The sequence below is a fragment of the Chelatococcus sp. CO-6 genome, assembly GCF_001271345.1.
Lineage (GTDB): Bacteria > Pseudomonadota > Alphaproteobacteria > Rhizobiales > Beijerinckiaceae > Chelatococcus_A > Chelatococcus_A caeni.
The window spans coordinates 277,307-333,672 of sequence record NZ_CP012399.1 but is presented as its reverse complement, the minus strand read 5'-3'; the positions used below and the strand labels follow the sequence as shown (position 1 = coordinate 333,672).

Genomic DNA, 56,366 nt, shown 5'->3' with positions numbered 1-56,366 from the left:
GATAATCCATCTGAAGTAGTCCGACGAGGTGGGCCCGTCGCCCTTTTGCTGGATATGGACACCAGCTGCCGTATATTATCGCTGCTCGCCCCGTTGTGGGTACGCTGCATGATTTCAGGCGGGAGCCCGGCGCTCTAGCCAACATATCGGCCAGTCATATCAAGGAGATTCCCGAGCCAGAGATATCTCATCGGCCCCTTAAGCTTGCGAATAGCACTACGGACTAGTTCAAAGGATCCGACAATGATGTCGAGTATCGAGACGGTCGTTTTGGAGCCCAACGTTCTTCTGCGCGCAGGCCTCTGTAAGCTTCTGAACGGAACGCAGTTCAAGGTGATCGCGGCGGTAGCCTCCCTCGGTGAGTTGCGCCTCAGGGCGAAGCACCACCCCACGCTGATCATTGTGAGCGCGGACGCGGCACCGGAAGATGTTTCGAATGTATTCGGCGAGCTGCAGCAGCAGCACCCGGACGCACGCATCGTTATATTGGCGAGGGGCCACGATTCAACCAGGATGCGCGAATTGGCTCAGTATGGTGCAAGTGCCTATCTTTGCGAAACCATGTCTCCGGAGGCCATCATCAAGTCTCTCGAGCTGATCATGCTGAACATGAGCGTGGTTCCGGCGGCCATGTTGTTCAATCTGTGGGAGAGCGAGCCCGACGGCAGTGACGTGTCGTTGCCGGAGGCCGATCCCGCCATGCCGAGCGGCGCCGATCCGACCCGGCCGCATCTGTCCGGTCGGGAAGTGAGCATCCTTCGCTCTCTGGTGCACGGAGATTCGAACAAGCACATCGCGCGCCAGCTCGATATCGCTGAGGCGACCGTCAAGGTTCATGTCAAGGCGATCCTTCGCAAGATTCGCGTGCGCAACCGGACACAGGCCGCCATCTGGGCGATGGCGAACAGCATTCCGGATCGGGGCGCCGAAGTGCTGCGCGAGGAAGCCCCGCCCGTTCCGCATCGGCAGCTGGCCTGAGCGAAAGGCGCATCCGGGAGGGGCCTGTCACGGGCCGGCGGAGGCATCAAAAGCTTCGCAACCGCTGCCGGGGCCGGATCGGATCAGGCGGATTCAACCTGATGGGAGCGGGTTCAGTGCTGTTCTAACCGCGCGGCGAGCCCCTGCTTACGCGAAACAGGGCTACCACCTAAGACCGACGGAATATACATAGAAGAAGTTGCCCCGGTCCAAAGCTTTGAAATACCTTATGCAAGGCGACAGAAGTGGCGAAACATGCCCTTGCAGAGGCTCAATCATCATGCAAGAGCTTAAGAAGAAAGAGAGCTCCTCGCGTGAAGCATATGCTTGGATCGTATCGAGTTTGGTAGAGTAGAGGCACCACCCATGGAGTCCTCGAGAAATATCCGCGTCGTCCTTCTGTCGCCCCCAGGCGATCTCGGGTACATCGTGCTTCGCAGTCTCGCCACGTTGGGTTCCAGCACACTTCTCGTTTGTCAGCCGCGATCGGCAATCCGTCTTTCCCGCTACAGGACCAGGACGCTCCTGACGCATTCACAGGCGTTCCAGGATCCGCACATGGTTGCAGACGCCATCAATGCGGAGGTCGGGCGCCAAGGTGTCGATGTTGTTCTCGCGAGCTCCGTTCCAGGTTTGAAGTTGCTGGCCGAGATACGCGATCGCATCCGCGCTCCCGTATTCCCGATGCCGGACCTGCCGACGCTCGAGATTCTCAATCATAAGCTGAAGTTTGCCGACATCTGCGCGGCGTGCGGCGTGCCGACGCCGCCGACGCTGTTCTATCGCAGCCAGACGGAGCTGCGACCGGCCGAAATCCGCACCAAGATCGCGTTTCCCTGCGTCCTGAAGCCCGTCAGCGCCTCCGGCGGTGACGGCGTGAACGTGGTCCACGGCGAAGCCGAGCTGAACGCCGCCTTGTCGTCGGCGGCCGAATACCTGCACGACGGGCTGCTCGTCCAAGAGTATATAGCCGGGCGTGACGTCGGGCTCAGCGTTTTCGCGCAGGATGGCGAGATCAAGAACTGGGCGACGTTCTATTGTGATGGCCACTGGTCTACCGAGTTCGCGCATATTCCGGGTTTGCTCGAAGCCGGGAGAGCCATCATCGCCCACACCAGGTTCACGGGGATTGCCAATTTCGACGCGCGTTTCGACCCGCAGTCGGGCCGGCTTCTGTTCCTCGAGTGCAACCCGCGCTTCTTCCGGCGTGTCGAGGCCGGGCGGAACTGTGGCCTCGATTTCGTTGCGGCTGGCCTTGCCGCGATGGGGCTCGCGGCAGACCAGCCGGCGAGCCTCACCGAAGGCCGCCACCTCTCGGCCCGGGATCTCTTCAGCCGTCCCGGTCTGAAGCTGGTCTCCTCCCACGCCTATTCCCTCAAGAGCGCGAGCCGGGATATCATGAGCATTCTCAGGGACCCCGCGCCGGTGCTCGGATCCTTCCTGCATGAACACGCGGTGCGGTCGGTGAAGTTGTCATGGCTGGGCTTGGCCGCAATACTGTCGAACGTGGCGGACTGAACAGAGCGGACCGCTTTTTCTCGAACCCGTCCTGCCCGCGCATCAATCCGGTTCCTGATGGCTATCGTAGGCCCGCATGACACGAGGCAGCATCTGGGAAGACGTGAGGCCTGCCTTGAGGACGGGCGTTGCACGTTGCCATGGCCGGGCAGGCCGTGCTTGCTCCTGCCTTGCGGCGCCGGAAGCTTTGAGCGCGCGATCCGCCAAGACGATCCGCGAACGCCGGCCGCTGATGAAGCTGGTGATCTTGCTGCTTTCCGCGGCGCTCACCGGCATTCCCTCTCCCGCTCCGGCGGAAGATAAGGCGACCGCCGCGGTGGCCGCCGCGAGCTCATGCAACAATGAGGATCAGACCGGCGTCCCGGTCGCGCGGCTGCGGGCCCTCGCCCGCGGCTTCTCGCTGCCAGGCTGGACGGACCGATGGCCGCCCCGCGCTCCCGACGAGCGAATGCTGGCGCAGTTGCGCACGATGGGACTGACTCATGTCCGGCTGCCCCTGCTCCTCGAGAGGCTCTCTCCCGCGTTCAGCGGCCCGGCGGTGATTGCGCAGTCGCTCCAGCAGACCGACCATGCCGTCGAGATCCTGCTGCAGCTCGGATACGCCGTGACGCTCGACATGCACCCGGCGGAACGGTTCCAAGAGCTTCATCAGGCGGAGCCCGACCAAGGGCTCGCCATTCTCGCAGAGGTCTGGCAACGGCTCGCAACACGCTATGCCAATACCGCCCCGGATCGCATCTTCTTCGAGATCCTGAACGAGCCGTCCGTTCCCTCCCCCATCTGGCTGGAGCAGGGCCCCCAGATCGTCGCGATCGTGCGGCGCGCCGCTCCGGACCATACCATCATCTACGGGCCGGCCTTCTACCAGCGCTACGAGGCCCTGCAGGCCCTCACCCCGTTGGCGGACCCGAACATCGTCTACGCATTTCACTTCTACGATCCGATGGCGTTCACGCATCAAGGACAGACCTGGGGGCGCGATCCGCCGCCGAGCGTCGGCCGCATACCGTTCCCGGCCGGCCTCGCCGATATCGAGCCGTTGATCCGCAGGTTGCAGCAACAGGGCCAGTCCGAAGCGGCGGAGAGCTTGTCGGAGCAGTTCCGTGAACCCTGGACGCCGCAGACGATCGACCGGATCTTCGCCGGGGTGGCCGATTGGGCCGCGTCGCACGCGCGGCCGGTCATCGTCAATGAGTTCGGCGTGCTCTCGTTCAGGGCCGACCCGCAATCGCGGGCGGCGTGGATCCGAGCGGTCCGCACTGCCGCCGAACGGTACTGCATCGGCTGGACCCATTGGGAATATGCCGATGGCTTCGGCTTCGTGCGTCGCACCGGCAGCCGCGAGACCATCGACCCGGTGGTTGGTCCCGCCCTGACCGCGCCGCTCGGGAGCACACCCGTTCCGTGATGGGTCGGGGGCGGACCGGGCGGGAAGCGCCGCCGCGGTGCCCGGCTCGGGGTGCGTATGGTCGTCACCGATAGACTGGCATGCCCGCCGTCTTGGTGAAGAGGTGGTAGAGCGCCGGAATGTTGGTCTTGAGATAGCGTGCGCCCAGGCGATGCGGCTCCTGACCTGCACGAAACAGCCACTCCAGGCCGATCCTCTGCATCCAGAAGGGAGCCCGCGGCGCCCGCCCGGAATAGAAATCGAGCATTCCGCCACAGGTGCGGATCCAGCCTACACCCTGCAGCCGTGTCCGGTTGCGAACGGCAAAACTCTCCTGCAGGGGGCTGCCGAGACCCACCCACAGCACGTCGACAGCCTGGGAGCGGATCGTCTCGCAGATGTCTTCTTCCTCTTCCTTCGCAAAATATCCGTCCCGGCCGCCGATCAGCTGCAGGCCCGGAAAGGCCTGCCTGAAATAGGCGATGGCCCGCTCGTTGTCGCCGGCGCGGCTGCCGAGAAAGAAGAAGCGCAGTCCAGCCGATACCGCCGCCCGCGAAGCATCGAGGATCAGGTCCGTCGTCGCAATGCGCTCAGGGAGCGGGACGGTGCTCATCATGCGCGAGACCAAAACCAGCGGCATGCCATCGGCATCAATGATGTCGGCCTGATCCATCAGGGTACGGAAATCGGGATCGCGGTGATAGCGGGCGATCACCGAGCCGTTCGACGCGAAAACGAGCTTTGGCAGCACGGCGCCGTGTCGCGCAGCATAGCAATCCTCGATCATCCGTCCGATCAGTTCGGCTCTGGTGAGGCAGGCAGTGGGAATGCCGCCGACATTCAGAACGGGGACGCGTGGTCCGGAGCCATCCGGCTCGAGCCTTGCCGTAGACATCACAACGCTCCTCGCCCCAGGCTGCCCCGAGGACCGTTTTGGTTATGATGATGACGTCGAGAGACAGCGATCGGTTCTCGACATACCAGGAATCCAGCCGGACGCGCTGGGCCATGTCGCTGAGTTCCGGTGTCGGCCCGCGGGAACCGTTGATTTGCGCCCAACCGGTCAACCCCGGCTTGACCCTCTGGCGAATGTCATAGCCTTCGATCAGGCGCCCATAGTATTCGTCATGCGCGATCGCGTGGGGGCGCGGCCCGACGAGCGACATCTCGCCCCGCAGGACATTGATGAGTTGCGGGAGCTCGTCCAGGCTCGTCTTGCGCAACAGCCGGCCGACACGGGTGATGCGGGGGTCCTGCGGCTTTGCCTGTTCGATCGTTGCACCGTTCTCGAGAACCGTCATGGTCCGGAACTTCAGGATCTCGAACGGCCGTCCGCCCCGGCCCCTGCGCGTCTGCCTGAAGATGATGGGGCCCCTGGAATCCCATCGGATGACGCATGCCAGGACGAGGAAAAGGGGGATCAGCAGCAGCAGGCCGATGGTCGACAGAATGATGTCGATGATGCGCTTGGCGGCATCCGACCACATCGGTGCAAACTGAATGCGATGAGGGATCTTGGAATCAGGCGAGTAAGACCTGCTATCCAGATCACGCGACACGCTCCACGACATCGACGTCCCCTAGATGGATTCAACTGATCAGTTGAACAGAGCGCACCTCTCTCCCGGGCTCCTTCTCTTCTCCTCTGCACGCAGGCCACACTTCATAATCTTACTACTGATGGTGATTTCCTCGTAATAACCTTTTGAGGTACTTCCTGAAATCTCGTGCCCCATCGGCCCACTGCACTCGCAGCGAGACAGGTGCCGCACCTGTTCGAGACCAATGGAAACCAGGCTGGATGGCGTTCCGACGCGACCGGCCGAGGCGGACCACACGGCCGGGGACAGCCGTGGTTCAAGCGTCCGAGCCGGTCAAAGAAACCCCGACCGGATCCGAGCCGCATGAGATCGTGATTTCAGAAAGCCCGTGTAGGCGAGCGGCGCTCCTGGCAGCGGCCGAGGCGTCGGCCGCCATGCTCCCCTTGTCCCCCGCGGCGAGAGACTGCCACTCCGCAGCGCCGACGTGCCACAGGCATCCCGCAGGCCCTGCAGCGCCGTAAACCGGTTCTGGAGCGGCGAATATTCAATGCGCCGAATGTGGAGGAGACAGGAGCGCTCGACGGCAAAGATAATAAATCCATCTGTCTCGGCAATGTTCGTAATCAGCCTCGGGCACGACCTTCCCGTCGATCCCGAACGGAAGCACACGGTCAAACCCGACGGAGTGCAGCTGAGTGATCTGATCTTCGATGGCAATGTAATATGTCATCAACCGAAACAGATGAGCCTGATCGTTGATGATTGCATATGTCTGATGAAATTCCTCGTGGCGGGCACGCGCCATGTGAAATGTCATGCCAGCGACATAGGCGGCGAGGGTCTTCGCCGCCGCAAGAGGATTCCTGAAGCGCTCGCGGCGAAACCGGGTGATGTCCCATGCCTTCTGGATATCGGCCCGGCGATTATGGGTTGAAAACGCAAATGAACCATCGATTGACAGGAGACGATGACAATTTCTGAGTATCATTAACCTGGATTCGTGGTCCACATAATCGATTCCATTGAAGCTAAACAGTATAAAGTCAAACGACCCCTCCTCGAAATCATCCATGTAGCGAGCATCCCGCAGCTGAAATGAAACGCCGGGAAAGGCCTCCCGGCACATGCGCACCATTTCCGGCGAATAGTCGATGCCGATATAGTCCCTGCTGATATCCAGCAGATATGGCGTCGTTCGTCCTCCACCCACGCCGATGTCCAGTATCCGCTTGTTGCTGATCGTGTCGCGCAGCATTTCCAGGACCTCGGCCTCCGCCGGTTGCAGTTCCTCCGCCCTGCGATAGCGGGATACGACGCTCCGGGCGCGATAGGCCGCCTGGTTAGGGTCGGTTGTCCGGCCGGCAGACCTGCTCAATAGAGTGCACATGCGACATCCCCACATGTTCAGCTGAAGCAGCCATGCCCCGAATGCCGTTCCCGTGCGAGCTAGCGCCGATTAGACAGGAGTAAATTTGCAAAATAAATAATTGTTTTACCAAATATGGAACCTGCGAATGAGAAATCGTCGACTCCATATTGCATATTGGCCATCTGCGCCTTGTATCCTTCATCTCCACGCAGGAGATCCATTTCTTTCAAACCGTTGGACGAAGCCCAATCGATGAGCCTGATCATCAGGTGCCGACCAGGAGAATATTTCGACCACGCCGCGTCATAGCTCGGCATGTAATAGTATAGCTTCCCCCCGAATACACAGCCCAGGTGAACCGAGATGATCTGATCACCACATCGGAGCCAGGAAAGGTGCAGGATACCCATTTGTCGTAAGGCCGCGGCCAGCGCATGCACGACGCCCGCCGCCTCTTCCGGATCGTTGAACAGTCCCTTCTCGCCGCGTTGCGTCGTCCAGTTTGTCTTCTGCTGCAACAAGGCCGCAAGCACATCAGCCGGCGCGAGATCCGTATCCACTTCGAATTCGATATTCTGCTTCTTCTCCACCTTCTCGAGGCGCCGTATGTGCTTTGCAATATCGGGAAGCGGCCCCCGATCTTCGGGCGCCCCACCGGATAATGCGCCGCACGTCTGAACGGCGTAGATGGTATTGCTCCTGATGTTTCTGCCGATGGCGCACAACGAGCGATGGGTCGGTGTGGCGCGATGAACCGTCTTGATCAGCGCAATGTCGTAGCCGCCACCGCGGCGGACGCTATCCCACAGGAAGGCATTCAAGCTATCGTCCGCCGTCAGGACGTCGCAGTAGTCGAACAGCTCACCTCCCGCCCAGCGCAGGACGCGCACGCCGTTGCGCCTGCATACGGCGAGCGGCGCGACGGCGACGAGATTGCCATCTCTTGTCACGGTCGTGACATGCAGTCTGTAGCCGTTCTTTCTGCCCCGCAGGCGCCACCAGGCCTCGATCAGCGCCGGGTCGGTAAACGGCACTTTCCCATGGGCGAGCTGCAGGCGTTTCCACGCGTCGCCCACCGCGGCGACCGCTTCTTCCGACTGCATCGTTTGCACGTGCAATCCTTGCAGGCGCTGGGCGGCTCGGGCCGCCACGGCGGTATCGGCAACGGCTGATGTGATGGTCATCGGCAGCCAACGGTTCGCTGTGAGGCGGCCATGCTAGCGACAAGCCATTCACGGCCGCATGGAGGATCGGGATACCCCTGCGTGGAATATCGGGGTAACGCATCCGGAGCGGCGCTTCGGCGCCGGACATCGGCTCCCGGCCATGGGCCCCGCCACCCTGCCGCGCTTCCCAAGGACCGTGACGACGCAGCGACACGTCACCTCCGGGGCGGGAAGCCGACGTCGTCATCCGTCCGCGGGGTAGCCCGTTAGGAGGCGGCCATACAACTCCTGCCCCGTTTTATGCGGGATTGGGCGGCCGCAGAGTAGATAGTGCAGCAATGCCTGCGCGAGCACGATCGACCAAGGCGGTCTCATGAACCTATCGCGGGCGTTTGAAATCGACGATTTGAGACGCATGGCCAGGCGGCACTTGCCGCGCATCATCTTCGACTGGATCGAAGAAGGTGCCGGGGACGAGGCCGCTCTGCGCGCGAACCTGGAGAGCTTCGGCCGCTACCGGTTCCTGCCCCGTTACATGCGTGACGTGTCGGATCGTGATCAGGCGACGCACCTGTTCGACAGGACCTATGCGAGCCCGTTCGGGCTCACACCGACAGGCATGCAGGGCCTCATCCGCCGCAACGGCGCGCTGATGATGGCCAAGGCCGCCAATGCGGCGAACATTCCCTATGTCCTGTCGGGATTGACGACGACGTGCCTGGAGACCGTCGCCGCAGCTGCGCCGGAGCATTTCTGGTATCAGCCATACCCCTCTAACGACCGCACGATCGTCGAGCGCCTCATCGAGAGGGCCAGCGATGCCGGAGCCACGGCCCTGGTGATCACGGCGGATCTGCCGGTCGAGGGCCTGAGATTGCGCAGCATGCGCAACCGATCGTCCGGGCATCCCAACCCGTGGCTCATCCTTGAGGCCCTTCGCCACCCGGCCTGGCTTGCCGATTATCTTCGGAAGAAGCCAAAGTTGGAGGACCTAATCCCTTATGCGCCGCGCGGAGCCACCCGGCGCGATCTCGATGCGATGTTCGGCCGCGAATACGCGCCGATACGATCGAAGCAGACATGGAGCGAATTCGAGCGGTACCGCAAGATGTGGCCGCGCGCGCTCATTCTCAAGGGGATCATCAGCCCGGATGACGCCATCCGCGCCGTGGAGCTCGGCGCTGACGGCATCATCGTATCGAACCACGGCGGGCGCCAGCTCGACCGTGCCCCGCCGCCGCTTGAAGTGCTGCCCTTTGTCAAGGCGGCCGTCGGCAATCGCGCCGCAGTCATGCTCGACGGCGGCATCCGACGGGGCTCCGACATCGTCACCGCGCTTTGTCTCGGAGCATCCTTCGTCTTCATCGGGCGGGCGGCGCTCTACGGCCTGGCAACAGCAGGTACTGCGGGCGTGGCGCGGGCAATCGCCATCTTGCAGAATGAGATCGACGTCGTCCTGGGCCAGATCGGGTGCACGCGCATTGACCAGCTTGATCCCCACTGCCTGTGGCAGCCGGATACCTACCGGCCGGCCGACAAGATCCCGCCCCTGTCCAGCCTGTCGCTGGTGAGATGACCCCGTCCTTTCCGTCGCGTTTCACGTCATGCACCGCCGCGACGCCGTTCGAAGGCCGTCATCGAGCGCCAGTCCGAGCTTCGCCCGATCCTGGCGATGAGGCGCGGCCGGACTGCGGCAAGGCCTGAGCTATCCCGCGGTCCTTCAGTACCGATCGAAATCCCGCCATACAGGCGGTTGCCGAACCCGGCCCCGTGGCATAACAAGAGCCGCCGGATGACATTGGTGGCCCGCCGCCAGGAGCACACAGCATACCGACAATCCGGACGAGATGGCTCCGGGTCTCGAGCCCTGCTCTCCTGAGGCGGCCGGTTCAATCAGAGCGCACGCCCATGGTCGTCGTCCTCACGCTCGTAGCCATCCTGGGAGGCGTGCTCACGATGGTGGCCGTCTGGCCTTGGGGGCTCCCTGCCGCGCTGGTATGCGCTCCGATCGGAGGCAGCCTTGCGGTGGCGATCGCGGCGGCATTGCTCGCCCTCCGTAACCGTCTCCACGATGGAACGGACAGCCAGCCGCAGGACGACGGTGCCCGCCCGGCGGGAGACAGCGCCCGCGGCCCTGCCGATCCCCAGGATCCGCCGCAGCAGCGTTGCCGCTACGCCGGCGAGGGCGAGTCAGCCGGCCCAGCCCCCGGCAGGGCATCGCGGCGTCAGGGCCGAAGCGGAGCCTCCCCCGCCGATGCCGACCTCAATTTTCGCGCATGCCGCGACGCACCGCATCCATCAGCGGCTGGGTGAGATAGGCGAAGACCGTCCGTTCCCCCGTGGCCACGAGCACGTCGGCCGGCATGCCGGGCTTCAGCTTTTCGCGAACGTCCTCCGGAAATTGCGCAACCTGCACCGAGACCTTGAGTTCATAATAGGTCTGACCGGTCAGTTCGTCGCGCAGCGCGTCCGCCGCCACGGACCGCACCTCGCCGATGGCGATCGGCGTGGTGCGCGCCTTGAAGGACGGCAACCGCACCTCCGCCGGCAGCCCCACATGCACGTGATTGACGTCGAGGGGCGACATCTTCGCCGATACGATCAACCTGTCGTCGTCCGGCACGATTTCCATCAGAGTGTCGCTCGGCCGCACGACCGCACCGATCGTGTGGACTTTGAGCCCGACAACCCGCCCGGCCCTCGGCGCGCGCACATTGACACGGTTCGATCGGTCGACCGCCACGCCCAGCTTCTCGCGGGCATCGGCGAGCCGGGCACGCGTCTCCGCCAGCTTGACGGAAGCGTCCTCGGCGGTCTTCTGCTCGACCTGGGCAATCTGCAGGCGCGCCTCCTCGATCGTTCGTTCCAGCCTGGCCATATCGGCTTCGAGGCTGCCGACCCGCCCCTCCAGTTCGGCCTTCGAGCGCTCGAGCGTGGCAACGCGGGAGACCGGGACCAGCCCCTTCTCGGCCAGCGGCTTCAGCTTCGCATATTCCCGGTCGACGCTGGCGAGCTGCGACTGCGCAGCGTCGCGCTGGGCGACGGCCCCGCGGATCTGACCCTTCGCCTGGGCGATCCGCTCCCCCAGGATCGAGACCTGGATCTTGCGGGCGGAGCGGTGTTCCCTGAACTGCCTCAGTTCATCGTCGGCCGCCCGCCGGGCCGCGGGATCCGCCATCTGCTGCACGAGTTCGGGCGGGAAGCTGACCGCGTCCAAAGCCTCGGCCTCGGCTTCGAGCCTCGCCTCCTCGGCCTGCGCCGAATAGAAGGCCGAGCGGGCCATGTCCTCCTGGGCGCGGACCTGGGTCGCGTCGAGACGGATCAGCACCTGCCCCTCCTCGACGTGGGCATCATTGGTCACGAGGAGGTCCTTGACGATCCCCCCTTCGAGGTGCTGAACGGCCTTGCGATCACTCTCGACGACGACGGAGCCCGATGCGACCACGCCGCTGTCGATCTGTGCGATGGACGCCCATCCCCCGAGCACGCCGAAGGTGAGGACCACCACGCCGAGCCCGCGTCGGGCCGGCGTGCGCCAGTCGCCGATCAGGGTCTTTCCCTTGCCGGCCTGATCGTCCCGCTCGAAAGCCTCCTGCAGCCGCGCAAGCACGCCGGCGGCCCGAGCCGTCACCACAGCGAGAACAGCTCCCATGGCGGCAAGCCGGGCGTCGGCAGGGAATGCCCCCCTCGGACGGCCGGCGAAAGCCTGCGCAAGGCGGTGGCGAAACATCTTCGACAGCAGCTTCATCTTGCTGATCATGCCGATCCGCCCGTCACAGTCCGGCAGCCTGGGCCGGCCGATGCGAGGCGAGCGGCGGCCGCTCGTCCTGCACGGCCGGGCTGTCGCCCGCGGCCGTGCGCCGTGGTCCCGCCGCAGCGACATTCTGGCCGAGGAGCAACGGCAGGAGCTCGTCACGCGTGCCGACGCGCGCGACACGGCCTTCGTGCATGAGGATGATCCAGTCCACGATCGAGAGGAGATTCGGCCGGTGGGTGACGATCGCGATCGTCACCCCCTCCGAGCGGAGATTGCGGATCGCCTGGGCGAGCGCCATGTCGCCGTCGCTGTCGAGATTGGCGTTGGGCTCGTCCAGCACGACGAAGGCGGGCTTGCCGAAGAGGGCGCGCGCCAGGCCGATCCGCTGGCGCTGGCCGCCCGAGAGCCCGGCCCCATCCTCGCCGATCTCGGTTTGGTAGCCTTTGGGCAGCCGCTGGATCATGGCATGGGTGGAGGCAAGCATGGCCGCCTCGACCACGGCCTCGTCGGGCGCGTCGTCCCGGAACCGGGCGATATTGTCGCGGATGGAGCCGGCGAAAAGTTCGACGTCCTGCGGCAGATAGCCGAGCGCCCGCCCGAGTTGATCCGGATCGAAATGGCGCAGGTCGTTACCGTCCAGTCGCACGCAGCCGTGGACAGGCGACCAGGCGCCGACCAGAGCCCGGGCGAGCGACGACTTGCCTGATCCCGTCGGTCCGATGATGGCGACGACTTCGCCGGGCTCGAGCTTGAGCGTCACGTCCGCGACGACCGGCGTCGCGCCGCCGGGCGCCACGACGGTGAGCCCCTCGACCGAGATGGCGCCGGTCGGGCGCGGCAACTGCATCGGCTTTTTCCTGGCCGGTTGGGACTTGAGCGTGTTCTCGAGGCGCGCGTGAGCCGTGCGGGCAGCGACGAAACTGCGCCACTGCCCGACGATCCCCTCGATCGGGGCGAGCGCGCGCCCCATGATCAGCGAGGCGGCGAAGAGCACGCCCCCGAGATCTCCTGGCGAATGGCGAGATAGGCACCGACACCCATGACCCCCGTCTGAATGGCCATGCGCAGGAACTTGGAAATCGCGAGAAGCGTCACGCCGCGCTCTCCGGCTCTGACACCGAAGTGCAGGGCCTCGTCGCGCGTTTCGGCCCAGGCAGCCCGCACCTGGGGTGCCATGCCGAGGCCGCGGATCGCGTCGGCATTGCGCAACGTGGCGGTCAGGTGGTCGAGCGCCTGGTGGTTCTTGAGGGATGCCGCCACAAGGGAGGCCTTGGTGACGCGCTCGTTCACGAAGGCCAGGGCCAGTATGGCGAGGCCGCCGACCAGCGCCACCAGGCCGATGAGCGGATGCAGAAGGAAGCACACGCCGAGAAAGATCGGCGTCCACGGCGCGTCCATGAGTGCCGTGACCATGCCCCCGAGAACACGTCGCGCAACGTGTCGAGGTCGCGCAGGATGTGAACGTGATGGACGCCTCGCGTCTGCGAGGCCGACGCCAGGGCTGCCTCGAAGCTTTCTCCGGCGAGGAGGCGGTCGAACTGGACGCCGGCGTGCAGCAGGATGCGGCTGCGGAAATGCTCCAGCGCCGCGAAACTCACGAGCAGGACGAGCGCGATGCAGGAGATCATCACCAGGGTCATGCCGCTGCGGCTCGTCAGCACCCGATCATAGATCTGCAAGGTGTAGATCGGCGACACGAACATGAGCAGGTTCATGAACAGCGACAGTGTTCCCGCTGCGACGAAGGCGGGGCGGATTTGCCGGAAGGCGCTCGCAAGCGCGGAGGGATCTCGGGTTTGCATGACCTGTCAGACGTTCCGCAACATGTCCGGCTCCTCGTGCGGCGCGGCCAAGGCTCCGCTCCCGAGCGGCGGTGCGGGCCGGTTCAGCGCAAGGATGTCGGAGCTGCCGTTGTTGGGGCGAGCGGCCCCTTCCGGCGAATGGGATGATGGCTCTCTCGCCTCGGACGCGGCTGTTCCGCGGCGGGAGCGTTTATTGGCCGGCGGGCGTGCCGGCAGTGGCAAGGCTGGGGGTCGTGGCCCGAAGCGACCACATGCTACTGATCGACGTCATCGTGAATTGCCGGGAGTGTCACGGGATCTCCTCCGCTGATGGAGACGGAATAAGCCGGCCTGTATTCCGTTCAATCGAAACCGCACCGGCATGTATTGCCATTGCCGCCTTCACCATTCGTCTTACGCATGGGGAGAGGACAACATTCTCATGCCGAGAACAGCCTTGAATTGCCCGAAAGCAACCTAGACCATTGTTGCGTTTGGTAATTGCAACCAGCAGTTCATGCTGATTAATTACAATTTGACGGGTTTTATGGCGACAATATGACTCCTGAAATAGCCTGTTTTTCTGCTTGTTTTTCCATGACCGCATGGGCGGTGAGCCCAGCAGCCGGGCGGCATTTCGAGCGTTGCCGCGCACATTCCGCCGCGCTGCACCGGAGGTCGAGATCCTCAGGCCCAACGCAGCAAGCGAGATGGTCGTCGCCAGGCTCCGGCTCGCCGGCGCGGTCAACCCGTACGCAATCGCTGCGGCAGCTGAAAGCTAGGCGCGCGAATAGGCGTCCGCGCGGAGGATCACACGGGTCCAGTTCTGTGCTGCGCGGAAGGCTTCGGCACGCTCGCGCTTGTTCCGTTTCTCGTCCTTGACAGCACATATGAAGTGGAGCAGCGCACCGGCAAGGGCGTTTCGGGCGCCCGCAACCCAGTAGGCTGCACGAAGGCTTGAGGTGATCTTCCGCTCCTGGCCGATTTCCGAAAGATAATCACAAAGCAGCTTGTCGTGGCGCCGCTTCGCTTCCCATTCATAGCAGCCGAGGGATTGCAGCCACGAGCTGATGTCTTCGATCGGCGAACCGACCCGGGCTCGTCCCCAGTCCAGCAGGATGGGGCTCAAGCGCGATTGCCGATGGCGGATGAGCACGTTGCCCGAATGAACATCGCCGTGGATGGGGCCCTCCCCGAACGGCGCCTCGCCGCAGAGCTGCTCGCGCAGCCGTTTCTGCTGCAGTATCAACCGTCGGATCGCGGGCAGGCTCCGGGCGAGCGGCTGCAGGTCCGGATCCTTCCGGCAGCCCGCGACCGCCGCCTGTGTCAGATACGCCATTTCCTCGAGACGCGCCTCGAAGTCCCAACACGGCACCGCGATGTGTGCCTGCTTTGCCTCGAGATGGAACCGCGCAAGCCACCGAAGAAGGTCCCCGGCAAGTTCCACATCCTGCCAGGGCCAGGCCTTCGCGCGTCGTATCGCTTCGATGCACAGAAACACCTTGCCCGGTTCAGGATGCATGACGCCCAGCAGCTGCGGCGACAGCTCGCGCGCGTATTTGGTTGCCAGGTTCCGGTAAATCGAGGCTTCGCGCACCATCCAGCCGTCGAGCTCCTTCAAGACCGTGCGGAGCAGTCTCGGTCGGCCATGCCGATCGCAGAACCTGACGGTTACTTCGCCAACCCGGGAGGATTCCAATCCACCCGGGAATCGACGGCACTCGACGGCTGCTTCCGCCGGCAATTCGCCCGCCACGGTGCGAATTGTATCGAGCGCGAACTCCATTGCCTGAGATGAAATCATCTCGCCAAGATAAGCGGTCCCAGCGAACACTCAACGTTACTGCTGCTGGACTCGCAAACGCCACGAGAGGCCGGACGCCTGCAACCCTCCGGCGCACTGCCACGGCCTCCGGAGACGGCAGGCGGCCGGAAAGCGATCCCGAAACGCAACAGATGCCGCAAATCGGTCGCACAATGCCCGTTCCTCACGCCTTGCCCATTGCACAACCCCCTTTTGCGGGCGTATTCGACGGTGCCGTCCGCCGGATTTCGACGCCCCGGCGCTCGGGCAATCCATCGTCGCCCGATGGCGGGGCGCTGGCGACCACCGGACCGTCATGCTGAAAGCCTTCATCGCCTACTACCGCCCCCACCGGGCGCTGTTCTTCCTCGACTTCGGCTGCGCCGTCCTGTCCGGGCTGCTCGAGCTCGGCTTCCCGATGGCGGTGAAGGCCTTCGTCGACGTGCTGCTGCCGGGCGGCGACTGGCCGCTGATCCTGCTCGCGGCGGCAGGCCTTACGGCAGTCTATCTCGCCAATACCGGCCTCATGGCGGTCGTCACCTACTGGGGTCACGTGCTCGGCATAAACATCGAGACGGAGATGCGGCGCCGGGCCTTCGACCATCTGCAGAAGCTCTCCTTCCGCTTCTACGACAACGAGCAGAGCGGCCATCTCGTGGCGCGGGTGACGAAGGACCTCGAGGAGATCGGCGAGGTGGCCCACCACGGGCCCGAGGACCTCTTCATCGCGCTCATGACCTTCATCGGCGCCTTCGCGCTGATGCTCTACGTGCACGTGCCGCTCGCGCTGATCACGGCGCTCATCGTGCCGATGACCGGCTGGGTCATCGCGCGCTACGGCAGCCGCATGACGACCAACTGGCGCGCGCAATACGGGCGCGTCGGCGCCTTCAACGCCCGCATCGTCGAGAACATCGGCGGCATCCGCGTGGTGCAGGCCTTCGCCAACGAGGAGCACGAGCGGCGCCTGTTCGCGCGCGACAACCGCCTCTACCGGCAGACGAAGCTCGAGGCCTACCGCATCATGGCGGCGAGCCAGGCGCTCAACTATGTCGGCATGCGCCTGGTGCAGATCCTCGTCATGCTGGCGGGCACGTGGTTCGTCGTCGGCGGCAGCCTCTCCATCGGCGGCTTCGTGGGCTTCCTCCTCCTCGTCGGCGTCTTCTACCGCCCGCTCGACAAGATCGCCGCCGTCATCGAGACCTATCCCAAGGGCATCGCCGGTTTCCAGCGCTACCAGGCGCTGCTCGCGACCGAGCCGGACGTCGTCGACCGGCCCGGCGCCATCGAGGCGCCGGCGCTCCGGGGTGACATCCGCTTCGAGGGCGTCGGCTTCGGCTACGACCCGGCCCGCCCCATCCTCAGCGACACGAGCCTCGCCATCGCCGCGGGCGAGACGGTCGCCTTCGTCGGCCCCTCGGGCGCCGGCAAGACGACGCTGATCTCGCTTTTGCCGCGGTTCTACGAGGTGACGGCCGGGCGCATCACCATCGACGGCATCGACGTCCGCAACATGACGCTCGCCTCGCTGCGCCGGCAGATCGGCATCGTGCAGCAGGACGTTTTCCTGTTCGGCGGCACCATCCGGGACAACATCGCCTACGGGCGGCTCGAGGCGAGCGAGGACGAGATCCGCGCCGCGGCCGAGCGCGCCCGCCTCGGCCCGCTCATCGACAGCCTGCCGGACGGGCTCGACACCGTCGTCGGCGAACGCGGCGTCAAGCTGTCGGGCGGCCAGAAGCAGCGGCTCGCCATCGCCCGCATCTTCCTGAAGAACCCGCCCATCCTCATCCTCGACGAGGCGACCTCGGCGCTCGACACCGCGACCGAACGCTCCATCCAGCAGTCGCTGAACGAATTGGCGGAGGGGCGCACGACGCTCGTCATCGCCCACCGCCTCGCCACCATCCGCCATGCCGACCGCATCGTCGTCATCACCGAGGACGGCATCGCCGAGCAGGGGCGGCATGACGAGCTTCTCGCCGCGCGCGGCGTCTATCGCCGGCTGCACGAGGCCCAGGCCGTGCAGCCGGCGGCCGCCGCCGACCTCCTCCCGCTCACCGTCGGCACCTGACGAGGCTCCCGATGCTCGACCTCCTGACCCGCCCGACCGAAGCCGCAACCGACACGACCGGCCCGCTCTTCGCGCTCGACGACGTCGCCTTCGCGCTGCCGGAGCGCACCCTGCTCGGGCCGCTCTCGCTGACTTTGCCGGCCAAACGCGTTGTCGGCCTCATCGGCCACAACGGCTCCGGCAAGTCGACGCTGGTCAAGCTGCTGGCGCGCCAGCAGCAGCCGTCGGCCGGCACCGTGCGCTTCGCCGGCCGGCCGCTGCCGAAATGGGGCGACCGGGACTTCGCCCGCAAGGTCGGCTATCTGCCGCAGCAGACGCCGCCCGCCACGGGCATGCTGGTGAAGGAGCTCGTGGCGCTCGGCCGCTATCCCTGGCACGGCGCGCTCGGGCGCTTCTCCGCCACGGACCGGGAGAAGGTCGCCGAGGCGATGGCGCTCACCGATGTCGAGATCTTCGCCGACCGGCTGGTCGACACCCTGTCCGGCGGCGAGCGCCAGCGCGCCTGGCTCGCCATGCTGGTGGCGCAGGATACCGAATGCCTGCTGCTCGACGAGCCGATCTCCGCCCTCGACGTCGCCCACCAGGTCGAGGTGCTGGCGCTGGTGCGCCGCCTCGCCCACGAGCGCGGCCTCGCCGTCATCGTGGTGCTGCACGACGTCAACATGGCGGCGCGCTTCTGCGACGAGATCGTCGCCCTGCGCGGCGGCCGCCTGCTCGCCCGCGGCACGCCGGACGCGATCATGACGCCGCCGCAGCTCGAGACCATCTACGGCATCGCCATGGGCGTGATGCGCCACCCCGACACCGGCGAGCCCATGGGTTTCGTGCGGTAGCTAGACCGGCGCGTGGTCGAGGCCGCGGATCTTCAGGTCGTCGGGCGATGAAACGTAGTTGAAGGTCAGGAGGCGCGCTGCGGCCGGCGAGACGGCGCGGTTCACGGCGAAGACGGTGATGGCGCCCGGCACGAGTGGGGCGAGGCTTTCGGGCGCGAGCCCGACCAGGACATCGCAGGCGGCGCGCACGACGCCCTCGTGCGTTACGACGACCGCATCGCCCGACGCGCGGGCGAGGATGTCCGCGATCGCCGCGCCGACGCGCGTGCGGAATGCCTGCCACGTCTCGCCGCCGGGCGGCGTATGGGTGCCGAGCCGCCAATCCCGATAGGCGTGCCTGTCCTCGGCCTCGATCTCCACAATGAAGCGGCCTGTCCAGCCGCCGAGGTCCATCTCGCGCAGGCGGGGATCCGTCTCAGCCTCGGGAAAGCCGAGGATCTCGGCCGTGCGGCGCGCGCGGCCGAGGTCGGAGGAGACGGCGAGGCCGGGCGCCGGCTCCGCCGCGAAGAAGGCGGCCGCCCGCCGCGCCTGGGCCATCCCCCGCTCCGACAAGGGGGCATCGGCATGGCCCTGCAGGCGGCGCTCGGCGTTCCACACCGTCTCGCCGTGGCGCACGAGGATCAGTCGCATGGGATGGGTCCTGATGCTCAGGCGGCGACCGCCTCATCGATGAGGGACGGCAGCTCGGACATCGCGTCGAGGAGGCGGTCGGCCCCGAGCTCGGCGTGGGGCCGGTGGCTGTAGCCATAGGTGACGGCGAAGGCGCGCACGCCGGCGGCTCGCGCCGCCTCCACGTCGTGATAGTTGTCGCCGACCATGATCGCCGCCTCGGGCGAGACCTCGAGGCGCGCCAGCGCGGCCACGAGCGGCGCCGGGTGCGGCTTGCGCTCGGGCAGGCTGTCGCCGCCGATCACCGCGCCGAAGAAGCCGGTGAGACCGAGCGCCTCCAGGATGTCCATGGTCGCCGCATGGGGCTTGTTGGTGACGACGGCGAGCCTCAGCCCGCGCTGCCTGAGCTCACGGAGGACCTCCGGCACGCCGGGATAGGCCGCTGTGTGGCGGGCGGCGCCCGTTTCGTAGATCTCAAGGAAACGCGCGACATGCACCGGCAGGCGGGACAGGTCGCCCCCCGTCGCGGCGAGCGCCCGCTCCACGAGCTTCGCCGCCCCGTCGCCGATCATCGACTTGACCGCCGCGAGGCTCACCTGCGGCAGCCCCTCCTCGGCGAGAAGGGCATTGACCGCGTCGGTCAGGTCGCGGGCACTGTCGACGAGCGTTCCGTCGAGGTCGAAGAGAATGGCCTTGGGGGGCGTCATGGGAAGCTCTCGGATTGGGAAGCTCGAATGCGGAGCGGCGTCGCGCGGCGGCGGGAAGAGACACCGCCGCGCAAAGACCGCCGCAAGGCATATGCCACGCGGCGGACCGCTGCACATCCCATCAGGATACAAGCCAGACCGCCGAATTCAGCGACAGGCCCACCTCGACGGCGGCGCCCGGCTTGTGGATGGCCTCGCCCGACTGGAAGGGCACGTCGATCGAGACCTCGGCCGAGCCGACCTTGACCCCGTAGCGCACCGTCGAGCCGAGGAACTCGCTGTGCAGGACGGTGCCCGGCAGGGACACGTCGCGCACGCCGTCGGCCCCGAGCGAGGCGTGCTGCGGACGGAAGACGAGCTTCGCTCCCTCCGGCACCGTGACATGGGCCGGGATCGGCAGGCGCACGCCGGCGTCGATCTCGAAGAGGCGCGCCCCGCCCTCCTCGATCACGCGGCCAGGCACGATGTTGGCCGTGCCGAGGAAGCTGGCGACGAACAGGTTGGCCGGTTTCTCGTAGAGCTCCATGGGCGAGCCGACCTGCTGCACGGCGCCGTCATTCATGACGGCGATACGGTCGCAGATCGTGTTCGCCTCCTCCTGGTCGTGCGTGACGAAGATCGTCGTCAGGCCGAGGCGCTGCTGCAGATCGCGCAGTTCGCGCCTCACCTGCACGCGCATCTTCGCGTCGAGGTTGGAGAGGGGCTCGTCGAGCAGCAGCACCTTGGGCTCGATGGCGATGGTGCGCGCCACGGCGACGCGCTGCTGCTGGCCGCCGGAGAGCTGCGAGGGGCGGCGGTCGGCGAGATGGGCGAGGCCGACGAGCTCGAGCGCGGCCGCGACGCGCCGCTCGATCTCGGCCCTGGGCACCTTCCTTTCCTCGAGGCCGAAGGCGACGTTGCGCTTCACGCTCATGTGCGGCCACAGGGCATAGGACTGGAAGACCATGCCGACGTCGCGCTTCCACGGCGGCAGGTGCGACACCTCGCGCCCGCCGACCAGCACCTCGCCGCCGTCGGCGCGGTTGAAGCCGGCGATCAGGCGCAGCAGCGTCGTCTTCCCGCAGCCCGACGGGCCGAGGAAGGCGAAGAACTCGCCGGGCCGGATGTGGAGGTCGATGCCCTTGAGGACATGGTTGGTGCCGTAGGAGAGATCGACGCTGCGGATATCCACGTCGACGGCCTGGGCGCCGAGCGTGGAGACGGAAAGGGGCTGGTTCATTGGCTTTTTCCCTTGGGGCCGGCGCGCTTGGCGGCGGGGCGCATCAGTGCCCCGCCCCCTTGGCCTTCTGGCTCTTCTCGATGATGAGGTGCGAGGCGAAGGTGCACAGGGCGACGAGCAGCACGGCGATGACGCCGAGCGCCGCCCCCGGCCCGCGCCCGGCGGCCGATTGCATGAAGACGTAGAGCCCGTAGGCGAGCGGCGCATCCGCGTTCGACTGCACGAGCATCAGCGTCGCCGACAGTTCGACCGCCGCCGTGGCGAAGCTCGTCACGAAGCCCGCGAGGATGCCGCCGGCCATCAGCGGCAGCACGATGCGGCGCACCGTGCGCACCTTGGTGGCGCCGAGGTTCTCGGCCGCCTCCTCCAGCGAGACCGAGATCTGCTGGAGCGCGGCATAGCAGGCGCGCAGCGCATAGGGCAGGCGCCGGATGGCGAGCGCCAGGACGATCACGATCCACAGCGTGGCGAGCGGCGTCCCGTCCGGCAGCTGCACGCCGTAGAAGGTGCGCAGATAGCCGATGCCGAGCACGACGCCGGGAATGGCGAGCGCCGCCGTCGCCGCCCAGTCGAGCCATTGCCGGCCGATGAGCTTCGTGCGCAGCACGAGATAGGCGATGGCCGTGCCGAGCACCACGTCGATGAGCCCGGCGAGCGAGGCATAGATCAGCGTGTTCTTGACGTAGACGAAGCTCTCCCCGAACACGCGGCCGTAATGCGCGAGCGTGAAGCCGTCGGGCAGCGGGCTGAAGGACCAGATCGTGGCGAAGGACAGGAGCAGGAGCCCGATGTGGGGCGCGAGCACGAGCAGGAGGATGAGGAAGACGGCCGCATAGGCCGCAACGCTCTCCCACGGCCGCATCTGCCGCCTGGCGAGGCCTCCGCCGCCGCGCTGGACCGTGGCGTAGTCCTTGCCGCGCATCGCCCGCGCCGACACCCACATGGCGAGGATCGACATCACGATGAGCACCACCGAGATGACGTAGCCCATCGGATCGGCGATGCCGATGGAGGTGACGCGCAGATAGGCCTGCGGCGCCAGCATGTCCTTGACGTTGAGGAGGAGCGGCGTCGCGAGGTCGTCGAAGACCTTGACGAAGACGAGCGAGGCGCCGGCGATGTAGCCGGGCATGGCGAGCGGGAAGACGATGCGGCGGAACAGGCGGAAGCCCGAGCAGCCGAGGTTCTGCGCCGCCTCCTCCATCGCCCGGTCGATGTTGCGCAACGCCGCCGACAGGTTGATGAGGATGAACGGGAAATAGTGCACCGCCTGCACGAAGATGACGCCGTTCAGCCCCTCCATGAAGGGGATGCGGAAGCCGAACCAGTCGTTGAGCAGGAGGTTGACCGTGCCGTTGCGTCCGAAGAGCAGCAGCATGGCGACCGCGCCGACGAAGGGCGGCATGATCAGCGGCAGGAAGCCCAGCGTCTGGATCAGCATCGCGCCGCGGAAGTCGAAGCGCGTGGTGATATAGGCGAGCGGCAGGGCGAAGATCGAGGCGAGAACCACCGACATCGCCGAGACATAGACGGAGTTCCAGAAGGAGCGGATGAAGAGGTCCGTCCGCGCGAAGTCGACGAAATTGACGAGCGTGAAGGTGCCCGTGCCCTTCTCCGTGAAGGCGACGTAGATCACCGTCCCCACCGGGATGATGAGGAAGAGGGCGAGGAAGACGGTGATCGCGAGGGCGAGGGCGAGCTGCCCCGGCGTCGCGGACGTCATGAAATGCCGGAAAGGTCCGGACGGCGCATGCGCACGCCCGGCGGTCGTGGCGTCAGCCATGGACGCTCCCCCGAATGGACATGAAACCGTGGGGGCGGCCCCGCCGGGGAGCCGCCCGGTCGTGGCGCGGGATCAGCGCGCGCGCTTGAGCGCCTCTTCGGCCTTGGCCTGCGCCTGCGCATAGCGCTCCTTGGCGAAAGCGGACCACTGCTGCTCGAGCTCGGCCTGGCGGGCGCCCTTCTCCTTGCCGCCGGTGAAGGCGCCGGTGATCTCGGGTGAAGCGGCCTGTTCCGCGGTAATGGGCATGGCGGCGACGAGGTCGCGCGCCTCGCTGACGAGGGCCCGGGCCTCGGCGTTGTCCTTCTTCGCGAGGGCCGCCTCGGCGTCATGGATGGCCTTGGTCGCCGCCTTCAGGGCGTCGAGCTGGAAAGTGACGGTCTGGTCGTAGAGCACGTCGACGACGTTGGAGCGCTTCTCCGACACCTCGACGTCGAACTTCACCCGCGCCCCGAGGGAGGGATCCTTGAAGGGGTTGGGATAGTCGGCCGGGGCCTTGTCATAGACGGCCGGGTTGACCGGCAGGCGGCGGATGCTCGGCTCGAGCAGCACCTCCTGCCCGGCGGGCGAGATGAGATAGTCGACGAAGGCCTGGGCGCCGGCCTTGTTCGGCGCATTGGCGACGACCGCGACATTGGCCGGCACGATGGTCGTCACCGTCGGATAGACGAATTTCACCGGGAAGCCGGAAGCCTGCGAGGAGAAGGCGAAGAAGTCGATGACGATGCCGAAGCCGACCTGGCCGGAATTGACGGCCTCGGGCACGCCGAAGGAGCGCTCGGTGATCTGGCGGAAGTTGCCGGACACCTCCTTGAGCGTGCGCCAGCCCTTCTCCCAGCCCTCGCCCTGCAGGATGGTCTCGATGGTCAGGTGCGTCGTGCCCGAGCGCGACGGCGCCGCCATGGCGACATGGTCGAAATAGACCGCCTTGGCGAGGTCCTGCCAGTCCTTCGGCTCGGGCAGTTCGTTGGCCTTGGCGTAGCGCTCGTTCCACATGATGCCGTAGCCGGAGGCGGCAAAGCCCGAATAGAAGCCGGCCGGATCGTTGATCGGATAGGAGCCGATCTTGTCGGGGATGCCCTCGGCCTTGGGCTTGTAGGCTTCGAGCAGGCCCTTGCCCTTCAGCACCTCGAAGGCGTCGGGCGCCGAGGCCCAGAACAGGTCGACCTGGTTGTTGGCCTTCGTCTCCTCGAGATATTTCACGCCGGCATTGGTGTTGCGGTTCTGCACGTCGAGCGTGACGCCCGGATGGGCCTTCTCGAAGGCCTGCTTGAACGGGTCCGTCACGTCCTTGGAGAAGGAGGTCACGACCGTGACCTTGCCGGTCTGGGCAAAGGCGACACCCGTGAACAGGGCAGCACCGATCAGCGCCGCGGCGGCGGCGTAATGACGTGGCATCTTTTTCCTCCCGAATGGGCTGTTCTGCTGGGCCGCCCGAAGGCAGCACGCCCTTTCCAGCAACAAGCGGGCCAGATGCCGGAAACAGCCCGCTGCAAGGGCTTGCGCAGCCGGCGGCCCCCGCGGACGGGTCAGGCGGGTAACAACGCCGGCGACCGATGGGTCAGGTGGGTAACATCAGGCGTCGATCGCGGTGCCACGGCCGAGGTCGTATTTCTTCATCTTCAGGTAGAGCGTCTTGCGCGTGATGCCGAGCGCTTCGGCCGTGACCCCGATGCGCCCGGAGAACTGCGCCAGCGTCTCCTCGATGATGCGCCTCTCGGCCGCCTCGATCTGCTCCTCGAGGCTCTGGAGCCCCGCGCCGCCGCGCACGGGCTGCTGCGGCTCGTCCTCGTCCAGCCCGAGGAGATAGCGCTCGGCCGCGTTGCGCAGCTCGCGCACGTTGCCGGGCCAGTCCTGCTGCCTGAGCCGCTCGCTGAGCGCCGGATCGGGCGGAGGCGCCGCCCGGCCCTGCCGCTGGGCGGCGAGATCGAGGAAATGGGCGAAGAGCAGGGGCACGTCCTCGCGCCGCTCGCGCAGCGGCGGCAGGCGCAGCGTGACGACGTTGAGGCGATAGACGAGGTCCTCGCGGAAGGCGCCGCGGCCCGCGAGCGCGGCGAGATCAGCCTTGGTCGCGGCGACGACGCGCAGGTCGACCGGGATTTCCCGGTTCGAGCCGAGCCGCTCGATGGTGCGCTCCTGCAGCACGCGCAGCAGCCGGACCTGCGCCGGCAGGGGCATCGATTCAATCTCGTCGAGAAAGAGCGTGCCGCCGCTCGCGTGCTCGATCTTGCCGATGCGCCGCTCGCGCGCGCCGGTGAAGGCGCCCGGCTCGTGGCCGAACAACTCGCTCTCGATCATCGTCTCGGGGATCGCGCCGCAATTGACGGCGACGAAGCGGCCCTTGGCGCGCCGGCCGAAATCGTGCAGGGCCCGCGCCGCCACCTCCTTGCCCGTACCCGTCTCGCCGAAGAGGAGCACGTCCGTCTCCGCATCGGCGAGGGTGCGCAGGGTGCGGCGCAGCCGCTCGACGGCGGCCGAGCGGCCGACGAGCCGCCCGGCGAAGGGGTCCCGGTCGGCCGCCCCCGTCCGCAGGGTCCGGTTTTCGAGGATGAGCGCACGATGCGCCACGGCGCGCCGCAGCGTCTCGACGAGCCTGACCGGATCGGCCGGCTTCTCGATGAAGTCCCAGGCGCCCGCCCGCACCGCCTTGATCGCCATCGGCACGTCGGCATGGCCGGTCACGAGCACCACAGGGATCTCGGTATCGATGGCGCGCACCGCCTCCAGAAGGCCGAAGCCGTCGAGCCCCGGCATGCGCACGTCGCTGAGGACCACGGCCGGCAGGTCCGCCGTCAGGAGGTCGAGCGCCTCGCGCGCCGAGCCCACGGCGGTGACGGCAAGCCCGTCGAGCTCCAGCGTCAGCCGGTAGGCGTCGCGCACCTCCCCGTCGTCGTCGACCAGAACGATCCGCGCCCCCATCCCGTCCGCCATGCTCATGCCCGCCCCGCTGCAGCAAGATCGACCACGAAGGTCGTGCCCGCCGGCCCCGTCTCAGCCAACGAGAGATCGCCGCCGAAGTCCTTGACGATGTTGTAGGACATCGACAGGCCGAGGCCGAGCCCCAGCCCCGCCGGCTTGGTGGTGAAGAACGGATCGAAGACGGCGGCGCGCGCCTCCGCGTCGATGCCCGAGCCGCTGTCCCTGACGGACAGCAGCACGCGGCCGCCCTTCACCTCCGCACCGATGGCGATGCGCCGCTCCTCGCCCCCGTCGAGCGCATCGAGCGCATTCGAGACGAGATTGACGACGACCTGCTCCAGGCGGATCTCCTCCGCCTCGACCGTCACGGGACCGTCGGGGAAATTAAGCCGCACATCGACACGCTCCTCGTCGAGGCGCTGCGCGAAGAGGCTGAGCGCGCCATCGACCACGGCCTTCAGGTCCACCGGCTCGAGCGTCGGCGCCGGGCGCCGGGCGAAACGCTTGAGATGGCGGATGAGCTCGGCCATCCGGGCCGTCAGGCCCTGGATCCGCTCCAGGCTCGCCCGCGCCTCGTCCATGCGCCCGCGCGCGATGAGGACGGCGCTGTTGTGCGCGTGGGAACGGATCGCGGCCAGAGGCTGGTTGAGCTCGTGGCTGATGCCGGCCGCCATCTGGCCGAGGGCGGCGAGCTTGGCGGCCTGGACGAGGTCGTCCCGCGTCTGCCGGAACACCGCGAGCGCCTTCGCAAGGTCGCCGAGCTCGTCGTCGGTCGGCGGCGGCAGGACGGGCATGGTCGGCCCGCTCGCGATCGTCGTCGCGGCGAGCGTCAAGCCCTCGAGGCGCGCGACGAGGCTGCGGCGCACGTAGAACCAGCCCACGACGATGGCGATGGCGAGCGAGGCGACGGCGATGGCGAGGAGGAGGTTGCGCCCCACGACGATGGCGGCGGCCGAGCGCTCCGCCGCGCGCCGTGCGATTTGCTCCGTGCGGCTGACCTCCTGCGAGACGAGCGCGCCGAGCTGCGTGACGAGGCGCCTGTTCTCGGCGAGCAGCGCCTGTGCCTCGGCAATGGCGGCGAGCTCCGCCCGCTTGAGGGCGGCAAGGCCGGCCTTGCTATCGGAGACGGCGAGCAGGCGCGCCACGATCTGGCTCACCGTGATGGTGTCGGTCCAGCTCGCGAGCGCCTTCGTCTCGATGTCGAGCTGATCGGCGATCTCGCCGATGAAATTGCTCGTCTCGTCGAGGTCCTCGACGGTCGGCACGGTCGCGAGCCGCCCCAGGAGCCCGACGACGAGGTTGGCGTGGGCGTTGATCGTGAGAAGCGCCTCGCTCTTGCGGCTCTCCTCGCGCAGCGTGCGGCGTCCCGCTTCCGCGGCCTCGCCCGGCCCGACGCGGCCGATGGCCGATTCCATGTTGAACCGGGCGTCGTCGATCAGCGGCTCGACCTCCTCGATGAGGTCCGCCTGCAGCCAGCGCAATTCCTCGCTCATCTCCCGCGCCCGTTCGCCGAGTGGAAAGCGCAGCTCCGCCACCCGGTCGATGGCCTGAAGATTGGCCTCGATGCCCTCGGTCACGACGATGAGTTCCGGCGGCAATGAATCCTCGCTGCTGCGGGTATCGAGCACGGAGCGCAGCACGGCGAGCCGCCCGACGAGCACCTTGCGCGTCGCATCATAGGCCTCGCGCCGCTCGGCGACGGCAAGATCGGGCGTGCTGGCGATGACGTTGGCGCCCGCCTCCGCCAGGCGCGCGGAAAAGGCGAGCGCCGGCAGGTGATCGGTCGCGACGGCGTTCAGCTCCTCGCTGAGGCGCGCATAGGACAGCCAGCCGACGATGCAGGCCCCGACCGCCAGCCCGCCGACGCCGAGGAAGGCGAGGAGGAGGCGCCCGCCGATGCCGAGCCTTGCCCTGCGGCTCATCGCGGCAAGGCCTCCGCACCGGAGACGCCGCCACCTGCGGCGCGTCGGTCGAGCCGGGCGGCCGCCTCGGCCACGGCCCGGGCGGCCCGGCGCAGGTTGTCGTCGATCGCGGCCTTGATGCGCGCTTCGAGCCGCGCCTGCGGCTCGGGAGCGGGAACGCCGCGGCGCACGCGCTCCAGCGTTCGCCAGCGCTCGAGGTCCATGGCCTCGTCCGCGCCCACGGGCGGGCGCGTGAGGGCGTCGCGCGCCTCGCCGACCAGGCGCGCCGCCTCCGCATCGCCGCGCCGCACCAGCGCCGCCTCCACCGTCCGCACCGACCGCCAGAGGCGCGCGAGCTCGGCACGGCGGAAGGTGATCATCTCGTCGAAGATGATGTTGACGAGCTCATAGCGGGCGGCCGACAGGCGCGGATCGAACAGCCCGTGCGCGAACAGGCCCTCGCGGCGGAAGGGGCTGTCCGGCGCCGTCTCCCCGGCGGGATAGGCGGCCGGGGAGATCGGCAGCCGGGCGATGGCGGGCTCGAGCAGGATCGCCTGCCCCTCGGGCGAGAGCACGAGATCGACGAACCGCTCGGCGCCCTCGCGGTTGTCCGCATCCCGCAGCACCGCGATGCTCGCCGGCACGAACAGCGTCTCCTCCGGCAGGGCAAAGGCGGTCGAGCCCCTGGGCAGGCTGTCCTGGTTGGCGAGGAAATCGATGGAGGGGCCGACGCCGAAGCGCCCGCCCGCAACGCCTGCCGAAACGCCGAAGCTGCGCGCGGTGACGGTGGCGAGATTGCCGCCGATCTCGGACCACAGGCCCCAGCCGCGCTCCCAGCCGTAGACCTGCAGGATCGCCTCGACCATGAGGTGCATGGTGCCGGAGCGCGAGGGCGCGCTGATGCCGATGTGCCCGGCATAGATCGGCGCCGCCAGATCGGACCAGGCGCGCGGCACCGGCAAGCCCTTCTCAGCCAAGTAGTCGGGATTGTAGACGAAGCCGTAGCCCGACAAGGCAAAGCCGAGATAGGCGCCGTCCGGATCGTTCACCGGATAGCCGGCGATGCGCTCCGGCGCGCCCGTCGGGCGCGGCTTGAGGCGCGCCAGCCGGCCGGCCGCCTTCAGGATCTCGAAGGCATCGGGCGCCGAGGCCCAGAAGACGTCCGCCCTCTGCCGGCCGCCGACGATGCCGGCCACCGCCGCCGTCGTCTTGCGCTGCACGAATTCGATCGTGCTGCCGGGGTTGCGCTCCTCGAAGGCCCGCCTGTACGGCTCCAGGAACTGCGGCGGGAAGGAGGTGAGGACCCGCACGGGGCGCGCGTCCGGCCCGGCCGCCGTCGCCGGAAGGGCCAGATGGACAAAGACGGCAGCGAGGCAGACGGCGAGGACGCGGAACATGGCCCCTGGCTGTTATCGCAGGTCGCGCGGCAGGTATGCCCTCTTCTCACGAAGGACCGGCCTTGTCACGGCCTGCGCAGGGCCCCTACCTGCCGAGCGGCACGCCCGCGCCGCTCTCGATCGCCCGCCTGTAGACGAGCGCCGCGACCGCGAGATCCGCGAGCGCAAAGCCGCGGAAGAGGAACATCGACCGCTCGCCCGGCCGCGGGCGCTCGCCCTCGCCGGCGCACAGCGCCGCGAGATCGGCGTCATAGCCGGGCGCCGGCCGTCCTGCGATGAGGCCGGCATAGTCACCCATCTGGCTGCGATCATCGATGGCGAGCGTGTCGAAGGCGGCGAGGCTCTCGCCGATCCAGCTGCGGCCGACGTCGACGGCGGCGACGAAGGAGCCCGGCTTCAAGAGCCGCGCATCGAGAAACGGCTGGAAGCCCGGCCGCATCGGCACGCTGGTGACGACGATGTCGCATTCGGTCAGGAGGGCGGCGCAGTCCTCGGTGGCGACGGCGTCGAGGCCCATGGCGTGCGCCTTCTCCACGAGGTGCTCGGCCGAAGCCCGCGTGCGGCTGAAGGCCCGCACGGCGCTGAGCGACGGCACGGCGGAGCCGAGCGCCGCAAGATGGCTCTCGGCCTGCAGGCCGCAGCCGACGAAGCCGATGGTGCGGCTGTCGGACGGGGCGAGATGCACGGCCGCGGCAGCCGACATGGCCGCCGTGCGCACGCCGGTGAAGGCGTTGCCGTCCATGAAGGCGAGCAGCCGGCCGCTGGCGAGGTCGTTGAGCGACAGGCTGGCGTCGATGCCGTGCTCGGTGAAGCCGTACCACTTGTTGACGGCGAGCCCGAGCGTCGGCGAGGCGGCGCACATCGACTGGAAGGCGTGCCCCGGACGCACGTCGATCGACAGCTTGGGCCGCGTCAGGGCCGGCTCCACCCGGTGGGCGGCGAAGGCGGCCGCGACCGCCTGGCGCGCCGCCGCGACATCGCCGATCAAGGTGGAGACCGTGGCCTCGTCGAGATAGAGGAAGGTGCGTCCGTTCATCGCTTCACCTCGTCAGGCGCCACGGCGGCTGAAGCGCTGCGGCGCATAGGGCGTCGGGTCGATGGCCGGCGGCCGGCCGGCGACGAGATCGGCGACGAGGCGGGCGCTTGCCGGCGCCATCGACACGCCGGTGTGGCCGTGGCCGAAATTGTGCACGATGTCGGGGCTGGCCGAGGCCCGGCCAATGCTCGGCAGCCCGTCCGGCGTCGAGGGACGATGGCCCATCCAGCGCGACAGGCGCGCCTCGTCCGGCCGCGCCGACAGGGCCGGGAAGACGCGGTTGAGATAGGCGAGCTGGATGTCGGCCCTGCGCCAGTCCGGCGGCGCGGCGAGGCCGCCGAGCTCGACCTGCCCGGCGGCCCGCAGGCCGGCGCGCGTCATGGTCACCGCCATCTTGCCGTCGCTCGTCATGATCGGGTGGCGGGGCACGTATTCGGGATCGCGCACCACGACGTGATAGCCGCGCTCCGTCTCGAGCGACACGGCATCGCCCGCCTGGCGGGCGAGCGCCCCCGACCAGGCGCCGGCCGCGATCACCGCCTTGTCGCAGGCGATCTCACCTGTCTCGGTGATGACGGCGGCAAGGCGCGTGCCGGACAGGGCGAACCCTGTCGCGCGCGAGCGCTCGACGCGCGCGCCGAGGCTCCGCGCGTGGGCGACGAGCGCCGCTACATAGGCGCCGGGATCGGTGAGGTTGCAGCCGGCCTCGGGCACATGCACCCCGAAGCGATAGGCGGGGCCGACGCCCGGCTCGAGCGCGCGCAGCGTCTCTTCGTCGAGCTCGCGACTGACGATGCCGTTCTCGCGCCGCATGCGCCAGTCGAGCGCTTCGGAGAGGAAATGCGCGCGGTCCGGATAGAGGTAGAGCAGACCGCGCTTGACGATGAGGTCGGACACGCCGGCCGCCTCGGCGAGGGCCGTGTGGCTCGCCACCGTGCCGTCGAGCAGCGGGCGACGTGCCCGCACCGTCGCCTCGACCTGCGCAAGCGTGGCGCCCGCCCGCACGAAGCGCGCGAGCCACGGCAGGAGCCGCGGCAGGTAGCGCCAGCGGATGGCGAAGGGGCCGAGCGGATCCATGAGGTAGCCGGGCACCTGCCGCCACAGGCCCGGCACCGAGACGGGCATGAGCGCACCGTTGTTGATCCAGCAGCCGTTGCCGTAGCTCGCCGCCTGCGCCCCGCCGGGTTCGCCCGGATCGAGGATGGTGACGCGATGCCCGCGTTCGAGGCAGGCGAGCGCCGTCGTCGCCCCCATGAGGCCGGCCCCGATGACGACGACGTGCTGGCTCAAGGCGCCCTCATCTGGCTGCGGCCGGAAGATCGAACTCCCGCCGGAATTTCTCGTCTTCCGCGACGGCACCGCGGAAGCGGGCGATGGAGAAGGGGTCAAGCGGCGTCTCGGTGCTGCCGTCGCAGATCATCTCGCTGAGGCACAGCCCGACGCCCGGGCCGATCTGGAAGCCGTGGCCGCAGAAGCCAAAGGCATGGAAGAGCCCGTCCGTCGTCATGCTCGGCCCGATCACCGGGATCATGTCGGGCAGGTAGCCCTCGATGCCGGACCAGACGCGGATGACGTGGCAGTCGCGCAGCGCCGGTACCACGGCCGACAGGTGGCGCATGGCGGCGAGGGTCTTCGCCGGCGGCACGGGCGCGCGGTTGCGGATCGGGTCCGCCGCCGTGCGCGGATAGCCGGCGAGGATGACGTTGCCGCGCGGGATCTGGCGGAAGATGACCGTGCCGTCCACCGCCTGCACCGAGGGGCGGATGAAATAGGGGAACGGCTCCGTGACGAACTGCGGCGGCCCGGCGGGGAAGAGCGGCGCGCTCTCGCCGAACATCCCGGCGATCTCGCCCGCCCAGGCCCCGGCGGCATTGACGAGATGGTCGCAGCCGAAGCTCCGGCCGTCCGCCGTCTCCACCACGAAACCCGCCGCCTCGCGGCGTGCCTGCATCACGGTGCACTGCTCGACCACCTCCACGCCGAGCGCCTTGGCGGCACGCGCCACGGCAGGCGTGACGAGACGCGGATTGGCGGTGGCATCGCGCGGCGAGAATGTGGCCGCCACCGCCTTGCCGCTCAGCCAGGGATAGCGCCGGGCGAGATCGGCTGCGCCGAGATGCTCGATGGCGAGGCCGTGGCTCTCGGAAACGGCGGCGTACTTCTCGAGCTTCTCGCGTTCCGCGTCATTGAAGGCGATGTAGAGATGGCCGCTCGGGCCGAATTCGCAGCGGTCGCCGATGAGCTCCTCAATGTCCTCCCACAGCGCCTGCGAACGCAGCGACAGGGGATATTGCCCCGGAAAGCGGCCCTGCAGGCGCAGGTTGCCGAAATTGGTGCCGCTCGACTGGGCGCCGACCACTCCCTTCTCGATCAGCACGACCTTGCGGCCGCGCCGGGCGAGGAAGAAGGCCGTCCAGGCGCCGATGAGCCCGCCGCCGACGATGACGACATCCGTCCGGCGCATCGTCATGCCTCTTCCTCCTCGAGGATGCCGAGCGGAACGGGCTTGAGCGGTGCCTGGCCGCGCAGCCGGCCCACCGCCTCGACCGGCAGGCCGGCATGGGCGGCCGCGATTTCCTGCAGCGCCGGGCCGCAGACGCGGCCCTGGCAGCGGCCCATGCCGCAGCGGGTGATGGCCTTGACGCGGTTGACGTCGACGGGGCCGAGGTCGGCATCCATCGCCCGGCGGATGCCGCCCGCCGTCACATGCTCGCAGCGGCAGACGGCGACCTCGTCCGGCAGGCGGGCGAGCGCCGCAACCGGCCAGCGGAAGGCCCGCGCCAGCCCCTGCTGGAAGCGGCGCAGGCGAGCGAGCCGGCGGCGCAGCGCGGGGCGCTCGTCGTGTCCGGATCGCAGACCGAGATCATGGAGCACGGCGAGGGCGGCGAGGGCACCGCTCGCCTCCGCCGCATCGGCGCCGCCGATCGCCGCGCCGTCGCCCGCGAGGTAGAGCCCCTCGCCGGCCCTGCCGTCCTCGTCGGTCACCGGCAGCCACAGCCGGAAAAGGCAATCGAAGGCAAAGCGCGCCCCGGCGAGCTCGGCGAGCTGGGTCTCGGGCTTGAGGCCGTAGCCGAGCGCCACCGCATCGCAGGCGATGCGCCGTTCGCGCCCGCGCCCGTCGCGGAAACGCAGGGCCGTCACGCCCGCCTCCCCCTCAATCGCGACAGGCGTGACACCGTCGAACAGGGGCACGCGGGCGCGCTTCAGGGCGGCCAGATAGGCGATGCCGCGCGCCAGCGTGCGCGGCACGGCGGCGAGCTGCGGCAGGGCCGCGATCTTGTCGCGGAAGGATGAGGTGTCGCAGACAGCCACGACCTCGGCGCCGAGCTTGCGGTATTGCAGCGCCGCCAGCGACAGGAGCGGCGAGGCGCCGAGAAAGGCAACGCGCCGGCCGACGAGGCAGCCCTGGTCCTTCAGCACGGCCTGGGCGCCGCCGAGGGTGAAGACGCCGGGCAGGGTCCAGCCCGGCAACGGTGCGATGCGATCCATGGCGCCGGTGGCGACGATGAGCGCATCGAAGGCGATGGTCGTCTGGCGGCCGTCGCGGACGCAGTGGAGCCGCCGGTCCTCGATGCCCCAGACGAGCGTGCGCGGCCGGTAGTCGATCCGATTTAGGAGGGCGGCGAAATCGGCGTGGAGGGCTTTGTATTTCCCCGCCTCGGTGCCCATGAGGGCATCCATGTCGAGGGCAAGGCCCGGCGAGGGACAGCGGTAGCCCTGCCCGCCGGCCTGGCGGCCCTCGTCGACGAGGATCGGCCGGAGGCCCTGCGCCGCGAGGATGCCCGCCGCCCGGATGCCGGCCGGACCGGCCCCGACGATGACGACCTCAGCCATGAGCTCGGCCATGGGCGAAGCGCTCCGCCGGCGGCTCGGTCACGATCGCCATGCCCGCCGCGACCGGGGTGGTGCAGGCGCGCAGACGCTCGCCGGCCTCGCTCCACACCCAGCAATCCTGGCAGGCGCCCATGAGGCAGAAGCCGGCACGCTCGCCGCCGTCGAACTCGTGCCGGCGCAGGACAGGCCGTTGAACGAGGATGGCGGCGAGAAGGCTGTCGCCGGCCTGCGCCTCCGCCGTCTCACCGTCGATGGTGAAGCGCACCCGCTCGGCCTCGCGCGGCACCGCCCGTACGAAGCGCCCCTCTCCCGCCGCGCTGGCGCCATCGTCGCCGCCTGCCATGGCCGACATTCCCCTATAGTTATTATCGTATTGCAATAATACTTATTATCTATACGAGGCCTATCGCGCCGGCCTGTCAAGGCCCGCCTGGTCAGTTGCGCGAGACAGCGCGCGCGGCGGCGACGACGAGGGAGCTGAAGCGCTCGATGACCTCCTCCTGCGTATAGCGGGCGTAGGACACGGCGATGTTGATGGCGCCCTCCGGCCGGCCGTGCTCGTCGAGGATGGCCGCCGCGACGGAGGCGTCGCCGTTGTAGAACTCGCTGAAGGCGGTGGCGAAGCCGCGCTCGGCCGAGAGCCGGAGCTTGGCGGCAAGCTCCTCGCGCTGGAAGGTGGTGTGGGCCGTGTGGGCCTTGAGGTCCGACCGGTCGATGATAGCGAGCGCTTCGGCCTCCGGCAGGCACGACAGCATGGCGATGCCCGGCGCGGTGCAATAGGCCGGCATGCGCGTGCCGATGATCACGTCGGTGTTGAGCATGTGCCGGCTCATGAAGCGCGACACGAAGATAATGTGCGTGTCGTCGAGCACCGTGAGGTTGACCGTCTCCTCCGTCTCCTTGCTGAGGTGCATGAGATAGGGCATCGCCCGCTCGATGAGGCGGTTGCCGCGCAGGAAGTGGTAGCCGAGGTCGAGGCTCTTCGGCGTCAGCTCGAAGCGCTTCGTCTCCGGGTCCTTGCGCAGGTAGCCGAGGCGCGTGAGCGTGTGGGTGAAGCGCTGGGCGGCGCTGACGTCCATGTCCGTCGCCGCCGCGACCTGCGACAGGCTCATCGTCTGGCGCTGGCCGCCGAACGCCTCGAGCACGCGGAAGGCCTTCTCCACCGACATCACCATGAGGGCGTCGCCGCCCTTCTCGCGGCCGTTCCCCGCCCTGCCCCGCTTTGCCGGCGCCGCCGCGCTCGTGTCCGCCATCTTCGCCACTCCCGTCGAATCGCAACCAATTTCACAAATGCCGTTGACAAGGCCAATTCGTTCGATGAACATTCAATAGACTTTATTGCATGTCAATAAAACATATCAATGACAAAGGGGTGACGATGTCGGAGTTCGTGCTCAGAGAGAAACGGGGGAACGTCGGCATCGTCACGCTGAACCGCCCCCAGGTGCTCAACGCCTGGAATTCGGCCATGCGTGTCGCGCTCGTCGAGGCGCTGGATGCGATGGAGGACGATGCTGCCGTCCGCGCGATCATCCTCACCGGGGCGGGCGAGCGGGCTTTCGGTGCCGGGCAGGACCTCAACGAGACGAAGACCTTCGACGCGAACCGGGCCGAGGCCTGGGTCGGCGAATGGGAGCGGCTCTACGACCGCATCCGTTCGCTGTCGAAGCCGATCATCGCCGCCGTCAACGGCGTGGCCGCCGGCTCGGCCTTCCAGGTGGCGCTGCTGTGCGATCTGCGCATCGGCCATCCGGGGGTCAAGATGGGCCAGCCGGAGATCAATTCCGGTATCGCCAGCACCACCGGGCCGTGGATCATGCGCGAGATCATCGGCCTTGCGCACACCATCGACCTCACGCTCACCGGCCGCATGATGGATGCCGAGGAATGCTACCGCATCGGCGTCCTCAGCCGCCTCGTCCCGCAGGACAAGGTCATGGAGGAGGCGCTCGCCCTCGCCGGGCATCTCGCCGAAAAGCCGCCGACCGCCATGCGCCTCGACCGCCAGCGCTTCCGCGAGATGACGGAGGCGGGCTTTCGCGACGCATTGTCCGCCGGCGTGCGCATCCAGCGCGAGGCCTACGCGTCGGGCGAGCCGGCGCGGATGATGGAGCAGTTTCTCGCCAGCCGGGCGGCGAGAAGGGGCTGAACCCCCACCGCCCGTTCACACCAGAGGGGAAAGGCAGGCACCGCGCCTGCAGGAGGCCAGACATGAACAAAGACAAGATGTTCCTCAACCGCCGCAGCCTCTTGAAGGCTGGCGCCGGCGCCAGCCTCGCCGCCCTCGCGGTGCCGGCGCTCGTCGGCCGCGCCGCGGCAGCGACCCAGATCACGGTCGCCGACCCCGGCGGTCCCTTCAGCCCGGCCTTCCGCAAGGCCTTCTACGATCCCTTCGAGCAGAAGACAGGCATCCGCATCGTCAACGTGGCGCGCGAGGCCGAGCCGACGGCCCAGTTCAAGGCCATCGTCGATACCGGCTCCTACACCTGGGACGTGTGCACGCTGACGCTGTCGGCCCGCGACATCCTGACGAAACAGAACCTGCTCGAGCCCATCGGCTTCACGCAGGCCGACGTGCCGGGCCTGATGCCGCTCGCCATTTCACCCGTGTGGATGGGCACGGACGTCTATTCCACCGTCTTCGCCTATCGCACCGACCGCATGAAGGCGGAGCCGCAGAGCTGGGCCGACTTCTGGGACGTCGAGAAGTTTCCCGGCCGCCGCGCTCTGCGCAAGAACCCCATCGACACGCTGGAGCAGGCGCTGCTCGCCGACGGGGTGGCCCTCGACAAGCTCTACCCGCTCGACATCGACCGCGCCTTCAAGAAGCTCGACGAGATCAAGTCGCACATCGACGTGTGGTGGACCGGCGGCGCCCAGTCGACGCAGCTCCTCCAGAGCGGCGAGGTCGACCTCATCTCCGGCTGGAACGCGCGTTTCCAGGCGGCGATCGACGGCGGCGCCCCGGCGAAGATCGTCTGGAACCAGGGCCTCTACTCGATCGAGGGCTGGGGCATCCCCAAGGGCTGCCCGCGCGCCGACGCGGCCCGCCAGTTCGTGCGCTTCTGCGCCGAGGCCGCCCAGCAGGCGATCTTCACCGAGATTCTCGCCTATGGGCCGACCAACCTCGACGCCTACAAGACGATCCCCGACGCGCGCGCCTCGGCCCTGCCGACCTCGCCGTCGAACCTGAGCCGCATGACCGTGGCCAACGAGGACTGGTGGAGCGCCAACCGGGCGGCCGTGACCGAGCGCTTCAACAGCTGGTTGCTGGCCTGAGGCACGCTGCGCCCCGGCGCGCGACACGAAGTTCCTGAATGCGAGCGCGTGCCCCGGTCTACCATGGCCGGAGCACGCATCGGGAGGTTGCCGTGACGGCGACAGAGACGACCCACTCCACGACGACCCATTCGGCGCCCCAGCCGATGCCCCATGCCGACGGCATGCCGCCGAAGCTCCTCGTCGACGGCCTGTCCAAGCAGTACGGGCAGGTCACGGCGCTGGAGCCGACACAGCTCGCGGTCGAGAAGGGCGAGTTCCTGACCCTTCTCGGCCCCTCCGGCTCGGGCAAGACGACCCTGCTGCAGCTCGTCTGCGGCCTCGTCGATCGCTCGAGCGGGCGGCTCTTCATCGACGGCGTCGACCAGTCGGACACGCCCGTGCACCAGCGCGACATCGGACTCGTCTTCCAGCACTATGCGCTGTTCCCGCACCTGACGGTGGCGGAGAACGTGGCCTTCCCGCTCAAGATGCGCGGCTGCGCGCCCGGCGAGCTCGGCCGGCGCGTCAAGGACGCGCTCGACATGGTGCATCTCGGCCATCTCGCCGACCGCTTCCCGCGGGCGCTCTCCGGCGGCCAGCAGCAGCGCGTCGCCCTCGCCCGCTGCTTCGTCTACCAGCCCTCGATCATCCTCATGGACGAGCCGCTCGGCGCCCTGGACAAGAAGCTGCGCGACCACATGCAGATCGAGATCAAGCGCCTGCACCGCGAGACGGGCACGACGATCATCTACGTCACGCACGACCAGGAAGAAGCGCTCGCCATGTCGGACCGCATCTGCCTGATGAACCACGCGCGCATCGAGCAGATCGGCGCCCCGCACGACATCTACATGCGCCCGCGCACCGCCTTCGCCGCCGATTTCATCGGCATCTCCAACATCTTCCGCGGCGAATTCGTCCATGGCGACGGCAGGCCGCGGCTGTCGACGCCGCACGGCCTCTTTGTCCTGCCGGAGGCGGTGACGGCGAGCGGAAAGGGCGGCGCGCTCGTGGTGCGCCCGGAGCACCTGCGCGTCGGCGCCGGTGCCGCCAACAGCATCACCGGCACCGTGACCGAGGTGGTCTATGCCGGGTCCGAGACCCGCGTCATCGCCGACCTCGGCGCCGGCACGCAGGCGATCCTGCGGCTGTGGCCGGGCGAGCCCGTGCCGCGGCTCGGCGAGCCGGTCACGGCGGGCTGGGACGCGGACAACGCGGCCTTCGTGCCATGACGATGGCGCTGTCGCTCCCGGCGGCAAGCCCGCGGACCTGGCGGCCGAGCCCGCTGTGGCTCGCCGTGCCCGGCTTCCTGCTGCTCGTCGTCTTCTTCGCCTTCCCGGTGGCGCGCCTGCTCGTGCTCAGCGTGCAGGACACCGAGACGGGCGCCTTCAGCCTCGCCTCCTTCGCGCGCATCGCGACGACGGACGTCTATATCCGCGTCCTCGGCATCACCTTCAAGATCGCCGGCTACACAGCGCTCTTCTCGCTCCTCTTCGGCTATCCCCTCGCCTATTGGCTGGCGCGGATGCCGGATGCGATGCGCGGGCGCATGCTCATCTTCGTCATGGTGCCGTTCTGGACGAGCTATCTCGTCAAGACCTTCGCCTTCATGCTGCTCCTCGGCCGCACCGGCGTCGTCAACGAGATCCTCGTCGGCTCCGGCGTCGTCTCGCAGCCGCTGGCGCTCATCAACAACGAGCTCGGCGTCATGATCGGCATGGTGCACGCCATGGTGCCGCTCGCGGTCATGACCATGCTGCCGGTGATGGCCGGCATCGACCGGCGCCTCGTGCAGGCGGCGCAGACGCTCGGCGCCTCGCCCGCCCATGCCTTCTGGCTCGTCTATTTCAAGCTGTCGCTGCCGGGCGTCGCCGCCGCCGGGCTCCTCGTCTTCATCTCCTCGCTCGGCTTCTTCATCGTGCCCGCCTTCCTCGGCGGACGGCGCGAGACGATGCTCGCCCAGCTCATCATCACCCAGGTGCAGGAGCTCCTGAACTGGTCCTTCGCCGGCGCGCTCGCCGCCATGATGCTGGTGGCGGCCCTGGTCTCGTGCTGGGTCTACGACCGCGTCTTCGGCCTCTCGACGGTGACCGGCCAAGGCTCGGACGGCAAGGAGGCGACGGGGCGGCTGCGCCTTGCGGGCCTCGCCGTACTGCACGGCCTCGCCGGGGCGAGCGCGTTCCTTGCCGCGCCGGTGCAGCGCCTCTTCGGCGCGCGCGCCGGCCGGGCCATGCTGCCTGCCGTCTCCGGCGCCGTCATCGTCTTCCTCGTCGCGCCGACGCTCATCGTCATCCCCATCGCCTTCACGACGTCGCAGTTCCTCGAATTCCCGCCGCCCGGCTACGGCCTGCGCTGGTTCGAGACCTATTTCTCCTCGCCGCTGTGGGTGTCGGCCACCATCCGCTCCTTCCTCGTCGCCGGTGCGACGGCCGTGGCCGCGACGATCATCGGCGGCCTCGCGGCGCTCGCGCTGGCCCGCAGCAACAGCCGGTGGAACGGCGCCATCTTCGCCTTCTTCCTCGCGCCGATGATCGTGCCGCGCATCGTCATCGCGGTCGGGCTGTTCTATCTCTTCGCCCAGCTCGGCCTCGTGGCGAGCGACCTCGGCCTCGTCATCGGCCACACCGTGCTCGCCATCCCCTTCACGCTCGTCACCATCGCGGCGGTGCTGAAGAGCTACGACACCCGCCTCGACCAGGCGGCGGCGACGCTCGGCGCCAACCGCCTGCGCACGCTCTTCCTCATCACCGTGCCGCTGGTGAAGGGCGGGCTCATCGCCGCCTTCCTCTTCGCCTTCATCACCTCCTTCGACGAGCTGACCATCGCCATCTTCGTCAGCGGCGGGGTGAAGACGACGCTGCCCAAGCAGATGTGGGACGACATGATCCTGCAGCTCAACCCGACGCTGGCGGCGGTCTCCGTCGTGGTCTTCGTGATCGTGACGGCGCTGCTCCTCGTCGCCGAGCGGTTCCGCCGCTCGCCCTGAACCGCCGGCCGCCCGGGCGGCCGGCAACCCGTGCAACGCGCGCCGCGATGCGCGAGCCCGCTCCCGAGGGCCTCGCGCCAGCCGGACTGCGGCTTCGATCGAGCAAGAGACGCTGACGATGGCTTTGACCGAGGATGGATTCGCCGGCCTTTTGGAGGCGCGCGCCGCGAGCGACCCGGACGGCATCTACGCCCGCTTCAACGGCGCGCCGCTGACCTTCGGCCGCCTCGCCGGGGAGGCGGCGGCCTTCGCCGCCGAGCTTGCCGCGCGCGGCATCGGGCCGGGAGACCGCGTCGCCGTGATGCTGCGCAACGGCCCGGCGACGCTCGCCGTCGTCTTCGGCCTCCTGCGCGCCGGCATCGCCTGGGTGCCGGTCAACGTGCAGCAGCGCGGCGACGGCCTCGCCTATCTCCTCTCCCACGCCGCGCCGAAGCTCCTCGTCGTCGAGCGCGATCTCCTCGGGACCGTCACGGAGGCGACCGGCGGCAGCGGACCGGAGCTGATGCTCAACGGCACGGCGGAGGCACCGGCGGCGCTGCAGGCCGTGCTGGCGAGCGGCCATCCCTTCGATGCGCCGCTGCCGGGACCCGAAGCCACGGCGGCCATCATGTACACCTCCGGCACGACCGGGCGTCCCAAGGGCGTCATCGTCTCGCACCGGATGCTGCGGCTCGCCTCCGAAGCGGTGTCGCGCGTGTCGGTGGCGCGCCCGGGCGACGTCTTCTTCGTGTGGGAGCCGCTCTACCACATCGGCGGCGCGCAACTGATGCTCCTGCCGATGACGCACGGCATCACCCTCGCCATGGTGGACCGCTTCAGCGCCAGCCGCTTCTGGGGCCAGGTGGCCGCCGAGGGGGCGACGCATATCCACTATCTCGGCGGCATCCTGCAGATCCTGCTCAAGCAGCCGGAGGGACCGCAGGACCGGGCGCACAAGGTGCGCATCGCCTGGGGCGGCGGCTGCCCGCCGGAGATCTGGCGCCGCTTCGAGGAGCGCTTCGGCGTCGAGATCCGCGAGTGCTACGGCATGACCGAGGCCTCCAGCATCACCACCTTCAACGACAGCGGCGCCGTCGGCGCCGTCGGCGCGCCCCTGCCCTGGTTCAAGGTGCTGCTGCTCGACGAGGCCGGCGCGCCGGTCGGCCCCGGCGCGCGCGGCGAGATCGTCGTCGAGACGAGCCTGCCGGGCGCCCTCTTCGAGGGCTATCTCGACAATCCGGAAGCGACCGCGAAGGCCCTGCGCGGCGGCCGGCTGCATACGGGCGACCTCGGCTCCTACGATGCCGCCGGCAACCTCCTCTTCCACGGCCGCATGACCGACAGCGTGCGCTGCCGCGGCGAGAATGTCTCGGCCTGGGAGGTGGAGCACGTCGCCGCCGAACACCCGGACGTCGAGGACTGCGCCATGATCGGCGTCGCGACGGACGTCGGCGAGCAGGACATCAAGCTCTTCGTCAAGCCGCGCCCCGGCAGCCGCATCGACGCGGCGGCTTTGTCGCGCTGGCTCGGGGCGCGCCTCGCCTCCTACCAGAACCCCCGCTATATCGCCGTCGTCTCGGATTTCGAGCGCACGGCGAGCCAGCGCATCATGAAGCACAAGCTGCCCGCGAGCCGCGACGACTGCTGGGACCGGCTCGCCATGCAGGAGGCCTGACATGCACGAGAGCTGTGAGCACGAGAGCTGCGACATCCTGCTCAGCGGCACCGGCGGCTTCGCCGCCCGCATCGCCTTCGACATCGCCGGGACGGCGCGCCGCCCCGTCTCGGTCGTCATCGCCGGCCGCAACGCCGATCGCCTGAACTGGCTGGTGCTGGCGGCGAATGCCCGCGCCGCCATCTTCGGCGCGCCGGCCACCTTCCGCGGCTATCGCACCGACCTTCTGGCGCCCGACGCGGCCCCGGCGCTGATCAGCGCGACCCGGCCGAAGGTCGTGGTGCAGGCCGCCTCGGTGCAGACCTCGCAGGTGATCGCGACCACGGGCGATGCCTGGTCGCAGCTCGTGGCGGAGGGCGGCCTCAGCGCCACCGCCGTCTTCCAGACGCTGATCTCCGCCCGCGTCGCGGCGGCGATCTCCGCCGCGGGCAACGGCGCGGCATTCGTCAACTGCTGTTTCCCGGATGTCGTCAACGGGCTCATCGCCGCCCTCGGCCACGACGTCGCCTGCGGCATGGGCAATGTCGCCATCCTCTCCAATGCCTTCGCCGGCGCGCGCGGCATCGCCGACCCGGCGCGCATCCAGGTGCTCGCCCATTACCAGAACCTCGCCCCTTCCGCCGGGCGCCCGAGGCCCGCTCGGAAAGGCCGCCACGGGTGTGGATCGACGGACAGGAAATCACGGATGTCTACGGCGCCTTCGCCGACATCCGCCTGACACCCGAGCCCGTCATCGACATCTCCGGCGCGAGCGGCGTGCCGCTGGTGCTCGCGATGGCGGCCGGTGAGGACTGGACCGGCCATGCGCCGGGACCCGGCGGACGCCCGGGCGGCTATCCCGTCGCGCTGCGCGACGGGCGGCTCGCCCTGCGTCTGCCGCCGGGCGTGACGGAGGAGGAGGCAGTGGCGTGGAACCGCGCCTTCGAGGCGCGCGGCGGCCTCGTCATCGACGGCGACCGCGCGGTCTATACGGGCGCCCTGCGCGATGCCCTCGCCCGCCACTCCCCGGCGCTGGCGGAGGGCTTCGCCATCCGCGACATCGAGAGCGTCCACGCCGACATGCGCGCCCTGCGCGACCGCCTTCAGGACATGCGTTGACCCAGCGGGGCGTCCGGTCAACGCGCCAGCTGGAAGCGCTCGAAGCGGTGCAGCTCCTCGTCGATCACCGTCTTCAGGCCCTCGCGCACGCCCTCGGTGAACCAGGTCCACTGCTGGATGAGCAGCTTGCCGTTCTCCCGGTCCGCCTTGAGGTCGATGGCGGCGACGATCTCGTCGCCGACGAGGACCGGCAGCGCGAAATAGCCGAGACGGCGCTTGTCCTTCGGCACATAGGCCTCGAAGCGGTGCTCGTAGCCGAAGAAGAGCTGCGTGCGCTTGCGCTGGATCATCAGCGGGTCGAAGGGCGAGAGGATGTGCACCGTGTCGGACGGCGCGCCGCCCGCCGTGGCGAGCACCTCCGGCCGGGCCCAGTGGAGCAGCTTCTCCTCCCCCGCGAGGACGACGGGCACGAGCTCCTTGCGGCGCACCCGCGCCTCGATCGCCTGCCGCACGGCGGGCTTGCTGCCGGCGTCGAGATAGCAGATGGAATCGAGGCTCACGAGGCCCTGCGCCCTGAGCGCGCGGTCGAGCAGATAGGCCGCCCGCTCCTTCTCGGAGGCCGGCTTCGGCGGCGCGTCCCAGCCGAAATGCCGCTCCATCAGCTCGTAGGTCTTGACCATGCCGTTGCGGGCGCTAACCGTCAGCACGCCCGTGTAGAAGGCGAGCTGCAGCGCCCGCTTCGACGGCTTGCGGCTGGCCCAGGGATGGTCCTTCTCGACGAGGACGTCGTCCTCGATGTCGCGGATGGTCAGCGGTCCTTCGCTCCTGACGAGCGTCAGCACCTTGCCGAGATCCGCCTTCTTGACCGAGGCGAACCACGGCCGCGGCTGCCGGCGGTAGCGCTTCATCGCGCCGAGATAGAAGCGCAGGTCCCGCGTCGGCACGTAGGACAGGGCGTGCGTCCAATATTCGAAGACGCTCTTGTCGACGCTCTGCGCCCGGGCGAGGTCCTCGCGGCGATAGGCCGGGATGCGCGTCCACAGGATGTGGTGATGGCAACGCTCGATGACGTTGATGGTGTCGATCTGCACATAGCCGAGATGTTCGACCGCCGCCTGCGTCGCCTCCGGCCCCGCGCCGAAGGGCTCGGGCGTGTCGAGCCGCTGCGCGGCGATCCAGATGTGCCGGGCCGCGGCCTTGGAAAGAACGTGGGGTGTCGTCGTCTTGGGCGCCATGGCGCGGACGATAGCCGGATTCGCCGCGGGATGGGGAGTTACCGCCGGCCGCCCACCTCGTCGATGTGGTTGAGCAGGTCGGCCGGGTCGTCGTAGACGCGGAAGGCGCCGGCCTGGCGCAACTCATCCGGGCCGTAGCCGCCGCTCAGGAGGCCGACGCCGAGCGCGCGGCAGCGCGTTGCCGCCAGCATGTCCCAGATGGCGTCGCCGACGACGACCGCCGTCTCGATGGGCGCGGCGAGCCGGCCGGCGGCAGCGACGAAGAGGTCGGGGTCGGGCTTGGCATATTTCACCTGGTCGCGCGTGACGACCGGCACCTTGACGGGGTCGACGCCGAGCGCCTCGATGTTGAGCGATGCCGTCTCCATGCGGCCGCTGGTGGCGATCGCCCAGGGAATGCCGTTGTCGGTGAGCCAGGCGAGCAGTTCGCGCGCGCCGGGCAGCGGCCGCACCTGGCCGGCGAGGCGCTTGTAGGCCGCCGCGTGGCCCTGGCGCAGGCGGTCGACGCGCTCGGCCGAGATATCCATGCCCGTCTCGCGCAGGAGCTGGTTGGTGAAGAGGCCGCCGCTCATGCCGATCTTGCGGTGGATGCGCCAGACGGACAGGTCGATGCCCTCGGCATCGAGCGCCTCCTTCCAGGCAAGGACATGCTGGTAGACGCTGTCGACGAGCGTTCCGTCGAGATCGAACAGGAAGACGGGTTCGATACGCATGGGGTCGCACCTCGCGGCTGGGTCGGGGCTCACACCGTCTTCTCACGACGCGCCCGGCTTGTCACCGCTCAATGGCGGGTCCGGCGCCGGCATGCCGTTCGAGCGCCGCACCGAAGGCGCGCGCCGCCGGGCCGAGCGGCGCGTCCGTCCGGTGCACCAGATAGGCGGTGACGACGGCCTCCCCGCCCGGCCCGAAGGCCGTCGCATTGAGCCGCACCAGGCGGCCCTCGGCGAGATCGCGCGCCACGAGCCACAACGGCAGGCGCCCCCAGCCCAGGCCGCCGAGGATGAGCGCGTGCTTCACCTCCTGGGTGTCGACGCGCCAGGTGCCCGGCGACAGGACGCCGAAGTCCCGCCCCTGCGACAGGGGCGAGGGATCCTCGAGCACGATCTGCAGGTGGTCGGCGAGGTCCTCCATGCCGAGCGGCTCCTGCGGATCGCGCTGGCCGAGCGGATGAGAGGCGGCGGCGACGGCGACGAAGGCGAGCCGCGTCAGGATGCGGCGCGCGATGCGCGGGTCGGGAAAGTCGCCGCCCACGTTGATGCCGAGCGTCGAGCGGCCTTCGCGCACGGCGACGAGCGGGCCGCCGAGCGGCAGGAAGGAGACGCGCACCGCCACGGACGGGTGGCTCGCCCTGAGGTCGCGCAGAGCGGCGGCGATGACGGGCAGGGAAAAGAGCGTGTCGACCACGATCGGCAGCTCGATCTCGAGATCCTGCGAGAGGCCGCGCGCCCGGGCGCGTAGGAAGTCCACCTTGAGCAGCGCCGCCCGCGCATCCTCGAGCAGCGCCCTGCCCTCCCGGGTCAGCACCGGGCGCCGGCCCGAGCGGTCGAACAGGGCAAGGCCGAGTTCCGCCTCGAGATTGGCCATCGCATGACTGATGGCCGACTGCACGCGGCCGAGGCGCGCGGCGGCCGCGCGGAAGCTGCCGGCCTCGGCGACCGCGACGAAAACCCGAAGCTGATCGAGAGTGAGTGCATCCAGCATGATCTATATCTTCGATCGTTCAGAGCGAAATTTTCTCACTTATATCGATCGATGCAAGCGTCCATTTCTTCTGTGACACGCGCTGAGAGGATGCACGACATGCGAACACGCGAAGACATAACGGACGGCAGGCACGGCAACGAGGTGCGCCCACGGGTGCTCGTTCTCTATTACTCGTCCTACGGCCATATTGCCGCCCTCGCCGCCGCGGTTGCCGAAGGGGCCGGCGGGGCCGGAGCCGAGGTCGCGGTCAAGCGCGTACCGGAGCTGGTGCCCGACGAGGTGGCGCGTCGGGCCGGCTACGACCTGACGCAGGAGGCGCCCGTCGCCACGGTGGCCGAGCTCGCCGACTACGACGCCATCGTCATCGGCACGCCCACCCGCTTCGGCAACATGGCGGCGCAGATGAAGAACTTCCTCGACCAGGCCGGCGGGCTCTGGGCGCGGGACGCGCTGGTCGGCAAGGTCGGCGCCGTCTTCACCTCCACCGGCAGCCAGCACGGCGGGCAGGAGACGACCATCCTGACGGCGCATGTGGTCATGATGCACCTCGGCATGGTCGTCGTCGGCCTGCCCTACACCTTCAAGGGTCAATTGCGCATGGACGAGATCACCGGCGGCTCGCCCTACGGTGCCTCGACGCTCGCCGACGACGGCAGCGGCGGCGACCGGCGCCCGAGCGAGAACGAGCTCGCCGGCGCCCGCTTCCAGGGCCGCCACGTCGCGGAGATCGCCGGCCTTCTCGCCATCGGCCGAGCCCGGCGGGACATCCGCGCGCGGGAGGACGCATGACCGGCGGGCGCGGCACGACCGGCCTCATCGTCGGCGCCGGCATCGTGTCCGCCTTCCAGGTGGGCAAGGCGCCGCTGGCGCTGGAAGCCGTGCGGGCGGATCTCGGCCTCTCCCTTGCCGCCGCCGGCTGGCTGCTCTCGGCCTTCGCCATCGTGGGCGCCGTGGCGGGCATGGCGATCGGCCTCGCGGCAGGGCGCGCCGGCATGCGCCGGCTCGCCGTCGGCGGCCTTCTCCTGCAGGCGCTCGGCAGCGCCATCGGGGCCGGCGCCGGCGGCGCGCCCCTCCTCCTCGCGAGCCGCGCCATCGAAGGCCTCGGCTTCCTCGCGGTCGTCGTCGCGGCTCCGGCGCTTCTCGCGGCGATCACGCCCGCGCCTCGCGCCGGCCGGGTCTTCGCGCTGTGGAGCACCTTCATGCCGGTGGGCATGACGATCATCCTCGCCGCGGCGCCGCTGCTGCCCGTCCTCGGCTGGCGCGGGTTATGGCTCGGCAATGCCGCGCTGCTCGCGGGCTATGCCCTCGTCGTCGCCCTGCGCACGAAGGGCCTTTCCCTGCCCCTTCCGCCGGAAGGCATGGGCGCGGATGCGCGCGAAACCCTCGGCAGGCGCGGACCATGGCTGCTCGCCGGGCTGTTCGCGGCCTTCTGTATGGGCTTTTTCGCCGCCTTCGGCTTCCTGCCGACGATCCTCGGCGAGCGCCTGGCCGTTGCGCCGGCGGCGGCGAGCCTGCTGACCGCGCTCGCCATCCTCGCCAGTGCCGGCGGCAACCTTTTCTGCGGCCGCCTCATCGCCCGGGGCTGGAGCCGTCGGGGCCTTCTCGTCATCGGCTTCGCGGCCATGGCCGTCTGCGGCATCGGCATCTTCACCCCGTCGATGCCGGGCGCCGGCGCCTATGTGTCGTGCCTCATGTTCTCGGCCATCTCCGGCCTCATCCCCGTCGTCCTCTTCGATGCCGCGCCGCATTACGCACCGCGGCCCGACCGCGCGGGCGCCACCATGGGGCTGCTGATGCAGGGCAACAACCTCGGGCTGCTCGTGGGCCCGGCCGCGGCGGGGCTCCTCGCCGGAAGCCTCGGCTGGCCGAGCCTCGCCGCCCTCGTGGCCGTCGTCGCGCTCGCCGGCATCGCGCTTGCGGCGATGCTGCCGCCGCGGCGGACGGACGTCAGCGCCGCGGCGAAGCCGTCGGCCGCTCCCAGTTGAAGCCGGCAAGGCGCGGATCGTCGGCGAAGGCCTCGCGGCCGAATTCGAGGCCGCTCGCGGGAAAGTCGCAGACGGCCTGCACGCCGCTCGGCCCGAGGCGCATGCGCCAGGTCTGCCGCTCGAGCGGCCGCGGCTCGGAGAAGGCGGCGCAGGTGAGCACCGCGACATTGGCGCCGCGCTCGGGATCGCGCACCGATTCATAGCGGATGACGGCGATGTCCGCCTCCCGCGCCGCATCGGCGAGCCCCTGGCAGGCCTCATAGGCGAGACGGTCGGTCCACAGCGCCCTGTCGCGCACGAGCGGCGGGGCCGTGAGGTCGAGCGCCCGCGCCACGGCGACGGCGGCGGAGAAGGCCGTGTAGTCGGTCGTGTTCGCCGGCCAGGGCGTCATCGGCGATTCGGCGAAGAAGAGGAGGCGGTAGAAGGCCATCTCGGCCACGGCGGTGCGCGGCGCCTCGGCGGCGTAGTAGACGCCGGCGGTGCGGCCGGCGCGGCGGAAGCGCGAGCCCCTGGGATATTCCGCCCCGTAGCGGAACGGCGTGGCCAGCAGATAGTCGAGGTGCCGGCACTCCGGCGGCAGCGCCGGCTTCGTCTCCTCGATGAGGTCCTCGAGGAGCTTCTGCTCATCGAGGTTGTCCACGAGCTTGAGGGTCGAGACGCGGTGCTGCGCCTCGATGAGCCGCCAGCAACGCCCCGCGTGCGGACGCGCCTCAGACGAGAGCGCGGCGGGCGTCCAGATAGGCGATGACATCGACGAGACCGGCGACGGTGCCGATCCGGTCGAGCGGCCGGGCACCGAGAAGGGTGTTGGGATTGCGCAGCCAGGCGCGGGCGACGGTCTCGTCCCCGCCGACGATCGCATCGAGCGAGCGGAAGAGACGCACGAACAGGACCGACAGCTCGAAGGACTTGGTGCCGGTCTCGAGCACGTAGTCACCGCGCTTCATGCGCGATACGGTGGCTTCGCTGAGGCCAACGATGCCGGCGAGCGCCCGCGCGGTGATGTCGAGCCGGTCGGCCGCCCGCAAGAGCGCCTTCGTCAGCACCGTGCCCGGGTCGGGCACATCGGCTCGCCGCTCGAGGATCTGCGCCATGGTCGCTTCTTTCAACCGCTTCTTTCCACGGAAAACATGAATAGCATAAATTTCTATGGAACGGAAATTTTCACCGGCTCTGCCCCGCTTTCAGCCGTGCCACTTCGACGCGGATGGGTGCAAACGGCCCGTAGCGGTGCTGGCTTTCCGAAAACCCGTCGGCATAGGGGCCATAGGGCGCATCCACCGGTTTGTCGAGCTTGTCGGGGAAATCCGCGGCAAGGTCCGCCTTGCGCGGCCGCGGCTGCGAGACGACGAAGGCAGCGACGTCCCAGGCGTCCTCGGGGGCGAGCCGCGGCATCACCCAGCTCGTGCCGTTCGGCATGTTGTCGTGCACGAAATTGGCGATGGTGATGAGCCGGTTCATGCCGGCCCCGTCGTTGAAGCTGTCCTCGCCCCAGAGCGGCGGCGTCGCATAACCGAGCGCATCGCCCCTGACGCCGCGCCGCACGCCTTCGCCGCCGGTGCCGTGGCACAGGGCACAGTTGGCGCGGTAGACTTCGGCACCGCGCGCCGGATCGGCCGGCCGGTCGAGCTCCGCCATCGCCTGCAGGCCCTGCCCGGCCACGGCGGCATCCTTCGGCAGGCCGTTCGAGAGCACGCGGATATAGGCGACGAGCGCCAGCATCTCGCGGCCGGCCGCCGGCAGGGGCCGGCCGTTCATGGATCGCGTCATGCAGCTGTTGACCCGGTCCTCGATCGACACCTCCTCGCCGCGCCGGGTGCTGTAGCGCGGGTAGTCGACGAAGGCACCCACGAGAAGCAGGCCGAATTTCTTGCGCCCCTCGTCGAGATGGCAGTTGCGGCAGGCGAGATTGTTGCCGGCATAGCGCCGGGAAGCATCCGCCACCTCCGGCCCGACATGGGCATAGGTCGCCGCCACCAGCGAGCGGCCGTAGCGCACGAGCCGGCCGTTCTCGTCATCCGGCAGATGATCGATGTCCGGCACGCTCCAGACGGTGACGGGCGCCGCCGGCGCGCTCTGGGCTTGCGCTCGCTCCGCGCCGGCGAGCCCGACGAAGAGGACGAGCCCCGCGGCAAGCCTGCCCAGAACCCTGTCGACCATCATGATGTGCCCCCGTCCATCCCGGGCGAATGCCCGGTCCCCATCGTCCATGCAAGCCGAAGCGGCCGGCAAGAGCAAGGCCGCAGGCAGCCGGACCTGCACCGCTGGAACAATGGGCCGCCGTTCCCATTTCTTGAGGGAGCCCGCTGCGAACCCGGGCTCAAATCCGTGGCTCCCGACCGAGGGGAGAACAAGCGATGCTGCCATCCCGCCGCTCCGTCCTCCACGCCTTCCTTTCGGCACCCGCAGCCTCCCTGCTCGCCTCGGCTTCCGCCGGCGCGCAGCCGGTCCCCGCACCGCTCACACGCACGCCGGCCTGCGACGGGCTGGAGCCGACGCCGCCCGCAACCGAGGGGCCCTTCTACAAGCCGGACACGCCGGAGCGGCGCAGTTTCGCCGAGGACGTGCCCGGCGGTGAGCCGATCACGCTCGCCGGCTTCGTGCTCGACGAACAATGCCGGCCGCAGGCAGGGGCCCTCGTCGAGCTCTGGCACGCCGACGACGAGGGGCGATACGACAATGCCGGCTACAGGCTGCGCGGGCACCAGTTCACCGACGAGGGCGGACGCTGGTGGTTCTCCACCATCGTGCCCGCTCTCTACACCGGCCGCACGCGCCACTACCACGTCAAGGTGCAGCGCCGCGGCGGCGACGTGCTGACGACGCAGCTCTACTTTCCCGGCGAGGCGCGCAACGCCCGTGACCGCCTGTTCGACGAGCGCCTCCTGATGCGTGTCGAGGAGACCGCCGACGGAAAATTCGCCCGTTACGACTTCGTCGTCTGACGCCGGCAAGGCGGGATCACCGATCCGCGAGAATTGCGCAGATCATCATATGTATTGATCGCGCCCTTCGGCCCACGTCAGGCTTTCTCCGATCATATCCGCCATCCCTTGCGGCCCTGAAGGGTTGCAATGCCAGGCTATATCGCCTAACGTGCGCCGCATCATACATATGCAGCAATCATCAACTGCGCAGGCGCATGTCTGCGCAATGCTTGTTGTATTTGGCATCGATTTTCTTGCGCAAGAACAAGAAATATAAAGAATCAAATTCACGGAACCAAGAGGAAGAGCTAATGACAATCACGAAGACGATCGGCCTTGCCGCCGCGATGTCCCTGGCTGCCATCATCGGCGCCGCGGCGCCCGCTGCCGCCCAGAGCTGCGAGGTCGACAGGCCTGTTGTTTTCGGCGATCTCGATTGGGATTCGAACTTCTTTCACAATGCTGTCGCCCGCTTCATCGTGGAGAAGGGATACGGCTGCAAGACCGATTCGATCCCCGGCTCCACCATCCCGCTCTACACGGGTGCGGTGCGCGGCGACGTCGACGTCGTGATGGAGATCTGGTCGAACACGGCGCCAGAGGTGTGGCGCGACGGCGTCAAGGACGGCAAGGCGGTGGAGATCGGCGTCAACTATCCCGACGCCATCCAGGCCTGGTTCGTGCCGCGCTACCTCGTCGAGGGCGAGGACGCCCCCGCCAAGGACCTGAAGTCGGTGTCGGACCTGCCGAAGTTCAAGGAGCTGTTCAAGGATCCGGAGGAGCCGGAGAAGGGCCGCTTCTACAACTGCATCTCCGGCTGGGCCTGCGAGGTCATCAACACGAAGAAGCTCGCCGCCTACGACCTCAACGAAACCTACGTCAATTTCCGCCCCGGCACGGGCGCAGCGCTGATCGCGGCCATCGAGAGCAACATCAAGCGCAAGCGGCCTATCGTCTTCTACTACTGGGGCCCCACCTGGGTGCTCGGCAAGATCGGCGATCAGGTCGTCCAGCTCGAGGAGCCGGCCTATGACGACGCCGTCTGGAACACGCTGATGGAGACGAAGAACGCCGAGGACGTGGAGAAGGCGACCGCCTATCCCCTCACCAAGGTGCTCATCGGCGCCAATGCCGAATTCGCCAAGAAGGCGCCGAACCTGGTCGCCTTCCTCGAGAAGTACGAGACGACGAGCGCGCTCGTCTCCGAAGCCCTCGCCTACATGCAGGACAACGACGGCTCGGCCGAGAAGGCCGCCGAGAACTTCCTGAAGACCCGCGAGGATCTGTGGACGCAGTGGGTGCCGGCAGACATCGCCGAGCGCGTCAAGCAGGCGCTCTGACTGCCCCAGCGCCTCGCCGCCCCCGGCGGTGAGGCGCCCCACCGGACACCTTTGGCATGAACATCTTTCCCGACATCCGCGGGCCGATCGCGGCCGCGACGAACGACCTCGTGGATTTCCTCGTCGTCGATTACGGCGACGCCTTCGAAGCCTTCTCCAACGTCCTCCTCCAGGCGCTGCTCTTCATCGAGCGCGGCCTGCGCGCCGTGCCGCCCTGGGCGATGATCCTGATCATCGCGGCGGTGGCGCTGGCGGCGAGCCGCAAGCCGCTCATGGCCGTCGGCGCCGCCGCCGGGCTGTGGTTCATAGGCGCGCTCGGGATGTGGGACCAGGCGATGCAGACGCTCGCCATCATCCTCGTGTCGGTCTGCTTCTGCATCCTCGTCGGCCTGCCGCTCGGCGTCCTCGCCGCCTCCTCGCGGATGTTCCGCCGCGGGCTCATCCCCGTGCTCGACCTGATGCAGACCATCCCGAGCTTCGTCTATCTCATCCCGGCGGCGATGCTCTTCGGCCTCGGCAAGGTGCCGGCGATCCTCGCCACCGTCATCTATGCCCTGCCGCCGCTCATCCGCCTCACCGACCTCGGCATCCGCGAGGTCGACGGCGAGGTGGTGGAGGCGAGCCGCGCCTTCGGCGCGACGCGCGCCCAGATCCTCACCGGCGTGCAGATCCCCCTGTCGATGCCGACCATCATGCAGGGCATCAACCAGACCACGATGCTGGCGCTGTCCATGGTCGTCATCGCCTCGATGATCGGCGCGCGCGGCGTCGGCGAGACGGTGCTGCTCGGCCTGCAGCGCAACGATTCCGGCACCGGCCTCGTCGGCGGCATCACCATCGTCATCCTCGCCGTCGTGATCGATCGCATCACCCAGGCCTACGGCCGGCGCCTGCAGCGCCACCGCAGTGCCGAGGCCTGAGAGGAGCCGCCATGCCGCTCATCGAACTCGACCACGTCGTCACCATCTTCGGCAATGATCCCGAGGGAGCCCTCGCGCGCGTGCGCGCCGGGGCCGACAAGAAGACCCTGCTCGCCGAGACGAACCACGTCCTCGGCCTCGACGACATCACGCTCTCCATCGAGGCGGGCGAGATCTTCGTCGTCATGGGCCTGTCCGGCTCGGGCAAGTCGACGCTGGTGCGCCACATCAACCGGCTGATCGATTCGACCGCCGGGGCGGTGCGCATCGACGGCACGGACATCATGGCCCTGTCGAAGAAGGAGCTCATCGCCCTGCGCCGCCGGCGCATCGCCATGGTCTTCCAGCGCTTCGGCCTGCTGCCGCACCGGCGGGTGCTCGAAAACGCGGCCTACGGGCTCGAGATCCGCGGCCTCCCCAGGGCCGAGCGCGAGGCAAGCGCCCGCGACTGGCTGGAGCGCGTCGGCCTCAAGGGCTACGAGGACCGCTATCCCGGGGAGCTGTCGGGCGGCATGCAGCAGCGCGTCGGCCTCGCCCGCGCGCTCGCCGCCGATACCGACATCATCCTCATGGACGAGGCCTTCTCCGCGCTCGACCCGCTCATCCGCAGCGAATTGCAGGACGAGCTCGTCGCCCTGCAGCGCGCCACGGGCAAGACCATCGTCTTCATCACCCACGATCTCGACGAGGCGCTGCGACTCGCCGACCGCATCGCCATCCTGAAGGACGGGCGGCTCGTGCAGGTGGGCACGCCCACCGACATCCTGCTCTCGCCGGCCGACCCTTACGTCGAGGCCTTCGTGCGCGACGTGAACCGCGCCCGCGCGCTGACCGTCGACAGCCTGATGCAGCCGCCGGCCCTGCGCCTCAGCGAGGAGAGCATCGGCGAGGCGCTCGCCGCCATGCGCCGCACCAAGTCCGACGTCGCCTACGTGGTCGACGACGGGCGCTTCGCCGGCGTGGTGACGAAGGAAGGGTTGGAGCGCGCGGCGGTGACGCAGGGCGCCGGCGAGGCGGTGGCCGCCGTGGCGGAGGCCCATCCCGCCGTCACCGCCGATACGGCGATCGAGAGCGCCATCCCGACGCTGCTCGAAAGTCCCCATCCGCTGCCGGTCGTCACCGAGGACGGGGAACTCGCCGGCATCGTCCGCCCCGAAAGCGTGAGCGAGGTGCTCGTCAGCGAGCGCACCCAGGCGGATCTCGTCGAGAGTGCGGGTGCCGGCGAGGCGGCCGCGAGCCGCCGCGCCGATATCGACAGCGCGGCGTGAGCGGAGGCGGGCCGGCGGCCCGCCTCACCGTTTCACCGCGGCAGCACGGCCTCGACCGCCGCCTTCGCCGCGGCTACGACCACATCCGCCTCCTCGCGCGCCAGGCACAGCGGCGGCGCAAAGCCGAGGATGTCGCCCTGCGGCATGGCGCGGCCGATGACGCCGCGCTCGAGAAGGGCGGCTGCGACGCGCGGCCCGACCTTCTCTTCCACCGCGAAGAAGGCGCGGTCGTCCTTGTCCTTCACGAACTCGACGGCCGCGAGCAGCCCCTCGCCGCGCACCTCGCCGACATGGGGATGGCCGGCGAGCGCCTCCTTGAGGCCCTTCACGAAATAGGCGCCGACCTCCCCCGCATTGGCGACGAGGCCGAGCTCGTCGACGAGCTCGAGATTGGCGACGCCCGCCGCGGCGCAGAGCGGATGGGCCGAATAGGTCCAGCCATGGCCGATGGGGCCGAATTTGTCCGAGCCCTCCTCGAGCACGCGCCACACCTTCTCCGATACGATGACGCCCGAGAGCGGCGCATAGGCCGAGGTCAGCCCCTTCGCGATCGTGATGAGGTCCGGCCGGATGCCGTAGTGGTCGGAGCCGAACATCGAGCCGAGGCGCCCGAAGCCGGTCACCACCTCGTCGGCGATGAGCAGGATGTCGTACCTGGCGAGCACGGCCTGGATCTTCTCCCAGTAGCCGGCCGGCGGCGGCACGATGCCGCCGGTGCCGAGCACCGGCTCGCCGATGAAGGCCGCCACCGTCTCCGGCCCCTCGGCGAGGATCAGCGCCTCCAGCTTCTCGGCGCACCAGGCCGAGAACTGGTCCTCGCTCATGCTCCGGTCGGGGCGGCGGAAGTAGTACGGCGCCTCGGTGTGCAGCACGGGCGGCAGCGGCAGGTCGAACTGGTTGTGGAAGGCGGCGAGGCCCGTGAGGCTGCCGGTCATCAGGCCGGAGCCGTGATAGCCGCGCCAGCGCGAGATGATCTTCTTCTTCTGAGGCCGGCCGAGCACGTTGTTGTAGTACCAGACGAGCTTGATGTTGGTCTCGTTGGCATCCGAGCCCGAGAGGCCGAAGAAGACGCGGCTCATGCCCTCCGGCGCGCGGTCGATGATCATCTTGGCGAGGCGGATCGACGGCTCGGAGCCGTGGCCGACATACGCGTGATAATAGGGCAGCTTCGCCGCCTGCTCGGCGATAGCCTCGGCGATCTTCTCCCGGCCGTAGCCGACATTGACGCAGTAGAGCCCGGCGAAGGCGTCGAGGCTGCGCCGGCCCTGCCGGTCGACGATATGGACGCCCTCGCCGCCGGCGATGATGCGGTTGGGGCTCTCGCCACGGGCGTGCTGGCCCATGTGGGTCGACGGGTGGAAGAAGTGGTCCCGGTCCCAGGCGGTGAGTTCGTTGTCGGGCAGGATGGTCTTGTCGAGCATGGTCGTCTCCGGGATCAGGAAAGGTCGAGGCAGAGGTACTTGAGGTCCGTGAAGGCTTCGAGGCCGTGGCGGGAGCCCTCGCGGCCGAGACCGGAGAGCTTGACGCCGCCGAAGGGCACGGGCGGGCCGGTGAGCTTGACGCGGTTGACGGCCACCATGCCGTAATCGAGCGCCCGGCCGAGGCGCAGGGCCCGCGCCCCGTCCCGCGTCACCACATAGGCGGCGAGGCCATAGTCGCTGGCATTCGCCCGGGCGATCACCTCCGCTTCGTCGTCGAAGGGCGTGACGGGCGCGACCGGCGCGAAGGTCTCCTCGCGCATGATGGCCGCTTCGTCCGGCACATCCACGAGCACGGTCGGCTGGAAGAACAGGGTGCCCTCCTCCGGCCCGCCGCCGACGAGGCAGCGCGCCCCGCGCCGCACGGCATCCTCCACATGCGCCCTGGCCTTGGCGACCGCGCGCGCATGCATCAAGGGGCCGATATCGGTCCCGGACGCGAGGCCGGGGCCGACCTTCAGCGTCTTCACCCGCGCGGCGAAACGCGCGCAGAAGGCGTCGTAAAGGCCGCGCTGGACATAGATGCGGTTGGCGGCGAGGCAGTCCTGCCCGGAGGTGGCGAATTTGGCGTCGACCGCGATGGCAACGGCGCGGTCGAGGTCGGCATCGTCGAAGACGATGAGCGGGGCGTGCCCGCCGAGCTCCAGCACCAGCCGCTTCATGCCGGCGGCGGCCTTCATCGCCACCTGCCGGCCGATCTCGGTCGAGCCGGTGAAGCTCACCGCGCGCACCCGCTCGTCCTCGCAGAAGCGCCCGGCGATGATGGCGGCATCGCCCGTCACCACGTTGAAGACGCCCCCGGGCAGGCCGGCCCGCTCGCCGAGCTCGGCGAGCGCCAGCGCGGACAAAGGCGTGCAGGAGGAGGGATGGGCGACGACCGTGCAGCCGGCGGCGAGCGCTGCGGCCGCCTTGCGCGTCAGCATGGCGGAGGGGAAGTTCCACGGCGTCAGCAGCGCGGCG

The 56,366-nt window shown here is 68.6% G+C and carries 50 protein-coding genes (1 of these 50 cut by a window edge); 19 read left to right on the top strand and 31 right to left on the bottom strand.

From position 1 onward, the window contains the following. The first annotated feature begins 243 nt into the window (after positions 1–243). The 3 genes from AL346_RS25745 to AL346_RS22080 all read left to right on the top strand — a co-directional run bounded on the left by AL346_RS25745 (position 244) and on the right by AL346_RS22080 (position 3,904). The gene (locus AL346_RS25745; protein ID WP_019402607.1) at positions 244–978 is read left to right on the top strand and encodes a response regulator transcription factor; all 735 of its coding nucleotides are present in this window, start codon (positions 244–246) and stop codon (positions 976–978) included. A 558-nt stretch (positions 979–1,536) separates the two neighbouring features. Further along, the gene (locus AL346_RS22085; RefSeq protein ID WP_019402608.1) at positions 1,537–2,496 is read left to right on the top strand and encodes an ATP-grasp domain-containing protein; all 960 of its coding nucleotides are present in this window, start codon (positions 1,537–1,539) and stop codon (positions 2,494–2,496) included. Between the two features lie 232 nt (positions 2,497–2,728). After that, entirely contained in the window at positions 2,729–3,904 is a 1,176-nt protein-coding gene (locus AL346_RS22080; protein WP_019402609.1) for a glycoside hydrolase family 5 protein, read from the top strand. Between the two features lie 64 nt (positions 3,905–3,968). Here AL346_RS22080 and AL346_RS22075 read toward each other — a convergent pair whose 3' ends face one another. From AL346_RS22075 to AL346_RS22060, 4 genes are all read right to left on the bottom strand, one after another. Next, positions 3,969–4,598: a WecB/TagA/CpsF family glycosyltransferase gene (locus AL346_RS22075; RefSeq protein WP_245303256.1), complete on the bottom strand. Its 630-nt coding sequence runs from the start codon at positions 4,596–4,598 to the stop codon at positions 3,969–3,971. Continuing rightward, positions 4,534–5,454, bottom strand: a complete 921-nt coding sequence (locus AL346_RS25740) for an exopolysaccharide biosynthesis polyprenyl glycosylphosphotransferase (RefSeq protein WP_245303255.1) — start codon at positions 5,452–5,454, stop codon at positions 4,534–4,536. The genes AL346_RS22075 and AL346_RS25740 overlap by 65 nt, the downstream gene beginning before the upstream one ends. A gap of 514 nt (positions 5,455–5,968) precedes the next feature. Continuing rightward, positions 5,969–6,811 (bottom strand): class I SAM-dependent methyltransferase, encoded by an 843-nt coding sequence (locus AL346_RS22065; RefSeq protein ID WP_019402612.1) that lies wholly within the window; start codon positions 6,809–6,811, stop codon positions 5,969–5,971. Positions 6,812–6,870: 59 nt separating this feature from the next. Continuing rightward, positions 6,871–7,977, bottom strand: a complete 1,107-nt coding sequence (locus AL346_RS22060) for a GNAT family N-acetyltransferase (RefSeq protein WP_019402613.1) — start codon at positions 7,975–7,977, stop codon at positions 6,871–6,873. Positions 7,978–8,332: 355 nt separating this feature from the next. On the opposite strand from AL346_RS22060, the gene AL346_RS22055 reads away from it, so the two are divergent. Next, positions 8,333–9,535: an alpha-hydroxy acid oxidase gene (locus tag AL346_RS22055; RefSeq protein ID WP_082312681.1), complete on the top strand. Its 1,203-nt coding sequence runs from the start codon at positions 8,333–8,335 to the stop codon at positions 9,533–9,535. Positions 9,536–10,222: 687 nt separating this feature from the next. Here the strand turns inward: AL346_RS22055 and AL346_RS22050 are convergent. The 5 genes from AL346_RS22050 to AL346_RS22030 form a co-directional block, all read right to left on the bottom strand. Beyond that, positions 10,223–11,719: an HlyD family type I secretion periplasmic adaptor subunit gene (locus tag AL346_RS22050; protein WP_245303254.1), complete on the bottom strand. Its 1,497-nt coding sequence runs from the start codon at positions 11,717–11,719 to the stop codon at positions 10,223–10,225. Positions 11,720–11,732: 13 nt separating this feature from the next. After that, positions 11,733–12,710, bottom strand: coding sequence for a type I secretion system permease/ATPase (locus AL346_RS25735; protein ID WP_053194139.1), 978 nt, complete (start codon positions 12,708–12,710; stop codon positions 11,733–11,735). After that, entirely contained in the window at positions 12,689–13,048 is a 360-nt protein-coding gene (locus AL346_RS25730) for a hypothetical protein (protein ID WP_053194137.1), read from the bottom strand. The genes AL346_RS25735 and AL346_RS25730 overlap by 22 nt, the downstream gene beginning before the upstream one ends. Continuing rightward, positions 13,003–13,518, bottom strand: coding sequence for a hypothetical protein (locus tag AL346_RS25725; RefSeq protein ID WP_245303253.1), 516 nt, complete (start codon positions 13,516–13,518; stop codon positions 13,003–13,005). The genes AL346_RS25730 and AL346_RS25725 overlap by 46 nt, the downstream gene beginning before the upstream one ends. A gap of 757 nt (positions 13,519–14,275) precedes the next feature. Then, positions 14,276–15,118 (bottom strand): phosphotransferase, encoded by an 843-nt coding sequence (locus AL346_RS22030; RefSeq protein ID WP_019403106.1) that lies wholly within the window; start codon positions 15,116–15,118, stop codon positions 14,276–14,278. Positions 15,119–15,617: 499 nt separating this feature from the next. Between AL346_RS22030 and AL346_RS22025 the strand changes: the two genes are divergently transcribed. Further along, positions 15,618–17,375: an ABC transporter ATP-binding protein gene (locus tag AL346_RS22025; protein ID WP_019403105.1), complete on the top strand. Its 1,758-nt coding sequence runs from the start codon at positions 15,618–15,620 to the stop codon at positions 17,373–17,375. A gap of 11 nt (positions 17,376–17,386) precedes the next feature. Then, the gene (locus tag AL346_RS22020; protein WP_019403104.1) at positions 17,387–18,208 is read left to right on the top strand and encodes an ATP-binding cassette domain-containing protein; all 822 of its coding nucleotides are present in this window, start codon (positions 17,387–17,389) and stop codon (positions 18,206–18,208) included. Here AL346_RS22020 and AL346_RS22015 read toward each other — a convergent pair whose 3' ends face one another. The 14 genes from AL346_RS22015 to AL346_RS21950 all read right to left on the bottom strand — a co-directional run bounded on the left by AL346_RS22015 (position 18,209) and on the right by AL346_RS21950 (position 34,863). Further along, complete coding sequence (locus AL346_RS22015) at positions 18,209–18,838, bottom strand: histidine phosphatase family protein (RefSeq protein ID WP_019403103.1); 630 nt, start codon at positions 18,836–18,838, stop codon at positions 18,209–18,211. 17 nt (positions 18,839–18,855) lie between these two features. Next, positions 18,856–19,524 carry a phosphoglycolate phosphatase gene (gene gph, locus AL346_RS22010; protein ID WP_019403102.1) on the bottom strand — a complete coding sequence of 223 codons (669 nt, stop codon included), beginning with the start codon at positions 19,522–19,524 and terminating at the stop codon, positions 18,856–18,858. 121 nt (positions 19,525–19,645) lie between these two features. Beyond that, complete coding sequence (locus AL346_RS22005; RefSeq protein ID WP_019403101.1) at positions 19,646–20,743, bottom strand: ABC transporter ATP-binding protein; 1,098 nt, start codon at positions 20,741–20,743, stop codon at positions 19,646–19,648. Between the two features lie 43 nt (positions 20,744–20,786). Then, on the bottom strand, positions 20,787–22,466 hold the full coding sequence (locus AL346_RS22000) for an iron ABC transporter permease (protein WP_040404902.1): 1,680 nt from the start codon (positions 22,464–22,466) through the stop codon (positions 20,787–20,789). 132 nt (positions 22,467–22,598) lie between these two features. Continuing rightward, positions 22,599–23,921: an ABC transporter substrate-binding protein gene (locus AL346_RS21995; protein WP_019403099.1), complete on the bottom strand. Its 1,323-nt coding sequence runs from the start codon at positions 23,919–23,921 to the stop codon at positions 22,599–22,601. A 177-nt stretch (positions 23,922–24,098) separates the two neighbouring features. Then, positions 24,099–25,442, bottom strand: a complete 1,344-nt coding sequence (locus tag AL346_RS21990; protein ID WP_019403098.1) for a sigma-54 dependent transcriptional regulator — start codon at positions 25,440–25,442, stop codon at positions 24,099–24,101. Between the two features lie 14 nt (positions 25,443–25,456). Further along, positions 25,457–27,364 (bottom strand): ATP-binding protein, encoded by a 1,908-nt coding sequence (locus tag AL346_RS21985; protein WP_019403097.1) that lies wholly within the window; start codon positions 27,362–27,364, stop codon positions 25,457–25,459. After that, positions 27,361–28,740, bottom strand: a complete 1,380-nt coding sequence (locus tag AL346_RS21980) for an ABC transporter substrate-binding protein (RefSeq protein ID WP_019403096.1) — start codon at positions 28,738–28,740, stop codon at positions 27,361–27,363. The genes AL346_RS21985 and AL346_RS21980 overlap by 4 nt, the downstream gene beginning before the upstream one ends. Before the next feature lie 85 nt (positions 28,741–28,825). Next, positions 28,826–29,776: a hypothetical protein gene (locus tag AL346_RS21975; protein WP_019403095.1), complete on the bottom strand. Its 951-nt coding sequence runs from the start codon at positions 29,774–29,776 to the stop codon at positions 28,826–28,828. A gap of 12 nt (positions 29,777–29,788) precedes the next feature. Continuing rightward, complete coding sequence (locus tag AL346_RS21970) at positions 29,789–31,066, bottom strand: FAD-binding oxidoreductase (RefSeq protein ID WP_019403094.1); 1,278 nt, start codon at positions 31,064–31,066, stop codon at positions 29,789–29,791. Between the two features lie 7 nt (positions 31,067–31,073). Then, positions 31,074–32,246: an FAD-binding oxidoreductase gene (locus AL346_RS21965; RefSeq protein ID WP_019403093.1), complete on the bottom strand. Its 1,173-nt coding sequence runs from the start codon at positions 32,244–32,246 to the stop codon at positions 31,074–31,076. Next, positions 32,243–33,622 carry an NAD(P)/FAD-dependent oxidoreductase gene (locus AL346_RS21960; RefSeq protein WP_019403092.1) on the bottom strand — a complete coding sequence of 460 codons (1,380 nt, stop codon included), beginning with the start codon at positions 33,620–33,622 and terminating at the stop codon, positions 32,243–32,245. Before AL346_RS21960 ends, AL346_RS21965 begins: the two co-directional genes overlap by 4 nt. Further along, a complete protein-coding gene (locus tag AL346_RS21955) occupies positions 33,603–33,953 on the bottom strand; it encodes a (2Fe-2S)-binding protein (protein ID WP_019403091.1) in 351 nt (116 codons plus the stop codon). The genes AL346_RS21960 and AL346_RS21955 overlap by 20 nt, the downstream gene beginning before the upstream one ends. A gap of 91 nt (positions 33,954–34,044) precedes the next feature. Continuing rightward, positions 34,045–34,863, bottom strand: a complete 819-nt coding sequence (locus tag AL346_RS21950; protein ID WP_019403090.1) for an IclR family transcriptional regulator — start codon at positions 34,861–34,863, stop codon at positions 34,045–34,047. Positions 34,864–34,988: 125 nt separating this feature from the next. On the opposite strand from AL346_RS21950, the gene AL346_RS21945 reads away from it, so the two are divergent. From AL346_RS21945 to AL346_RS25720, 7 genes are all read left to right on the top strand, one after another. Next, a complete protein-coding gene (locus AL346_RS21945) occupies positions 34,989–35,759 on the top strand; it encodes an enoyl-CoA hydratase/isomerase family protein (protein WP_019403089.1) in 771 nt (256 codons plus the stop codon). 62 nt (positions 35,760–35,821) lie between these two features. Beyond that, complete coding sequence (locus AL346_RS21940) at positions 35,822–36,889, top strand: ABC transporter substrate-binding protein (RefSeq protein WP_019403088.1); 1,068 nt, start codon at positions 35,822–35,824, stop codon at positions 36,887–36,889. 146 nt (positions 36,890–37,035) lie between these two features. Then, positions 37,036–38,103: an ABC transporter ATP-binding protein gene (locus AL346_RS21935; protein WP_053194242.1), complete on the top strand. Its 1,068-nt coding sequence runs from the start codon at positions 37,036–37,038 to the stop codon at positions 38,101–38,103. Then, positions 38,100–39,857, top strand: a complete 1,758-nt coding sequence (locus tag AL346_RS21930) for an ABC transporter permease subunit (RefSeq protein WP_019403086.1) — start codon at positions 38,100–38,102, stop codon at positions 39,855–39,857. Before AL346_RS21935 ends, AL346_RS21930 begins: the two co-directional genes overlap by 4 nt. 118 nt (positions 39,858–39,975) lie before the next feature. Further along, the gene (locus AL346_RS21925; RefSeq protein ID WP_053194133.1) at positions 39,976–41,511 is read left to right on the top strand and encodes an AMP-binding protein; all 1,536 of its coding nucleotides are present in this window, start codon (positions 39,976–39,978) and stop codon (positions 41,509–41,511) included. Position 41,512: 1 nt separating this feature from the next. Beyond that, positions 41,513–42,229, top strand: coding sequence for a hypothetical protein (locus tag AL346_RS21920; protein WP_245303252.1), 717 nt, complete (start codon positions 41,513–41,515; stop codon positions 42,227–42,229). Next, a complete protein-coding gene (locus tag AL346_RS25720) occupies positions 42,169–42,609 on the top strand; it encodes a hypothetical protein (RefSeq protein WP_245303251.1) in 441 nt (146 codons plus the stop codon). The genes AL346_RS21920 and AL346_RS25720 overlap by 61 nt, the downstream gene beginning before the upstream one ends. 17 nt (positions 42,610–42,626) lie before the next feature. On the opposite strand, the gene AL346_RS21915 is transcribed toward AL346_RS25720, so the two are convergent. From AL346_RS21915 to AL346_RS21905, 3 genes are all read right to left on the bottom strand, one after another. Then, entirely contained in the window at positions 42,627–43,784 is a 1,158-nt protein-coding gene (locus tag AL346_RS21915; protein WP_019403083.1) for a winged helix-turn-helix domain-containing protein, read from the bottom strand. Between the two features lie 38 nt (positions 43,785–43,822). Next, positions 43,823–44,497 (bottom strand): HAD family hydrolase, encoded by a 675-nt coding sequence (locus tag AL346_RS21910; RefSeq protein ID WP_019403082.1) that lies wholly within the window; start codon positions 44,495–44,497, stop codon positions 43,823–43,825. Positions 44,498–44,558: 61 nt separating this feature from the next. Continuing rightward, positions 44,559–45,485, bottom strand: coding sequence for a LysR family transcriptional regulator (locus tag AL346_RS21905; protein WP_019403081.1), 927 nt, complete (start codon positions 45,483–45,485; stop codon positions 44,559–44,561). A 99-nt stretch (positions 45,486–45,584) separates the two neighbouring features. Here AL346_RS21905 and wrbA point away from each other — a divergent pair, with 99 nt between their 5' ends. Both wrbA and AL346_RS21895 read left to right on the top strand, forming a co-directional pair. Further along, a complete protein-coding gene (wrbA, locus tag AL346_RS21900) occupies positions 45,585–46,277 on the top strand; it encodes an NAD(P)H:quinone oxidoreductase (RefSeq protein WP_019403080.1) in 693 nt (230 codons plus the stop codon). Beyond that, positions 46,274–47,473, top strand: coding sequence for an MFS transporter (locus tag AL346_RS21895; protein ID WP_019403079.1), 1,200 nt, complete (start codon positions 46,274–46,276; stop codon positions 47,471–47,473). The genes wrbA and AL346_RS21895 overlap by 4 nt, the downstream gene beginning before the upstream one ends. On the opposite strand, the gene AL346_RS21890 is transcribed toward AL346_RS21895, so the two are convergent. The 3 genes from AL346_RS21890 to AL346_RS21880 form a co-directional block, all read right to left on the bottom strand. Further along, entirely contained in the window at positions 47,436–48,224 is a 789-nt protein-coding gene (locus AL346_RS21890; RefSeq protein ID WP_019403078.1) for an RES family NAD+ phosphorylase, read from the bottom strand. The genes AL346_RS21895 and AL346_RS21890 overlap by 38 nt on opposite strands. After that, complete coding sequence (locus tag AL346_RS21885; protein ID WP_019403077.1) at positions 48,184–48,567, bottom strand: antitoxin Xre/MbcA/ParS toxin-binding domain-containing protein; 384 nt, start codon at positions 48,565–48,567, stop codon at positions 48,184–48,186. Before AL346_RS21885 ends, AL346_RS21890 begins: the two co-directional genes overlap by 41 nt. Before the next feature lie 70 nt (positions 48,568–48,637). Next, on the bottom strand, positions 48,638–49,636 hold the full coding sequence (locus AL346_RS21880) for a c-type cytochrome (RefSeq protein WP_019403076.1): 999 nt from the start codon (positions 49,634–49,636) through the stop codon (positions 48,638–48,640). Positions 49,637–49,830: 194 nt separating this feature from the next. Between AL346_RS21880 and AL346_RS21875 the strand changes: the two genes are divergently transcribed. The 4 genes from AL346_RS21875 (at position 49,831) to AL346_RS21860 (ending at position 53,928) form a co-directional block, all read left to right on the top strand. Next, positions 49,831–50,418, top strand: coding sequence for a hypothetical protein (locus AL346_RS21875; RefSeq protein WP_019403075.1), 588 nt, complete (start codon positions 49,831–49,833; stop codon positions 50,416–50,418). 293 nt (positions 50,419–50,711) lie between these two features. After that, complete coding sequence (locus AL346_RS21870; protein WP_019403074.1) at positions 50,712–51,740, top strand: ABC transporter substrate-binding protein; 1,029 nt, start codon at positions 50,712–50,714, stop codon at positions 51,738–51,740. Between the two features lie 62 nt (positions 51,741–51,802). Continuing rightward, positions 51,803–52,660: a proline/glycine betaine ABC transporter permease gene (locus AL346_RS21865; RefSeq protein ID WP_026015292.1), complete on the top strand. Its 858-nt coding sequence runs from the start codon at positions 51,803–51,805 to the stop codon at positions 52,658–52,660. A gap of 11 nt (positions 52,661–52,671) precedes the next feature. Then, positions 52,672–53,928 carry a glycine betaine/L-proline ABC transporter ATP-binding protein gene (locus AL346_RS21860; RefSeq protein WP_019403072.1) on the top strand — a complete coding sequence of 419 codons (1,257 nt, stop codon included), beginning with the start codon at positions 52,672–52,674 and terminating at the stop codon, positions 53,926–53,928. A 32-nt stretch (positions 53,929–53,960) separates the two neighbouring features. Here the strand turns inward: AL346_RS21860 and AL346_RS21855 are convergent, their stop codons facing one another. Then, positions 53,961–55,349 carry an aspartate aminotransferase family protein gene (locus tag AL346_RS21855; RefSeq protein WP_019403071.1) on the bottom strand — a complete coding sequence of 463 codons (1,389 nt, stop codon included), beginning with the start codon at positions 55,347–55,349 and terminating at the stop codon, positions 53,961–53,963. Between the two features lie 14 nt (positions 55,350–55,363). After that, positions 55,364–56,366, bottom strand: partial view of an NAD-dependent succinate-semialdehyde dehydrogenase gene (locus AL346_RS21850; RefSeq protein ID WP_019403070.1) — the 3' portion only. 497 nt of this gene lie beyond the right edge of the window; 1,003 of the gene's 1,500 nt are visible here — the last part of the coding sequence; the start codon falls outside the window, past its right edge; it ends in the stop codon at positions 55,364–55,366.

What these genes read in the sequence shown, in the direction of transcription:
- AL346_RS25745 (WP_019402607.1), top strand. Translation starts at nt 244, where the DNA reads ATGATGTCGAGTATCGAGACGGTCGTTTTGGAGCCCAACGTTCTTCTG.
- AL346_RS22085 (WP_019402608.1), top strand. Translation starts at nt 1,537, where the DNA reads ATGGTTGCAGACGCCATCAATGCGGAGGTCGGGCGCCAAGGTGTCGAT.
- AL346_RS22080 (WP_019402609.1), top strand. Translation starts at nt 2,729, where the DNA reads ATGAAGCTGGTGATCTTGCTGCTTTCCGCGGCGCTCACCGGCATTCCC.
- AL346_RS25740 (WP_245303255.1), bottom strand. Translation starts at nt 5,454, where the DNA reads ATGTCGTGGAGCGTGTCGCGTGATCTGGATAGCAGGTCTTACTCGCCT.
- AL346_RS22065 (WP_019402612.1), bottom strand. Translation starts at nt 6,811, where the DNA reads ATGTGCACTCTATTGAGCAGGTCTGCCGGCCGGACAACCGACCCTAAC.
- AL346_RS22060 (WP_019402613.1), bottom strand. Translation starts at nt 7,977, where the DNA reads ATGACCATCACATCAGCCGTTGCCGATACCGCCGTGGCGGCCCGAGCC.
- AL346_RS22055 (WP_082312681.1), top strand. Translation starts at nt 8,333, where the DNA reads ATGAACCTATCGCGGGCGTTTGAAATCGACGATTTGAGACGCATGGCC.
- AL346_RS22050 (WP_245303254.1), bottom strand. Translation starts at nt 11,719, where the DNA reads ATGATCAGCAAGATGAAGCTGCTGTCGAAGATGTTTCGCCACCGCCTT.
- AL346_RS25725 (WP_245303253.1), bottom strand. Translation starts at nt 13,518, where the DNA reads ATGCAAACCCGAGATCCCTCCGCGCTTGCGAGCGCCTTCCGGCAAATC.
- AL346_RS22025 (WP_019403105.1), top strand. Translation starts at nt 15,618, where the DNA reads ATGCTGAAAGCCTTCATCGCCTACTACCGCCCCCACCGGGCGCTGTTC.
- AL346_RS22020 (WP_019403104.1), top strand. Translation starts at nt 17,387, where the DNA reads ATGCTCGACCTCCTGACCCGCCCGACCGAAGCCGCAACCGACACGACC.
- AL346_RS22015 (WP_019403103.1), bottom strand. Translation starts at nt 18,838, where the DNA reads ATGCGACTGATCCTCGTGCGCCACGGCGAGACGGTGTGGAACGCCGAG.
- gph (WP_019403102.1), bottom strand. Translation starts at nt 19,524, where the DNA reads ATGACGCCCCCCAAGGCCATTCTCTTCGACCTCGACGGAACGCTCGTC.
- AL346_RS22005 (WP_019403101.1), bottom strand. Translation starts at nt 20,743, where the DNA reads ATGAACCAGCCCCTTTCCGTCTCCACGCTCGGCGCCCAGGCCGTCGAC.
- AL346_RS22000 (WP_040404902.1), bottom strand. Translation starts at nt 22,466, where the DNA reads ATGACGTCCGCGACGCCGGGGCAGCTCGCCCTCGCCCTCGCGATCACC.
- AL346_RS21995 (WP_019403099.1), bottom strand. Translation starts at nt 23,921, where the DNA reads ATGCCACGTCATTACGCCGCCGCCGCGGCGCTGATCGGTGCTGCCCTG.
- AL346_RS21990 (WP_019403098.1), bottom strand. Translation starts at nt 25,442, where the DNA reads ATGGGGGCGCGGATCGTTCTGGTCGACGACGACGGGGAGGTGCGCGAC.
- AL346_RS21985 (WP_019403097.1), bottom strand. Translation starts at nt 27,364, where the DNA reads ATGAGCCGCAGGGCAAGGCTCGGCATCGGCGGGCGCCTCCTCCTCGCC.
- AL346_RS21980 (WP_019403096.1), bottom strand. Translation starts at nt 28,740, where the DNA reads ATGTTCCGCGTCCTCGCCGTCTGCCTCGCTGCCGTCTTTGTCCATCTG.
- AL346_RS21975 (WP_019403095.1), bottom strand. Translation starts at nt 29,776, where the DNA reads ATGAACGGACGCACCTTCCTCTATCTCGACGAGGCCACGGTCTCCACC.
- AL346_RS21965 (WP_019403093.1), bottom strand. Translation starts at nt 32,246, where the DNA reads ATGACGATGCGCCGGACGGATGTCGTCATCGTCGGCGGCGGGCTCATC.
- AL346_RS21960 (WP_019403092.1), bottom strand. Translation starts at nt 33,622, where the DNA reads ATGGCCGAGCTCATGGCTGAGGTCGTCATCGTCGGGGCCGGTCCGGCC.
- AL346_RS21955 (WP_019403091.1), bottom strand. Translation starts at nt 33,953, where the DNA reads ATGGCAGGCGGCGACGATGGCGCCAGCGCGGCGGGAGAGGGGCGCTTC.
- AL346_RS21950 (WP_019403090.1), bottom strand. Translation starts at nt 34,863, where the DNA reads ATGGCGGACACGAGCGCGGCGGCGCCGGCAAAGCGGGGCAGGGCGGGG.
- AL346_RS21945 (WP_019403089.1), top strand. Translation starts at nt 34,989, where the DNA reads ATGTCGGAGTTCGTGCTCAGAGAGAAACGGGGGAACGTCGGCATCGTC.
- AL346_RS21940 (WP_019403088.1), top strand. Translation starts at nt 35,822, where the DNA reads ATGAACAAAGACAAGATGTTCCTCAACCGCCGCAGCCTCTTGAAGGCT.
- AL346_RS21935 (WP_053194242.1), top strand. Translation starts at nt 37,036, where the DNA reads ATGCCCCATGCCGACGGCATGCCGCCGAAGCTCCTCGTCGACGGCCTG.
- AL346_RS21930 (WP_019403086.1), top strand. Translation starts at nt 38,100, where the DNA reads ATGACGATGGCGCTGTCGCTCCCGGCGGCAAGCCCGCGGACCTGGCGG.
- AL346_RS21925 (WP_053194133.1), top strand. Translation starts at nt 39,976, where the DNA reads ATGGCTTTGACCGAGGATGGATTCGCCGGCCTTTTGGAGGCGCGCGCC.
- AL346_RS21920 (WP_245303252.1), top strand. Translation starts at nt 41,513, where the DNA reads ATGCACGAGAGCTGTGAGCACGAGAGCTGCGACATCCTGCTCAGCGGC.
- AL346_RS21915 (WP_019403083.1), bottom strand. Translation starts at nt 43,784, where the DNA reads ATGGCGCCCAAGACGACGACACCCCACGTTCTTTCCAAGGCCGCGGCC.
- AL346_RS21910 (WP_019403082.1), bottom strand. Translation starts at nt 44,497, where the DNA reads ATGCGTATCGAACCCGTCTTCCTGTTCGATCTCGACGGAACGCTCGTC.
- AL346_RS21905 (WP_019403081.1), bottom strand. Translation starts at nt 45,485, where the DNA reads ATGCTGGATGCACTCACTCTCGATCAGCTTCGGGTTTTCGTCGCGGTC.
- wrbA (WP_019403080.1), top strand. Translation starts at nt 45,585, where the DNA reads ATGCGAACACGCGAAGACATAACGGACGGCAGGCACGGCAACGAGGTG.
- AL346_RS21895 (WP_019403079.1), top strand. Translation starts at nt 46,274, where the DNA reads ATGACCGGCGGGCGCGGCACGACCGGCCTCATCGTCGGCGCCGGCATC.
- AL346_RS21890 (WP_019403078.1), bottom strand. Translation starts at nt 48,224, where the DNA reads ATGTCATCGCCTATCTGGACGCCCGCCGCGCTCTCGTCTGAGGCGCGT.
- AL346_RS21885 (WP_019403077.1), bottom strand. Translation starts at nt 48,567, where the DNA reads ATGGCGCAGATCCTCGAGCGGCGAGCCGATGTGCCCGACCCGGGCACG.
- AL346_RS21880 (WP_019403076.1), bottom strand. Translation starts at nt 49,636, where the DNA reads ATGATGGTCGACAGGGTTCTGGGCAGGCTTGCCGCGGGGCTCGTCCTC.
- AL346_RS21875 (WP_019403075.1), top strand. Translation starts at nt 49,831, where the DNA reads ATGCTGCCATCCCGCCGCTCCGTCCTCCACGCCTTCCTTTCGGCACCC.
- AL346_RS21870 (WP_019403074.1), top strand. Translation starts at nt 50,712, where the DNA reads ATGACAATCACGAAGACGATCGGCCTTGCCGCCGCGATGTCCCTGGCT.
- AL346_RS21860 (WP_019403072.1), top strand. Translation starts at nt 52,672, where the DNA reads ATGCCGCTCATCGAACTCGACCACGTCGTCACCATCTTCGGCAATGAT.
- AL346_RS21855 (WP_019403071.1), bottom strand. Translation starts at nt 55,349, where the DNA reads ATGCTCGACAAGACCATCCTGCCCGACAACGAACTCACCGCCTGGGAC.